Source organism: Marinobacterium sp. LSUCC0821 (assembly GCF_012848475.1).
Taxonomy (GTDB): Bacteria; Pseudomonadota; Gammaproteobacteria; order Pseudomonadales; family Balneatricaceae; genus Marinobacterium_E.
Map to the genome: position 1 here is coordinate 1,412,785 of NZ_CP051666.1, position 57,671 is coordinate 1,470,455.

A 57,671-nucleotide genomic window follows, 5' to 3' on the forward strand; every position below is an offset into this window, starting at 1 on the left:
GCATGGCTCGCGCTAAACAACTCGCCATGCTTGGCGAACCGCTTAAAGCTGAGCAGGCCCTAGAGTGGGGGCTCATCTACAAGGTAGTAGATGATGAGAACCTTCAGTATGAAGCAACCAACTTTGCTAAACACTTGGCAACCCAACCAACTCATGGTCTGGCTTTAACCAAACAGGCATTGCAAGCGAGCCAAACCAACACCCTTGAAGAGCAGTTGTTACTTGAACAGCAACTTCAACAAGTCGCAGGCAACTCTTATGACTACAAAGAGGGTGTTATGGCCTTTATCGAAAAACGACCTGCCGCATACAAAGGCGAGTAATTTAAGAATTCGAGAGTAATGATCATGATCAAGCGAAATGAGTTTCGACCAGACCGCCTAGACCCTATGGAGACAGCCTCCATAGATGCGCTTCGTGCTGAACAACTTGAACGTCTTAAATGGAGCGTGCGCCACGCCTATGACAATGTCGCAATGTACAAGCGCCGCTTTGATGAGCAGGGTATTCACCCAGACGATATTAAGAACCTAGATGATCTAGCAAAACTGCCGTTCACCACTAAGAGCGACCTGCGTGACCACTATCCCTATGGGATGTTTGCAACACCGATGGAGCAGATTGTTCGCCTCCACGCATCGAGTGGCACGACTGGGCAGCCAACGGTTGTGGGTTACACACAGAATGACATCGACACTTGGGCTGAATTAGTTGCGCGCTCTATTCGTGCTGCAGGCGGCAGACCTGGAGACAAGGTTCACGTCTCATATGGCTACGGTCTATTCACGGGGGGCCTAGGCGCACACTACGGTGCAGAGCGCTTAGGCTGTACAGTCATTCCAATGTCGGGTGGGCAGACTGAGAAGCAGGTTCGTCTGATCAAGGATTTTGATCCAGACATTATCATGGTGACCCCATCGTACATGCTCAATATCGCAGATGAGATGGAGCGCCAGGGTGTTGATCCGCATACACTAAAACTTCGCCTCGGTATTTTTGGCGCAGAGCCATGGACCAACGATCTTCGTCTTGCGATGCAGAAGCGTCTCGATATGAAAGCGACAGATATCTATGGTCTTTCAGAAATCATGGGCCCTGGTGTTGCCCAAGAGTGTGGCGAGACTCAGGACGGGCCAACAGTTTGGGAAGATCACTTCTACCCAGAGATTATCGACCCGGAAACTGGCAAGGTTCTGCCAGATGGTGAGCTAGGTGAACTTGTATTCACCACCTTAAGCAAAGAGGCGCTGCCAATGATCCGTTACCGCACGCGAGATCTGACACGTCTGCTACCAGGAACTGCGCGCCCAATGCGTCGTATCGATAAGATTACAGGCCGCTCAGATGACATGATGATTATTCGTGGCGTCAACGTCTTCCCTACTCAGATTGAGGAGGAGGTCGTGAAGGTTCCTGAGTTCTCTGAGAACTTTGAGATTCACCTGTACCGCTCTGGCAACTTAGACAGCATGACAGTTCATATCGAACTACGTCCAAGTTTTGCCCATTTGGGACAGGTAGAGATAGATAAACTAGTTGCTGATCTCAAGCACCACGTTAAATCGTCAGTCGGCATTAGCATTCAGGTGCTAGTCCGTGATCAGGGCTCTATAGCTCGCTCAGAGGGCAAAGCTAAGCGCGTCTACGACGAACGAAACAGTTAATTCAGAGACACTCCAGACCTATGTGAGGAGTGTAACTGCGCTTTATTATGATACAAAAATTATAAATTAATTTTATTTAAGGTATCATAACTACGAATTAGGCAGCACGGCTGCAGGAAATAAAATAGGGGAACACCAATGTACGCACAGATGGTTGAGACCGGAGTTAAAAGCGTTAAAAACATCAATGAGATGTCTGAAAACGAGCGCCTCTTTCAAGAGAAGGTAGATGCGGAGATCAAAATCGAGGCCAAAAACTGGATGCCAGAGGCCTACCGCAAAACCTTGATTCGCCAGATCTCTCAGCATGCGCACTCTGAAATTGTTGGCATGCTTCCAGAGGGCAACTGGGTTACCCGTGCACCTACGCTAAAGCGCAAACTGCAGTTGATGGCCAAGATTCAAGATGAGGGTGGCCACGGTCTTTACCTCTACAGCGCAATGGAGACCTTGGGGGCAGATCGTGATGAAGAGGTCGCAAAACTGCATGACGGCCGCGCTAAATACTCAAGCATCTTCAACTACCCAACATTGAGCTGGGCTGACATGGGTACCATTGGCTGGCTAGTTGATGGGGCTGCGATTGTTAACCAGGTTGTCTTGCAGCGCACCTCATACGGCCCCTACTCCCGCGCCATGATTCGAATCTGTAAAGAGGAGAGTTTCCATCAACGTCAGGGCTATGAAATCCTACTTCACATGATGCGAGAGGGCACAGATGAGCAGCGTGAGATGGTACAAGACTCTATTAATCGTTTCTGGTGGCCTGTTTTGATGATGTTTGGCCCTAGTGATGCCGACTCACCAAACAGTGCTCAATCGATGGCGTGGAAGATCAAACGTCACTCGAATGACGATTTGCGTCAACGCTTCATTGACCAGACTATCCCACAGCTGCAGATCTTAGGCTGCACCGTACCCGACCCTGATCTCAAGTTTAATGAAGAGACTGGCCACTGGGAGTTTGGTGAAATCGACTGGTCTGAATTCTACGAGGTACTAAAAGGCAACGGCCCTTGTAATGAGGAGCGTATTGCCACACGTCGCACCGCTATTGATGAAGGTGCATGGGTGCGTGAAGCCGCTGTTGCTTACGCGAATAAGAAAAAAGCGCGCGCTGCCGCATAACTCGAGGTTAATCAAATGTCACAGTGGACTCTATTTGAAGTATTTGTGCGCAGTAAGCACGGTTTGAACCATAAGCATGTTGGTAGCGTTCACGCTGCCGATGCAGAGATGGCGATCGAGAGCGCTCGCGATTTATACACTCGCCGCAGCGAAGGGGTAAGCATCTGGGTTGTACCCTCTGCTTCAATCACAGCAACCGCAAGCGATGAGAAGGATGCACTATTCGATCCTGCAGATGACAAAGTTTACCGTCACGCAAGCTTCTACGAGCTGCCAGACGAAGTTGGACATATGTGAGGCAATAGCATGACTCGATATGACAACCTTACAGAACTGCTTCTTACCCTAGGCGATAGCGCCATGGTGCAAGCACAACGCCTATGTGAACTTGTCGGCAAAGCTCCAGCGCTTGAAGAGGAAGTGGCACTAATGAATGTCGGCCTCGACCTCGTCGGGCAAGCACGTAACTGGCTTGAATATGCTGCAGAACGTATCGACGATGGGCGCAATGCGGACGATCTAGTATTTCGACGTGATGAGCGTGCCTACCGCAATTTATTAATTGTCGAACAACCGAACGGCGATTTTGCCATGGTCATGGCCAAACAGTTTCTTTTTGATGCCTGGCACTATCAGGTACTTGCACACCTAGCCAACCATGCAGAAGCGCAGATCGCTGCAATCGCTAAGAAGTCGATCAAAGAGGTGGAGTATCACCTTCGCCGCTCTTCAGAGTGGGTGCGTCGTCTAGGGGACGGTACCGATGAGAGCCATCAGCGCATGCAGACAGCGATTGATAAAATTTGGCGTTTCAGTTTTGAACTGGCTGATAGCGCCGAAGTGCTGACAAATGAGATACCTGAGGGCGATTCAATTTGCAGCAGTTGGCATACAACGGTGGCGAATGTATTAAACGAAAGCACTCTCAGTGAGCCAGCACCAGCATCGGCCATCTACCTCAGCGGCCACACAGGCATGCATAGTGAGCACCTAGGATTGTTGCTTGCAGAGATGCAATTCCTGCCAAGGGCTTACCCAGATGCCAACTGGTAATCTCATCACATCCGATCTAAATGCACGAGAAGGGGGTGCGAGCGACCTAGCACGCGCCCGCGATGTATTGGATCAAGTGATGGACCCAGAGGTCCCAGTTGTCAGTGTGACAGACCTTGGGATTGTGCGTGAAATAGATTGGCGAGAAGGTCACCTGTTTGTAGCGATCACACCCACCTACTCTGGATGTCCGGCAACAGAGTTTATTGAGAGCTCTGTCCGCGATGCACTTATCGAAGCAGGATTTGCCGCACCAAATATTGAGCAACGCCTAGACCCAGCCTGGACAACAGACTGGATTACCGAACAGGGACGCCAGCGTCTGAAAGCATACGGAATTGCACCCCCTGTTGGCAGCGCCAGCAAGCCGAGACTTCCTGGTGAAGCACTCACTGTTGAGTGTCCGAACTGCGGTAGCACAGCAACCGAAGAGATTACCGAATTTGGTTCTACAGCCTGCAAAGCACTCTACCGCTGCACAGACTGTTTAGAACCCTTTGACTACTTTAAGTGCATTTAGCACAGCCTAACGGAGAGATGTGATGAGCCATTTTCACACCCTAACTGTTTCAGAACTTCGCCAAGAGACACGCGACTCTGTCTCAATTGTATTGGACATTCCTAAAGATCTGACTGAGAAGTTTCAGTTTCATCCTGGCCAATATCTCACAGTAAAGTGTGATATCGATGGCGAGGAGGTGCGACGCTCCTATTCTATCTGCAGTGGTTTAGGCGATGATGAGGTTCGTATAGGCGTAAAACGCGTGGTAGGTGGACTCTTCTCAAACTACGCAAATGACGTGCTAGCGGTGGGCGACTCATTAGAGGTTATGGAACCTGCCGGTCACTTTTATATTGAGCTAGACCCAACCCGCCAGAGCAACTACCTAATGGTTGCAGCCGGGAGTGGGGTAACACCTATACTCTCACAAATCAAAAGCATCCTGCGTGCAGAACCGTTAAGTCAAATCACGCTTATCTATGGCAATCGCGCCACCTCTTCAACGATGTTCCGCGACCAACTAGAAGATCTCAAGAACAGCTACATGGGTCGACTAAACTTGATCTTTGTATTTAGCCGCGAACAGCAGGATATAGACCTTTACAACGGCCATATCGATGCAGACAAATGTCGCTCTCTATTTAAGCGCTGGATTGATGCCAAAAACCTCACTGCGGCATTTATTTGCGGACCGCAAAGCATGACGGAGACCGTCTCTGAGGAGCTAATAGCAGCCGGAACAGATAAAGAGCGTGTTCACTTTGAACTCTTTGGCACGACAGCAGATGCAGGCAAAGCCGCCGCGCGTGCTGAAGCAGCAGCAAGAGCTACCCACGTCTCTGAGATCCAGATTATTCGTGATGGCCACAGTCGCACATTCGAGCTGGCTCAAAATAGCCAAAACCTACTTGATGCTGGTAATGAGCAAGGGGCAGAGCTTCCTTACTCATGTAAAGCAGGCGTCTGCTCAACATGTAAATGTAAGGTAATCGAGGGTGAGGTTGAGATGGATGTGAGCCTCGGACTTGAAGATTACGAAGTAAAAGCAGGTTACATACTCTCGTGTCAGTCCTACCCTATTTCCGATCGTGTCGTTCTCGATTTCGACGAAATTTAAGCGTTTAAAATTAGAATAAGGTATCAGCAATGTCAGCAAAGCCAACACTACAGAGTTTTATTGCCGGCGAATGGATCGGACAAACTGCAGACAAAACTTTGACCAGTGCTATCAATGGTAAAGCGGTTTTCCACACCCATGCAGAGCAGTTGGATTTTGGACGCTCTCTCGATTTCGCACACTCAAAGGGTCGCAAGTCGTTACTGGCCTTGGATTTCCAAAGTCGTGCTTCGACATTGAGAGCACTAGGTAAATACCTTATTGATAACAAAGAGAGTCTCTACGCAATCTCTCATCACACGGGTGCGACCCGGACTGATAGCTGGATTGATATAGAGGGAGGTGTAGCTACACTCTTTGCCTACGCTAGTATGGGCCGCAACAATCTGCCTTCGGGTAATGTGCTCCATGAAGGAGCAGCAACACAGCTGGGCAAACAGGGGCAGTTCTTTGGCAGCCATATTCTTGTGCCTCGCCAAGGCGTTGCAGTACATATCAACGCTTTCAACTTCCCAATTTGGGGGATGTTAGAGAAGTTCGCACCTAACTTTTTAGCTGGGATGCCATGCATTGTTAAACCTGCCTCACAAACAAGTTACCTGACTGAAGCGTGCGTGCGTTTGATGGCGCAGTCAGGATTGCTGCCTGAAGGTGCTCTGCAATTAGTGATCGGCTCTACCGGTGACCTATTAAATCGCCTTGATAGCCAAGACGTAGTTACCTTCACAGGGTCTGCATCAACGGCCAACATGCTGCGTGCAACTCCTAACCTTCTTAATAATGCGATCCCATTCAATGCAGAAGCTGACTCGCTGAACTGTGCCATGCTTGCAGAGGATGTGACGCCCGACGATGTCGAGTTCGACCTCTTTATTAAAGAGGTTGCCCGCGAGATGACCGTCAAAGCGGGTCAAAAATGTACGGCTATTCGTCGAATCCTGGTTCCAGAAAACCTAGTCGATGCAGTGAGCGAAAAACTCTCAGCTCGTCTAGCGAAAGTCACAGTAGGCGACCCAACTATCGAAGGAGTTCGCATGGGCGCTCTCGCTTCGATGGATCAACAGCGCGATGTTGCTGAGAAATTAGAAGCATTGAAAGCGAGTTCCGAAGTTCTCTTTGGTCGTGGCACTGAGTACTCGGCCCAAGGAGATGGAACCGATAAAGGTGCTTTCTTTGAACCCACCTTGCTGTTGAATAGTTCACCCGACCAAGAGGGCGGTGCACACGACATTGAAGCCTTCGGACCTGTCAGCACAATCATGCCTTACCGTGACAGCGCACACGCGCTTGCTCTTGCAGCACGTGGTAAAGGCTCTCTAGTGACTACTTTGGTAACCAAATCACCTGAGATCGCTGCTGAAGTGGTACCTGCAATGGCAGTTTGGCATGGCCGCGTTCACATTCTTGATGAGGCTTCATCTAAGGAGTCTACCGGTCATGGTTCGCCACTACCTATGCTGAAACATGGTGGCCCTGGTCGTGCTGGTGGCGGTGAAGAGCTGGGCGGCATTCAGGGTGTAAAACACTATATGCAACGCAGCGCCATCCAAGGTTCACCCACCATGCTTACGGCAGTGACAGGCGAGTTCATCCGTGGCGCTAAGACAATTGACAACCCTATTCATCCGTTCCGTTTCCACTTTGATGAATTGCAGATTGGACAGTCACTGCTAACCCATCGTCGCACCGTCACTGAAGCTGACATCGTCAACTTTGGCTGCCTCTCAGGTGACCACTTCTACATGCACTTTGATGAGCAAGCTGCCTGCGACTCGATGTTTGAGAAGCGTATCGCGCATGGCTACTTTGTACTCTCTGCGGCAGCAGGACTTTTCGTGGATCCAGGTGTTGGCCCTGTGCTGGCAAACTACGGCTTGGATACACTACGTTTTGTAAATCCAGTCGCTATCGGTGACACCATCCAAGCTCGCCTCACCTGTAAGACCAAAATTGATCAGGGTAAACAGAGCCCTAAAGGGGATCCGCACGGGGTTGTATCTTGGGATGTGGAGGTGACGAACCAACATGGCGAGTTAGTTGCGAGCTACGACATTCTTACTCTGGTTCAGAAATCCAGCTAATACCAAGGTCGTAGAAAACCAGATAATAGTTGTGCTATACAACAATATTATAGTACAACATTGCTTAAAACAGGTAGACTGTCGAAAACAATTAAAAGATACAGACCCAAGTGAAAGCACCCGAATTAAAACCCTTCGCAACGCTGAAGGTTGAGATTGCGCCGGCACAAGAGATCGGCGCCACACAGTTTGGCCAGCGACGTGTCATCCCAATTACGGGTGGTACCGTCACAGGTGATGGCTGGAGTGGCAAAGTGCTGCCTGGCGGTGCTGACTTTCAACTGATTCTTTCTCCTCGCCTATTCGAACTTGATGCGCGCTATGTCATCGAGACCGATGAGGGCGAAACCATCTTTATTCAAAACCGTGCAGTGCGAGCAGCGAGTGAAGAGGCCACAGCTAAAATCATCAATGGCCAGCCTGTTGATCCATCCGAAGTCTACTTCCGCTGTACACCCATTTTAGAGACCTCTTCAGAGCGCTTTAGCTGGGTTACAGAACGACTATTTATCGGTACCGGCATTCGCCGTCCAAACTGCGTTGAGTTGCAGTTCTTTGAAGTTTGTTAATTACGGAGATTTATCGTGACACGTGCAGAGTGGTTCGATTCCCACTATCCAGAAAAGGGTCCAATTCGCTGGGTAGCATTTAGTTTAGAAGTAATTGCAGCTTCCGGGCTCTTTTTTCTTATGGTACTTACCTGTGTCGATGTGGGTGGTCGATACCTATTCAGCAATGCAGTAGATGGTGCTGTTGAAATTACTCAAATCGGCCTCGCAATTATTATCTTTGCAGAGATGCCCGTTGTGACCTGGCGCGGCGGACATGTTCTCGTCGATCTACTCGACTCAATCCTTGGCGCTGCGATGGTAAAAGTATTATCCCTTTTTGCCGCGCTGATGATCTCAACATCCCTATATGTTGTTGCTATTCGTATTTGGGAGCTGGCAGAACGCAAGCTTCGTCGTGGGGAGGTAACTGAGTTCCTAGAGTTACCGGTTGCATACATCATCCAGTACATTGCAATCATGAGCTGGTTCACCGCACTGGGTATGATTACCTATGGCATCTACCGCATTATTAAAGATAAGAAGTAAGGAGTAAGAGAGTGACTGCCGTTATTATTGGTTTTGCCGTTGTTCTACTTCTCATTCTAGTAGTACGTATGCCAATCGCCTTTGCCATGGCGATAGTTGGATTCTTTGGCTTTGCAGCTCTGCAAGGCCTCTCATTTGATAACTTTGCTGATTTCCGTTGGACAGCATCTTTGACACTAGCTTCAAACCGAGTGATCGAAACTGCGCAAGAGTACAGCCTTTCGGTTGTTCCACTGTTCATATTGATGGGTAACTTCGTCACCCGATCGGGTCTTTCGCAAGAGCTCTACAATGCGGCATACACCTTCCTAGGACACCGTCGTGGCGGTCTAGCAATGTCGACTGTCGTAGCTTGTGGTGGTTTCTCAGCGATCTGTGGTTCAAGTCTTGCTACCTCTGCAACCATGGCGAAGGTGGCACTACCACCAATGCGTAAATTTGGTTATGCAGACTCGCTAGCCACTGCATCGATTGCAGCAGGTGGTACCTTAGGTATCCTGATTCCACCATCGGTTATCTTGGTAATCTACGGCCTTCTAACCGAGAGCAGTATTCGCGAACTATTTGCAGCAGGCTTCTTACCTGGCCTTCTGGGAATCGTGCTCTACATGATTGCAGTGCGCTGGGTTGTTATGCGAAACCCTGCATCAGGTCCTGCCGGCGAGAAATCCACTTGGCAAGAGCGTATTAATGCAATCAAAGGCATCTGGGGCGTACTGCTACTTTTCACAATTGTAATGGGCGGTATCTACGCGGGCGTATTTACACCGACAGAAGCTGCAGGCATCGGTGCATCGGGTGCATTCTTGATTGCCCTATTCCGCCGTCGCTTGACGCTAGCGCGCACCTTTGAGGTTCTTGCCGACACTGCACGCACTTCAGCGATGCTATTCGCCGTCATTATTGGCGCACTTATCTTTTCTGACTTTATTAACCGTGCAGGCCTACCAACTTGGTTGCTTGAATTTGTCCAGTCACTGGACGTATCACCTATGGTGGTTATTCTTGTGATTCTTGGCATCTACATCCTTCTCGGGATGGTGTTTGAAAGTCTTTCAATGTTGCTACTAACCGTGCCTGTTTTCTATCCACTAGTGCAGAGCCTTGGCTTTGACCTAGTGTGGTTCGGGATCGTTGTAGTGGTAGTCACTGAAATATCATTAATTACGCCACCGGTTGGCATGAACGTATTTGTTCTCAGTGCGGTACTTAAAGATGTCCGCACAGGAACAATATTTAAAGGGGTTACCCCATTCTGGTGTGCCGATATCGTCCGTCTAGCACTGATTGTATTCGTTGCACAGATAACCCTATTCCTTCCGCAGTTGCTCTACAGTTAAGCTACTGCGACTAAGGTATGGTAGAAGTTGACGTCCAGTTTGCTTCTACTAGTGACACGATAAAAATAATCTCAAAACTGAGGACCTAGAGTAATGACAAATCTAAAAATTAAACTACTTGGTGCAGCTGTTGGCGCAGCGATTTCAATGGGCGCTATGGCTGAAACAACAATGCGTGTTGCTACATGGCTTCCACCAACTCACCCACAGAACGCCGTGGGCATGGTTAACTTCCAGAAGATGGTTGAAGAGGCTACTGAAGGCCGCGTTAAAGTAGTGATCGAAAACTTCCAGGGTCACCCAAAAACAATTTACTCATCAGTTGAAGATGGCATCATCGATGCATCTTGGGGTGTTAACGCTTACACACCAGGTCGTTTCTCTCTAACTGGTATGGCTGAGATTCCAGGTGAGATGGCAAATGCTGAAAAAGCATCTGTAGCACTTTGGAAAGTACAGCAAGAGTACTTCGCAAAAGCGAATGAGTACGACGGTCTTGAACTACTAGGTATGTGGGTACACGCACCAGGCGTAATGCACACTAAATTCCCTGTAAACAGCCTAGATGATCTTAAAGATAAGAAGATCCGTCTTGGTGGCGGTATGGTTAACGACCTAGCTGCTCGTTTAGGTGTAACTCCAGTTGCTGGCTCAGCTCCAAGCTCTTACGAAAAACTACAGCAGGGTGTTGTAGATGGTACGTTCCTACCAGCAGGTGAGCACAAATTCTTCAAACTTTCTGAAGTTACTAGCCACCTAACTGCATTCCCAACAGCGCTGTACACTACTGTATTCAGCTTTGTTGCTAACCCAGACTTCATGGACAGCCTAGATCCTAAAGATGCTGACGCTATCCGCAATGCACTAGGTGAGAACCTAACTCGCATGGAAGGTAAGCTATGGCAGGATATGGATGCAGTGGGCTTTGCACATGCTAAAGAAGCTGGCACATCAGTTCACATGGTTGACGCTTACGAGAAGCTAGCGGCAGACATGAAAGGCATGATGAAAGGCCTAGATCAGAAATGGATGGAATCTGTATCTGATCGTGGCGTAGATGCGAAAGCTGCACTTGCTGCATTCCGTAACTACCAGAAATAAGATCTTTTAGATCCAACAGGCCCCCTGTCGATTCGACTCGGGGCCTTTTTTATACCAAGGCTACTGTAATGAATATCAATCACGAGCAAGTACTTGTCGCGAAATGTGTTAACGGAAAACTGACTAGCGTAAGGGTAGATGTCTCGCCCATCACGCAAGAGTTAGGAATGGTGATTGAGAGTGCTGAAGCAGGGAACCTTCTTCTTAGCTTCGAGCTAGGTGAACAATATAGCCAGGGCAACCATGTAATACAGGGTGGAGCAGTCACTATGGCACTGGATGCAGGACTCGCCTTTAGCGCCCTATCAATGATTAAGGATGGCCAATCGGTCGCTACGCTGAATATGCAGACCCAGTTTTTCAAACCGGTGCATCCTGGGAAGGTTTGGGTAAGAGCGAAGGTCGACAAGCCGGGACGAAACATCATGTTCTGCTCTGCACAGCTCGTCGATAAAGACGATCGTGTACTAGCGACAGCACAATCCCCCCTGCAGGTGATTAATCTCTAACTCAAGGTTGGGATCACCTAGCGTTTTCAGCTATGCTTCGTCTCGATAATTGAAACGGACACGCGCAACATGGCGACCTATGCAATTGGTGATATACAGGGCTGTTACCGCTCATTAATCACCCTTCTTGAAAAGATCAATTTCGCATCAGACGACACTCTCTGGTTAGCCGGCGATCTTGTGAACCGTGGCCCTGATTCACTTGAGACACTTCGCTTTGTTAAATCTCTAGGTGAGCAAGCAAAAGTGGTTTTAGGCAACCACGACCTGCATCTTCTTGCACTGCGTACAGGCGTAGAGCGCAAACTCGGTAAAACACTCATTCAGGTGATGGAGGCTGACGACTGCAACGAGCTGCTCGACTGGCTACAGTTACAACCACTTCTAGTTGATAGTGAAGAGATGGGGTTCGTCATGACACATGCCGGCATCCCTCACATCTGGGATCTGAGCCAAGCAAAGCAACTCGCAAATGAGATAGAGCAGTGCTTAACCTCTGAACATGCCGTTGATTTTTTTCATGCTATGTATGGCAATCTACCCTCAAACTGGGACAGTAATCTGGCAGGCAATACGCGTTTGAGGGTCATCACTAACTATCTTACCCGCATGCGTTTTATTGCAGAGGATGGCACACTCGACTTTGAGGCCAACGGCGGATTAGAGACCCAACCTCAGGGTTTTAAGCCCTGGTTTGAGTTTCTAACACAAGTTAACACCCGCACACAAATCACAGGCCACTGGGCAGCTTTGGGGCTGCGTGAGGGAAAAGATCATATCGCACTAGATACAGGCTGTGTCTGGGGCGGTAAACTAACAGCATTATGTTTAGATAATCGACAGATAACCTCTGTTGATAGCCAAGAAATTTAAGGAGAGCTATGAGCCAGTTCAAACACATCATTGCAAAAGAGGCACTTGAACTTATTGAAGCGGGTGCAACTGTTTGTGATATCCGTGACCCACAGAGCTTTGCGAACAACCATATCAAAGGCGCATTCAACCTTAATAATGGCAACCTACAAGAGTTTATCGACAGCAATGAGTTTGATACCAATGTATTGGTCTGCTGCTATCACGGCATGAGCAGCCAGTCTGCCGCTGCCTTCCTATGTGATCGTGGCTTTGAAAATGTCTACTCTATCGACGGCGGTTTCGAGCGCTGGGCGCTGGCATTTCCAGACCACTGCGAAAAGGGCTAACAGTGCAGATCTATCTCGTCGGTGGTGCCGTTCGCGATCAACTCCTAGGTCTACCTGTAAAGGATAGGGACTGGGTGGTCGTTGGTGCAACCCCCGAGGAGATGACGAATCAGGGGTTTCGTCCCGTTGGAAGTGACTTTCCTGTTTTTCTACACCCAGAGACTCATGAAGAGTACGCCCTTGCTCGCACTGAACGCAAGAGCGGCCGAGGCTATAAGGGCTTTACCTTCCACACGTCACCAGACGTCACTCTAGAAGAAGATCTCATCCGCCGGGACCTAACTATTAACGCAATGGCGATGGATGATCAGGGCAATATCACCGACCCTTTCAATGGCCAACAAGACATTCAAAACCGGATCCTGCGCCACGTCTCAGATGCCTTTTTAGAGGACCCATTAAGAGTACTTAGAGTTGCTCGTTTTCTTGCACGCTTCGCTCACCTAGGCTTTACCATAGGGCCAGAGACGCTAGAGTTAATGGGCAAAATCGCATCCGATGGAGAGTTGGATCACCTTACGCCTGAACGCGTTTGGCAAGAGTTTGAGCGTGCACTTGCTGCTATTACAAGCAGCGCCTTTTGGGAGGCTTTAGATGCCTCCAAAGCACTCTACCTGCTTCAGGGATTAGGTCGCATACCTAGTGAGCAACTCATCACACTCAACTCTGAAGAGCTGCAGGCCTCGGAAGAGAAGTTTGCCCTCGCCTGCCACTTAGCCGAATTAAACAGTGATGAGTTGGATAACCTTTGTGAGTCACTACGTATTCCAAATCGCTATCGCGATTTAGCCAAAGCGCAGCTTCGTCATGGAGCGACAGTGCAAACCTTTAGACAAGCCAATGCGGAAGCGAAACTTGATCTAATTAGCGAGTTTAAACTGATCAAACAACCAGAAGCTATTGAACCCTTAATTCACATTGCACGGGCCCTACGCCCCAACGAAGTGATCACATCCGACTCGATTGAACAAGCAGCCCAAGAAGTTGCAAAAATCCAAGCCAAGGATCTGATTCCCGAGGGGTTCAGTGGCGTTGAGCTGGGTAGAGAGATACGAAAACGCCAGTTACTGCTGTTGGAATAATAAATTTACTTCGGGGGCAGTGCCGACGTATTAGTCAGCGCCATCCCTAGCAGAGATTTAAAGCGCTCATCGTCAAACAGTGCATCATCAGAAACATCAACAAAACCACCCATAGGACGCCCCGTGAAAGCGAGTGGTTTTACTCCCTTCAAACGACAGGCATCTTCCTGACTCGCCTTACCGACTCGGAACATAGCTCCTCGTGAATGCACTCCGCATAACATGTTGCCAGAGAGCATAAAAACCAACCCACCAAACATTTTTCGTTCGGTAATATCAGGTCTGAATTGAAGTAGCTCTCGGAACCGAGCTGCTCGATTTTCGTCATAGGCCATATAAGATTACTCTCTTTTAGTTATCCCAAAGTTTATAGCAAAAATGGGTGAATAATTGCCAATTAGACCTTCACTTTCTTGCTGGTGCGTGTAGGATTAGGGGATGCATTTTTTTGCAGAAACAACTAGCTTGTTTGAAAAATCTGCATTATATTGCACATGCAACCTGTTTTATTCGTAAAACAGAACTATGAAACATAATAAAAATCCGTTGGGAATCATTCACCCCATCGACAAGGATATACAAGATGAAAAAACTCACCGCTCTTGCCCTAGCGACAAGCATGGCATCTGCTTCAGCATTCGCTGATACTGTAAAAATTGGCTACGTAACAACGCTAACCACTCCTGCTGCAATCATCGGTAAAGATATGGAAAACGGCGTAAACCTTGCGCTTGAACACCTTGGCGGCAAAGCTGGTTCACACGACCTTGAAGTTATCTTCGCTGACGACGGTTTCGCACCTGAAACAGGTAAGCAGGTTACTGACCGTCTTGTTAAACAGGACAATGTAGACTTTGTTGCTGGTTACATTTGGTCGCACGTACTCATGGCTTCTCGTAAGTCGGTACTAGATGCAGACAAGTTCCTAATTATTTCGAATGCCGGCGCTTCTCCTGCTGCAGGCAAACTATGTCACGAGAACCAGTTCTCAGTTGGCGTTCAGAACGACCTTGGCCCTATGGCGATGGGTGACCAGATGAACGCTGCAGGCATCAAGAAGCTTTACATGATGGCGCCAAACTACGCTGCTGGTAAAGACATGGTCTCTGGCGTAGAGCGTACTTTCAAAGGTGAGATTGTTGGTAAAGATCTGACTAAATGGGGTAAGGATGCACAGCTAGACTTCTCTGCAGAACTAGCAAAAGCTAAAGCTTCAGGCGCAGATGCGATTTGGGTCTTCTACCCAGGTGCAGCTGCAGGCGCATTCATCAAGCAGTACCAGCAGGCAGGTCTTGCTGAATCTATGCCGCTTTACACCTCATTCACTATCGATGCGATCTCTCTACCAAAACTGCAGAGCGCCGGCTTCACTGCAGCACTTGGTTCACAGACGACTCAGATCTGGGATCCAACCATCGATACTGCGGCTAACAAAAAGTTTGTAGCTGACTTTAAAGCGAAATACGGACACTACCCATCGTACTACGGTGCTCAGGCATACGACACGATCAAAGCGATCGCTGCTGCTGTAGAAGCAGCTGATGGCGCTGGTGATAAAGATAAGATCCGTGCTGCGCTTAAATCAGTTAACTACGACTCAGTTCGTGGCAAATACACTTACGGTAATAACAACTTCCCAATCCAGAAGCTCTACCTACGTGAATTCGTAGCTGATGCAGACGGTGTTTGGTCTTCTAAGATCGTTGGTACGGTCTACGAAAACGGTCAGGATCCATACGCTTCAGAGTGTAAGCTTAAATAAGCTTTAGCGGGTCATACGAGGGGGCTTTACAGCCCCCTCATCTCAATCAAGTTACCAAATTTCATGGAGTGGCATCGTGGATACCACACTACTGGTCATTCAATCACTGAATGGGCTACAACTCGGTCTTCTACTGTTTCTGGTAGCCTCAGGCCTTACCCTCGTTTTCGGGATTCTAGATTTCGTTAACCTCGCACATGGCTCGCTCTACATGCTTGGAGCCTTCATCTGTGCGTCGCTGACCTTTTACTTTGACAGTTTTCCAATTGCGCTATTGGTTTCCCTGCCGCTGATTGGTATTTTCGGTTATCTATTTGAAATAATCGTGGCTCGCAAGCTCTACCAACGTGATCACCTTGACCACGTTTTGGGTACCTTTGGAGCGATTCTAGTCATCGACACCTGTGCCCACCTTATCTGGGGCGCCTCTGGTATATCTGTTCCGCTACCTGACTATCTTGAAGGACAGGTATCACTGACAGCTGATATTCAAATTCCAGTTTTCCGTCTTCTGATAATCGCTGCAGGCCTTGCCTCTGCTGCGGGCCTATTCTGGATGGTGAACTACACACGCCTTGGTATGCTGATCCGAGCAGGTGCTTCAAACCGCACCATGGTCTCTGCTCTGGGTGTAGATATTAAAACGCTCTTCTCTCTCGTATTTGCGATGGGTGCAGTACTGGCCGGTCTAGCAGGCATGCTTGTTGCACCTATTACTGAAGCGTCACTCGGCATGGGTAACAATATTATCATCACTGCATTTGTGGTCATCATTGTCGGCGGTATCGGCTCAATGAAGGGGGCATTTATCGCTGCGATTCTTATTGGTGTTATAGATACCCTAGGGCGTGCTTTCCTTGATGATATTTTCGCGCTGTTCATGTCTCCAATTGCTGCAGAGAACTCTGCGCCAGCGATCTCTTCAATGCTGATCTACATCATCATGGCGCTAGTACTCTACTTCAAACCGGCGGGTCTATTCCCACCTAAAGTGCGTTAAGTAAGGAGTTTGTAATGCGCAACCTATTAGGAAAAGGGATGACGACTTGGGGAATGATGGCACTCCTCTTTGTAGTGCCATTGGTATTCTTCTACACCGGCAACCCATTTTATTTGGATCTAGCAACTCGACTGATCATCCTTGCGATTGCAGCAGTCGGCCTTAATTTTGTACTCGGTTACGGTGGCCTAATCTCATTTGGCCATGCTGCTTTTATTGGCCTTGGCGCCTATGCTGTTGGCATACCTGTTTACCACGAGATTTACGGCGGCTGGGATGCGGTAGCCACCACAAACGGCTTTGCACACTTTGGACTCGCAATCTTAATTGGCGCACTTTTTGCGCTCATTACTGGTGCCATCAGCCTAAAAGTGCGTGGGGTCCACTTCATCATGATCACCATGGCTTTCGCGCAGATGATCTACTACCTGGTGATGTCTATCTCTGAATATGGTGGTGATGATGGTCTAGTCATAGACATGCGCTCAGAGTTTCCGCTGATCTCCCTAGATGATCCTATCCAGTTCTTCTTGATCGCATTTGCTTCGCTCGCACTGGTTATGTGGCTTGTTCACCTAATGGTTAACTCACGTTTCGGCATGGTTCTGCGCGGCTCTAAAGGCAACGAAACTCGAATGATTTCACTAGGCTATCCAACCTACCGCTACCGCCTAGTTGCCTATGTTATTTCAGGGGCTATATGTGGTTACGCTGGAGCACTACTAGGTAACTTTACCGCCTTCATCTCCCCCGAGATGATGGACTGGTCTCGCTCTGGCAATCTGATGTTTATGGTCATCCTCGGTGGTGTAGCTACCATCTTTGGGCCAGTCCTTGGTGCAACAGTGTTCATCGTATTGGAAGAGATTCTCTCTACCTACACTGTTTACTGGCACCTACCTTTCGGCCTTATGTTGGTACTTGTCGTTATGTACAGTCGCGGTGGTTTAACTGCCCTACTTCAAGGCAAAGGGGGTAAGTGATGTCTGCGATTCTTGAAGTTAAAAACCTGGTTAAACAGTACGGCGGTCTAACGGCAACTGACGACCTAAACCTAACGCTTAAGCAGGGTGAAATTCATGCGATTATCGGACCAAATGGTGCCGGTAAAACAACACTGGTATCGCAGTTATCTGGATTTGTAGAGCCAACAAGCGGAACCATCCTCTTTAAAGGCAAGGACATTACACGCTTAGAGCCGCATAAACGTGCTCATATTGGTATTGCCCGCACCTACCAGATCACATCATTGATCATGGAGATGACTGTTCTCGAGAACATCGCTCTTGCGATTCAGGCTCTTGATGGACACTCATTCAAGTTCTTCAAACCGGCAAGTTCAGTCAAACACATTCAAGAGGGCGCCATGGCGCTTCTAGAGCGTGTTGGCTTAGCTGAAAAAGCACAGATGCTAACATCTGCACTGTCGCACGGTGAGCACCGCAACATGGAGCTTGCGGTGGCTCTGGCTGCTGATGCAGAACTGTTGTTGTTAGACGAGCCTATGGCTGGCCTTGGTCCTGATGAAACAGGCCAGATGGTTGAGCTACTCAACTCACTCAAAGGTGAACGAACCATTCTACTCATTGAACATGACATGGATGCCGTATTTGCACTAGCCGATCGTATCTCTGTATTGGTGTACGGACACGTTATCGCAACCGGCACACCAGATGAAATTCGCAACGATGAGAAAGTTCAACACGCCTACCTAGGTGAGGAGTAAACAATGCTTAGAGTAGAAGGATTAGAGACAAGTTACGGCAGCAGCCAGGCGCTCTTTGGTGTTGATCTAGAGATTGGAGCTGGTCATGTTGCTACCCTCATGGGTCGTAACGGCATGGGTAAAACCACCACCATAAACTCGATTATGGGTGTGGTAAAGCCAGGCAAGGGAAAGATCAGTTTTGAAGGTCAGGATATCTTTGGTATCCCTAGTTTTAAGATTGCCCGTTTAGGGCTGGGTCTCGTACCTGAAGGCCGTCAGATATTCCCTAACCTCACCACCATGGAGAACTTGATCGCGACGGCGAGTAACCACTTGCAGCGTGACAATCCATGGACTGTTGAGCGCGTTTTAGGGCTTTTCCCAGAACTTGGTACACGTGAATCATCAATGGGCAACCTACTCTCTGGTGGCGAGCAGCAGATGCTGGCAATCGGCCGCGCCCTGATGACTAACCCTAAACTGCTTATTCTGGATGAGGCTACCGAGGGACTGGCCCCACTGATCCGTCAAAAAATCTGGGATGCCTTGGGTGAGATTCGCAATGAGGGGATGTCTATCCTTGTTGTCGACAAGAACCTTCACGACCTTGTGAAGCTTGCTGATGTTCACTTCATTATGCAGCGTGGACAGGTTGTATGGAGTGGCACTTCAGAGCAGCTAGATGCTGATGAAGAGGCTAGACACAACTATCTCGGCCTCTAAAAGCCAAACCCACCGGTTAAAACCGTCTCAATGAGAATTGAGGCGGTTTTTTTATGCGTAAAAAGCCAGAATATCTCGAACAAAACTCCCTTCTGAAAGGTAGTATTGGTCGAGAATGGAGAAGTGATCTGCGCCAGAAACTGCGCTGCACTCAACTTCAAATCCATGTTGGGTTAGATACTCTTTATATGTTTGAGACTGTCTAGCAAACTCACCTGGCTCTGCACCGCCATATCGAAGTAGTACTTTGCATTTAGATTTGGGTTCACAGAAGAGTGGACTCAAATCAACAACCTCTCGCTCGGTTAGATTCAACACGGGTTGTAACCAAGAGTGAGGAAAAGGCCCTAGATCAAACAAACCACTGACAGAGAGCGCACCTTTTAAGAGATTGTCAGACAAACCAAACTCTGCAGCCCAATCTGTTGCCAACAACATCCCGACTAAATGACCTCCAGCTGAGTGGCCAGAGACTGTTATTCTATTTGAATCGATATTCAAAGCTTCTGCATTCTTAGCTACCCAAGCAACTGAAGACTTCACTTGATTAGTAAGCGCACTCATTGTCACCTGTGGACAGAGGTCGTAGTTGACCGCAACAACAGTGACACCAGCTGGAACGAGCTGCTCTGCAATGAATACAAAATCGCGGCTGCTCAACGCACGCCAGTAGCCCCCATGTATAAAGATATGCACAGGTGCATTCTCTCTATTAGCTGGGTAGATATCTAAATAGGCCTCTGGAGAGTCACTAAAGTTATAGCTACTCCAATTAGGGTGTTGAGCCAAAGTAAGTGCACTTTGGCTCTGGTACTGCTCAAGCACTGCAGCGCGATCTCTCCCTATGAAGGGGTCATACTGCTGATTGATCTCATCTTCAGTTTCAAAATTGCGATACAGTGCCATAAAGCCATCCTATTAAGCGATCGTCAACTCGATAGTGCCAACGTTTGCGATCGAACCTTCGATCTTCTCTCCTGCTACTACAGGACCTACACCTTCAGGGGTACCAGTGTATATGAGGTCGCCTGGCTCTAGATGATAGAACTTAGATAGATGGGCAATAATTTCACGAACATTCCAAATCAAAAGATTTAGATCTGATGATTGTTTAGTCGCACCATCCACGCGTAATTCAATGGCACCCTCATTAATAGTCCCCACTGATTCACGAGTCACTATTGGCGAGATCACTGCTGACTTTTCAAAGTTCTTACCTAGATCCCATGGACGGCCAGCTTCACGTGCCTTCAACTGAAGGTCACGGCGAGTCATATCCAGACCACAAGCGTATCCGTAGATAAGTTCATCTGCATCCGCTTCAGCCACTTCAAAACCGGCTTTACCAATCGCTACAACAAACTCCATCTCATAGTGGTAGTTTGACGACATTGGAGGATAAGCAACGGTGCTACCAGAAGCGATCACGTTACTAGGATCTTTCATAAAGTAGAAAGGCTCCTGTGTCGCTTTATCAACAGTAACGCCCATTTCAGAGGCGTGAGCCAGGTAGTTACGACCGACACAAAAGACACGATTAACAGGGTAACGTGCTTCGCTGTTGGCGATAGCCACTGTCATTGGTGGCCTAGCTTCAAAAATTAGTTTTCCGCTCATATTGATCCTTTAGCGCCCGACGGCGTCCTTTCCTAAATTAAAAAATGCCTAAATATTCGTGCAGAGGAGATTCATCTGCAGTCATTAAAAAGAGTGGTTCACTACTAGATAGATTAGTCAGTGTGATATGGGTGTAACCCGGTGCACTCAATGTATCCTTCTCAACAAATCCCTGAGGAGTTCCATCCGTAGAAGGATGCCCCTCAACCGCCATACTTCCCTCGCCTTCAAGCACATGAAAGATGACAGGCGTGGTGCGCTTCGGAAGCGTTTGGGTCTCACCTGGACGCAACATGATCGCACCAAATCCGATACTCGGAAAAATGCTTCTACCCGTTTCAGGATTTACGTATGAGATGCTCAAAAGCCCGTCGCTATGGTCAGCAGCCATCTCGACAAGACAGGCGCGCGTCTTGCTCCAAGGGTATCGAAGTTGCGGTGTATTATCACTGCCGCGAGTTAAATTGATATTAGGCACAACACCAGCAGCACTGTAGTCTGAATAGGATTTATCCCGCACCTTATCACTGTTTTGTAACTCACCCTCAATCGCCCAAGAACCGTTTAAGCGATAGATAAGGGGCAAATCCAACACATCCAACCAGACGATTGGCCCATCTCCCTCATGGGTATGCTCATGCCACTTGCCCGCGGGGGTGAGTATCAGATCACCGCGCTCCATTTTACAGGGCTCACCATCGACGGTTGTGAATGCCCCCTCCCCCTCAACAATCACACGAACTGCACTTGGGGTGTGACGGTGGTTTGGCGCTGTCTCACCTGGCAAGATCAACTGCATACCTAGGTAGATACTCGGAGTCGCTTGGATATTCTCTAGCCCATGCCCGGGGTTCGCGAGAATCAACACGCGACGCTCCGCTTTTTCAATTGGCGTGAGTTCACCCGCCTGCATCAACAGCGGACGTAGGCTTTGGTAATCCCACTTGGTTACTGAGGTATCACGGGTTGGGACTTTGTAAGGGAGCACCGAACGCATTGCTGGCCATAAAGGCACGAGGTTGCGTTCAGTAAGGGCGTCACGGTAGCTCTGCGGTAGCTCTTCTAATGTTCCGAGTTGTGTCATATCGACTCCCTTTTAAAGATTAGCGAAATCAGGTTGATTAGTTGGTGCCGCAGCCACGAAAGCAGGGAGCTCAATACAGCGCTCGTAAATCTCCATCGATCTTGGATAGTCACTCATATCACAACCAAAACGCAGAGCATTACCCACCTGAGGAATTAGACAAACATCAGCAAGAGTCACCTCATTACCAAAACAGAATTGGCCCGTCGCATTAGTTACGAGCTGCGCTTCAACAGCACGCATACCCTCTTTAATCCAGTGTTTGTACCAATCGCTTTTCTGCTCTTCACTGACACCTAACTGGTTGGTGAGATAACCTAAAATACGCAGGTTGTTTACAGGGTGTATGTCTGACGCAATATTGTTACAAAACGACAAAATACGAGTCTTCAGCATCAGCTCTTTTGGCAACAGCGCCGGCTCTGGATAAGCCTCTTCAAGGTAGTTGAGAATCGCCATAGATTGGCTGATATGCTCACCTGAATCAGTCACTAACAGCGGAACCCCTTTTGCAGGATTAAGCTCAGTGTAACTTTCACTTTTCTGATCACCTTTGCGCAAATTGATACTGCGATATTGGTAATCTAGACCTTTAAGCGCCAACGCTATCCGCACCCTGTACGACGTTGAGCTAAAACAAAAACTGTATAACTCCACTTTTACCTCCTAGGGCATTTAAATTCGTTCAGATTAACCTAACTGAACTTCGATCTGATCACCCACTATGCGAAGAGGGTAGGTCTCGATATCTGTTGTGAGTGGTGCACAGAGCGCCTTGCCCGTTTTGATACAGAATTTACCTTGATGGATGGGACACTCAATCGCACCATCTTCGATAAAACCATCACTTAAACGAACGCGACCATGACTACAGAGGTTAGCCGTCGCATAAAACTCACCCTCGAGATTGTAGATGGCCAGATCCTGCCCCTCTACTATCACGCCAACCACTTCATCTTCATCTACTGCATCAACTGCAACAGCAGCAATCCACTTATCGCTCATAACAACCTTCTAAATCGGATAGATCATTGAGTTGAGAATCATATCGTTATCAAAGAGACAGATTCTTGATTTTAACTTGAGTCCAGAAGCGCTCACTTCGACTTGATCGATATATCGCCCCACATTGTAGACCTGTGCAATGCCATCCATCTTAGTTCGGAATACCGCATAGTTGGCCTCCGAATGGACAAGCTTATCAGTGGCACTCTTAATACGTGGCGCAGAAACTACATGATTCTGCATATACGGGTCATGAAAGATTGTCTCGGTTATGCCGTATATTCGATCTTTTAGCATCCCCTGCCCCTCAAGGGATAAAGCAGCCATAGGGAGATTTCGCTCAAAGTTTTCGCGTGACTGGATACGGTAGATACAGTCATCACTGAACATCGCCATCCAATCATCCCATCGCTCTTCATCAACTGCCGCAGCATACTCTTGATAGAACTGAGACAACTTTAAATAGAGTTCACTGTTCATACTCATACCTCCATCTGCTTACGCCAGTATTCGTACATACCGCGAATCAATGTCTCAGATACCATATGATCTGTCGTTTGATTAACCTCTGTACCATCCAACTCGGCCAGCGCTCGATGAAAGGGTTTAGACTCGAACCCCTCTTGAGAAAATTCGATGACTTCACCGTCATCTGCCGACACAAAACCGGCAGGCCCAAAGAGGTTTGCCTGACGAAGGCGGCGCTCGGTCATCTCTGGGGTATCATCTTCGTAACCGAAGTGGGTCCACACGAAATCAAATGAACCCTGTCCATCGGGTTGAATATGACGCGTACTCACACTGTTGACCTGCTGCTGCAGGATGACACTCGGGAACAGCGTCATCATCACTGCAGTTGGCCCATTCCACCAGGGCTCCAATTCAACATCTAAAAATCGAGGATCGTTCAGCTGCATATTCTCTTTAAAACTGCTGACATCCGTGGTTTGACTATCCTTACCACCTGAACCGCGCGTTGAGATCATCGCGGCGTGACGGAAGTGCTTATCCATTTTCAATTCGGAGCGATTATCGGCACGCCATAGCCCAAAGGTGACAAACCAGGTGTGCAAAAGACCTGGATGGTACGGGTCTTTGATATTCTCCATCATCAGCTTCCAGTTTCCCGGAATACGCTGTTTGTTATAGCCCAGCAGGGTTAACTTACGACCATTAAACATACGGTCAAAATAGTGCAGCATTTCTGGGCCAACGAACTCTTCGAAAGACTCCATCTCTTGATCAAAGGTGGCAAATACAACCCCACCGCGCTGAGCAACACGCAACTTAGTCAGCGAGTGATCCGCTGGTTTGAAATCTTTCGGCATTCCTCCTTGGACCTTACCATCCTGTTTGACACCGCGACGGAAAGGCACCCCCTGAAGGTCACCCTTAAGACTGTAACTCCACTGGTGATAGGGGCAGACGAGCTCTTTAGTGTTGCCATGCTTTTTGCGACAAAAGCGCATACCCCTGTGAGCACAGACATTCTCGACCACATTAATTTCGCCATCGTCGTCACGCACCATAATCACTGAACGCTCACCGATCACTGTACGCTTGAAATCACCTGGTTCTGGGATTTCAGCTTCGAGCCCCACATAACACCAGTGGTTTTTGTAGAAGAGACGTTCTAGCTCTAGCTGATGTATAGATTCATCTGTGTAGACGCTAAAAGGGATACGACTGGTCCCCTCTTGATCCCAAATAGGCTTCAGGGGAATACGATCATTTGCAGACATAATTAACCCACATATTATTTATTTTTATATGATCAATCAGGCCACTATAGCGGCATTCTAATAATTCAGATATAAAATAAGACTTATAAATACTATTCACAGAATTAATAATTAATGATTAAACTTCAAGATCTCGATCTCAATTTGTTACTTGTTTTCCACCTTATGTATCGTGAACGCAAGACGGGTGCAGTGGCGGAGTTAATGGGATTGTCACAACCTGCTGTCAGCAATGCTTTAAAGCGATTGCGAGTAACACTTGGAGACGAGCTATTTGAACGAACCGCACGTGGCATGTCACCGACGCCCTATGCTGAACAAATAGCAGAGAGCATCTCGATTACTCTCGATAACCTGCAGAGCTCTTTGAATGTAAAAACCGAGTTCAACCCGACTAAAAGTCAACGCACCTTTCGTGTCGCGATGACCGACCTAGGGGAGATGTATATGTTCCCAAGGCTCATGTTACATCTTGCTGAACATGCACCGGGAATCTCAATCACCACTGTACGCAACTCGGAGCTCTCACTAAAAGAGGATATGGAGAGCGGAAACGTAGACCTCGCTATTGGTCTACTACCCCAGTTAGAAGCAGGCTTTTATCAACGCAGACTGTTTGAACAAAACTACGTCTGCCTGATGCGTAAAGAGCACCCACTCGCAGGAGAAGCTCTCTCATTAGAGCGTTTTTCCCAAGCTGAACATATTGTTATAGAAGCAAAGGATACTGGCCACGGTCATGTAGAGAGGCAGTTAAAACGCAGTGGTGTAGCTCGTATAGTGCCGCTACGACTGCCACACTTTATGTCAGCACCTTACATCGTAGCTGAAACAGACTTGGTTGCTACCGTAACAGAGAAACTAGCACTGCAAACTGCAGAGGTACTTGGATTGACCATCCACCCCCACCCCGTCGATATCTCACCGGCTCAGATCAACCAGTTCTGGCACCGCAGAATGCACAGAGATGAAGGAAACATCTGGTTACGGAACACCATTTTTGAGCTATTTGCGGAGTGATTAGAACCCCTTTCAAATTGAGTTAGAAAGGGATTCTAGCAATGGGGGGGCCTAAATTCTAATAACAGCTTCACAGTTTTGATCAAAGAGTGACGCAACCTGATCCGCACGGGTCAGAAGAGAGGTGCGCTGATTTAGATACCCCTTATCAGTGATTTCACCCGCTGCCATATTCGGTGGTGTATCTAAAAGACGTAACACTCGGATATGCTGAGAAGAGCCTGGATACTCCTCTTTAAAGCTGCGCATCCGCTTCTCTAATTCATCTCGAACCGAGGCTATCTCTATCCAACGATGTGGCGGCAAAGAATCTGCACCATCTCCCGCCAACTCTTTCAGAGCAGGTGTTGGGAACATAAGCGCACCCACCTCATCTTGATTGTGACCACAGATAACAAAGTCCTGCGCGTAAGGGGTGAAACTACTTACTAGGTTAGTACGCAGTGTGCCGACTGAGACCCAAGTACCCGTTGTAAGTTTAAAATCCTCTGACACTCGCCCATTGAAGGCGATACCTTTTTCAGGATGCGACTCATCGATCAACTTACCGGCATCTTCAATCTTGTAGTAACCCTCTTCATCAAAGGCGTCAGCTGTCTTCTCAGGATTGTTACGATAGCCAGGGAAGATCGAAGGACCTTTTACACGGAGCTCCAACTTATCGCCAGAAGGGACAAATTTAATACTCAAACCAGGTAGAGGCGAGCCTAAATTGGCCGTCTTATCCATCTCAAAGTGAATGTTTGTGATGGCAGGCGCTGTCTCTGTAGAACCCCAAGATGAGGTAAAGAAGGGTAGATCACCTCGAACATCAAACGCCATTTCGCGCATTCGATTCCAGGTCGCCATCGGCAACGCAGCACCAGCGTAGAAGACAAGAATCAGACCCTTAAAAAAGGCCTCTCGTAGCTCCTCATCTCGCTCCATGTAACTGACTAGAACTTCGAAACCGCGTGGCACATTGAAAATAAGATTCGGACGAAGCTCTTTTATATTCGCAATGGTTTTCTCAATCGCACCCGGCATAGGTCGGCCATCATCGATGTACATAGTGCCGCCATTGCGCAGAATGAGATTGAAATTATGGTTAGCACCGAAGGTGTGGGACCAAGGGAGCCAGTCAACAACTACCAGCTCAGTTTTCTCAACAAATGGCCATACCTGCGCAATCTGCTGCTGATTCGCACAGAGCATTCTGTGGGTATTAATCACAACCTTAGGAGTACCTGTCGAACCCGAGGTGAGAAGATAACGGGCATGGGTATCAGGTGTAACTATAGCGAAAGCATTTGCTACTTCAGCTGACTCATCCGTTTCAATGGAACTAAGCAAGCTTACATTCGCAACCTGTGGATCTGTCGAAACTAAGCAGGGGCCATCGAATTGAATCTTATTTAGCGCATTACCATAGCGCATACCGTTTTCGGCAAAGACTAAACCTGGCTCTAGTGTTTCAATAATGCCATTAAGGCGTTCGCAGGATTCGTCCAATGTGGAGTATGCAGAAGAGACCGTCGCGACCGGAATTCCAACATGCATTGCTGCTAGAGAGATAAGCGCATGGTCTATAGAGTTTTCTGAAAGAATAACAACTGGTTTTTTAGAATTTAGACCAAGATCTAGAAGCCCCTGAGCAATGCGACCAACCCTAAAACGCGCTTCACTGTAGGTTAGCTTACACCACTCATCCCCATGTTTTTGACCAAGAAAAACATGGTCAGGCTTATGTTGTGCCCAATGCTCTAACCACTCACTTACGCACCGTTGGTAAGGCTTTAAAATTTGCTTGGATTCAAGGGTAAAAGCACCCTCACCCAGCTGAGTAAGGTGAACATCTGGAGTGGCCAGATCGGGTAGTCGAGTCTGCATCATGGTTCACTAATCCTAAGTTGTTATCTTTATATAGGTATTGAGTAGATCTAGATTAATGGCAAAAAATTGAACAAAATACCCCCATATGGGTATGTAATTATCGATTTAGAGAGCAGTTATGGCAGATTTTTTCCAGTTAGACTCACAGACAATTGAAACTGAAGAGGATCTAATAAATCAGGTTTACCCAATCATTAAAGAAATTGGTTTCTCTGCAGGACTCTTCTCCTATACACCGGTAGGTTGGTTACCAAGTAGAAACCCAGGTGTCGTTCGAAGGGCCATTTCGATAGGATTAAAAGAGGAGATATTTGATAGCTGGCTTCAACACCACAATCTCAAACCCACTCTATCACCCTCCCCCATGAGCCACTCATTTGACGTCTTTCGTAAACAGATGGTCAACCGAATCAGTCCTAAGATGTTCTCCCTCAATCAGATGTTAAGCAAAGGGTATGAATATCGTTCTCCCGCTGGGGATCGTTGGCTTAGAAAGATCAAACATAGCGGTGTAGAGCAGCTTTTTTCAGTACCCCACTTCTCTGTTCGAAGTGAGTTCTGGTCACTCGGACTTTTTCGTTACGCTGAGGATAGCGATGACACACCTCCTACCGCAGAGCAAAGTGCGACGCTGGTAAAGTTGGTAACGGACCTCGCTGAAGTCAGTATCGAGAAACTGCACTGGCGCGAAATAGCCAAAGATAAAATCAAAAAACCACTGACCAAAAGGGAACTCGATTGTCTCTACTGGGCATCCAAAGGCCATACCGCTGAAGAGACCGCTGATGAATTAAATTTACAGGTGGAGACCATACGCAAGTACATTAAGAACGCCTGCTATAAACTCAACGCCCGTAACAAAGTATCTGCCGTATCAAACGCCCACCAATTAGGACTATTGGGATACACACTGGACGTCTCAGTTAAATCAGAGTGAGGCAGATGCTATGCATCCAAAGATTCAAATTACGCAGTGAAGGTGGTGGGCCCTCCGGGACTTGAACCCAGGACCTGCCCATGATTCATTAAGAGCGAGTCGGCCAGCCGACTCATAATCGGCAGTACTAATTTCGAAGTGAAAATTTTGAATCTTGTGCTGAAGGATGGTGGGCCCTGCCAGACTTGAACTGGCGACCTGCCAAACTATAAAGAGTGAGGCGGATGCATTGCATCCAAAGATTCGAATTTCACTGTGAAGGTGGTGGGCCCTCCGGGACTTGAACCCAGGACCTGCCCCTTACAATAAAGAGCGAGTCGGCCAGCCGACTCATAATCGGCAGCACTATTTTCGGATTGAAAATTTTAACTTTTGTAGTGAAGGTGGTGGGCCCTCCGGGACTTGAACCCAGGACCTGCCGATTATGAGTCGGATGCTCTAACCAACTGAGCTAAGGGCCCACACAAGAAGCGCGCCCATAATACTGATCTAGCATTAGGGGCGCAATAACTTATAAATCAGAGATTTACTCGTCGATGAAGCCGCGTAGATGGTCTGAACGGCTTGGGTGGCGAAGCTTACGAAGTGCTTTCGCTTCGATCTGACGGATACGCTCACGGGTAACGTCGAACTGTTTGCCCACTTCCTCTAGGGTGTGGTCAGTGTTCATGTCGATACCGAAACGCATACGCAGCACTTTCGCTTCACGAGCGGTTAGACCTGCAAGCACAGAACGGGTTGCTTCACGCAGACCTTCGCCAGTTGCAGAGTCGATCGGAGATTCCATAGTGGTATCTTCGATAAAATCACCAAGGCTCGAATCTTCGTCGTCACCGATTGGTGTCTCCATTGAGATTGGCTCTTTAGCGATCTTAAGTACTTTACGGATCTTATCTTCAGGCATCTCCATACGCTCTGCCAACTCTTCTGGAGTCGGTTCACGACCCATCTCCTGAAGCATCTGACGTGAGATACGGTTAAGCTTGTTGATAGTTTCGATCATGTGAACAGGGATACGGATCGTACGCGCCTGGTCAGCAATTGAACGAGTGATCGCCTGACGAATCCACCAAGTAGCATAAGTTGAGAACTTGTAACCACGACGGTACTCGAACTTATCAACCGCTTTCATCAGACCGATGTTGCCTTCCTGAATAAGATCTAGGAACTGCAAACCACGGTTGGTGTATTTCTTAGCGATAGAGATAACAAGACGAAGGTTCGCCTCAACCATCTCTTTCTTAGCACGACGTGAACGCGCTTCACCAATCGATAGCTGACGGTTAACCTCTTTGATTTCAACGAGGGAGATACCGACATCTTGCTCGATCTGAAGAAGACGACGTTGAGCACGTTTCAGGTCACCAAGCTGAGCTTGCATTGACTCTGAGTATGGCTTACCTGAAGCGACAATCTCGTCAAACCACTCAGTGTTGGTTTCGTTACCTGGGAATAGCTTAATAAACTCTTGGCGAGGCATGCGACCTTTCTGAGTCGAGATGCGCATGATGTTTCGCTCTTGGGTACGAATGCGATCGATGAAATCACGTACTCGGCTTACCAACATTTCGTAGAAACGTGGTGAAAGTTTCACTGGAGAGAACACCAATGCCAGCTCTTCAAGCGCCGCAGCAAACTGAGATGAGTTACGACCTTTCTTCTCTGCCTTTTGAAGTGCAACTAGTGCCGCTTCGATAGCACCGAAACGCTCTTTAGCCTCTTCTGGATCTGGACCACGATCTTTCTCATCATCAGAGTCTGAAGAGTCACCATCTTCATCGTCATCATCGTCAGAGTCAGAAGCATCATCTTCCGGCTCTTCATCAAGCTCATCGCTGTCATTATTTTGAGCGATTTCAGAATCAGGATCGATGTAACCGCTGAATAGATCGCTTAGACGCCCCTCTTCTTCAACAGTTGCATGGTATGCCGCTAGAATAGCGTCAACACTTCCTGGGAACTGCGCAAGTGCAGTCATGACACCACGGATACCCTCTTCGATTCGCTTAGCGATCTCAATTTCGCCTTCACGAGTCAGAAGTTCAACCGTACCCATCTCACGCATGTACATACGCACTGGATCAGTTGTACGACCGGCATCAGACTCAACCGCCGCAAGAGCTGCTACAGCTTCTTCGTCAGCTTCTTCACTTGAGTCACCATCGGTCATCAACAGAGTTTCTGCGTCTGGAGCTTCCTCCGACACAGAGATACCCATATCGTTGATCATGCGAATGATGTCTTCGACCTGATCTGGATCTGCGATATCTTCTGGAAGATGGTCATTTACTTCAGCGTACGTAAGGTAGCCTTGCTCCTTACCCTTCGCGATCAACTCTTTGAGGCGAGATTGCTGTTGTGCTGTGTTGTCAGACATTTAAAATCCTGTGTCTATCCACGTTGGACGCGCAAAAATTGCAAGCGCCGAAGTATAGCTAAAAAGTTCAAGATCTGCCAGTAAGATGCGTTCAAAACACCTATAACCTGTAGTGATAAATTTACACTTAGATCTATTGTGAGTTGTTACGCTGCGCCAGCAGGGTTGCCAGCAGCACTTTCTCTTCAGATGTGAGTGGACGTTCCCTTGATAGCTGAGTTAAATCACGCAACTGCTTCTCAGTTTTACGAGCAACTAAACGCTGCAGAGCATCATTCAATAGCACCTGTGCATCGACGTTACTAAGCACTGGATCTAGCTGCGAAATTTCATTCAATACCAATAGGTTAGGCATTAATTCAGGATCATGCTGCCAATCTAAAGCTAGGGTTCCCAAACTCGCATCCGGGGTGTTTTGAAAGTAGTGCAAAAGAGCTTTCAACAGCCCGATATTCTCAAGTAGCACACCGTCTAACTCTTCAGGCTTAACTGCCTGCGCAGCCAAATCTGGGCGATGCATCAAGATTGAAATAGCGCTATTTACAAGATTAATACGTGTCCCGCTTCGTACCTGCTCGACAGGCTCAAAGCGCTGCTCTTGGCGACGCGGCTTAGATTCAAAATAACCACGCTGCGGTGCAGGCGCGACAGATTCAGCTTCAAACTGCACAGGCGGTTCAACTTTTGCGTGCAGATTGGCGATCGTGTCCAACTGATCAATAGACAGGCCTGTCATCTCAGCAACGCGATCCATCATCATCTGCTGTAGAACAGATACCTGCATCGTTCTTATCAACGGCAGCGCCTCTGTTGAGAAGCGTGCTCGCCCATCCATAGAGGTGAGATCGATATCTTCACTCAATGCTTTGAAGAAATATTCTGAGAAGGGTAGCGACTCATTTACTCGCTGACTGAATGCTTCTACCCCTTCACTTCGAACCAGGGTATCGGGATCTTCGCCATCAGGCAGAAACAGAAAACGGGCCATTAGGCCATCGCGCAACACAGGCACACAGGTATGCAGCGCTCGTTTTGCTGCCTGTCGACCTGCTGCATCACCATCGAAGCAGAACACCACCTCATTTACCAACTTAAAGATGCGTTCGAGGTGTGCGTCCGTTGTGGCAGTACCAAGAGTTGCTACAGACCAGGTCAAACCATGCTGCGCAAGGCTCACCACATCCATGTAACCCTCGACAATAAGGAGCTTCTCTAGAGTACCCGTATTTTGGCGAGCTTCGTAAAGACCATAGAGTTCACGACCTTTGTGGAAGGTATCGGTCTCGGGAGAGTTGAGATACTTCGGCTTCTCATTTGTAAGAACACGAGCACCAAAACCAATGGTTCGTCCACGCATATCGCGGATTGGGAACATAATGCGATCGCGGAAGCGGTCATAACGGCGACCACGCTCCTCGTTTTCAACCATCATGCCCGAAGCGAGCAACAGTGCATCTGCATCTGCTTGCTCTTTGGCGATGTGTTGCTGAAGATTATCCCAGCCCGGAGGTGCGTAACCCAGTTGAAAACGCGCGGCTATTTGCCCGGAGACTCCACGCTTTTTCAAATAGGCTACAGCCTTTTCACGCTCAGAATGAGAACGCAGCTGCTTCTGGTAGAACTGATTCGCCTCTTCCAACAGATCAAACTGCTTTTTGACCTGCTTCTCTTTTGCGACATCTCGCTCACGATCATGCTCATGAGGCACTTCAAGTCCAACTGTCTTGGCGAGTTCTTCGACAGCCTCTGGAAAGCTAAGACGTTCAAACTCCATAACGAAACCGAGCGCATTACCACCAGCACCACAGCCAAAACAGTAGTAGAACTGCTTGTCAGCACTTACAGAGAAAGAGGGAGATTTTTCTTTGTGGAAAGGACAGAGAGCGGAGTAGTTTTTACCTGCTCGCTTGAGTTTTATACGCGAATCAACAACATCGACGATGTTTACACGCGCCAAGAGGTCATCAATAAAGTGCTGCGGAATACGACCTGACATCTTCAACTTCGCTGTACTCTCCAGCGAAGAACTCTATCAGAGTTTCGCTTTGACCTTTTGTGAAACAGCGCTCATATCTGCGCGGCCTTGAAGCTGCGGTTTTATTTGCGCCATGACTGCGCCCATCGCTGCCATGCCTGTAGCATCGGTTGCTGCGAGAGCTGCGTCAATAATTTGTTCGATCTCAACATCACTGAGAGGTTGCGGCAAGAAAGTTTTAATCACCTCCATCTCTTGCTGCTCCTTTTCAACCAGATCAAAACGCTCAGCCGTTTGATACTGGGTAATCGAGTCCTTGCGCTGCTTGACCATCTTGTCTAGCACCGCTAGCACACGTGCATCATCAAGTTCGATTCGCTCATCAACTTCGACTTGCTTTAATGCAGCAAGCATCAATCGGATTGTTCCAAGGCGCTCCTTATCTTTGGCGCGCATTGCAACTTTCATCTGCTCAGAGATCTGATCTTTTAAGGCAGACATTAGCTTCTCACTCTAGCACTGTGGCGTTAGGACTCAACCACAAGGATTCTTTCTGGGCTTCTACTTAGTAGAGGCGAACGCGACGAGCGTTTTCACGCTGTAGCTTTTTAGCGTGACGCTTAACAGCAGCTGCTGCAGCACGCTTACGAGCAGTTGTTGGCTTCTCGTATGCTTCACGTTTACGAACTTCAGCAAGGATACCTGCTTTTTCGCATGAGCGTTTGAAACGACGAAGTGCAACGTCAAATGGCTCGTTGTCTTTTACTTTTACGGCTGGCATAAGTTGGTATTACCCTTTCCAGTTAATTAATAAAAACCTCGGGATAAATTTTCCGAGGGCGCCAAATAATACAGATCCACCCCATCTATGTAAAGAGCGAGATTGAGTTTCCTAATGGCTCTATTTTCTGAATAATAGGCACCTATAAATAGACACCCATATGATTAGGAATGGCATGTTAGTACTTGGTATCGAAACCTCTTGTGACGAAACCGGCGTTGCGCTCTATGACAACGAGCAGGGCTTACTTGGTGATGCGCTTTATAGCCAGGTTAAAATGCATGCCGAGTATGGCGGCGTTGTCCCAGAACTTGCCTCAAGAGATCATGTTCGCAAACTAGTACCGCTCATTCGTGAGGTGTGTAACCAAGCAGGTAAAACACTGAGTGATGTTGAAGCCATCGCTTATACCGCAGGCCCAGGCCTTATCGGTGCACTGATGGTTGGCGCCTCAACGGGCCGCGCTTTGGCACTGGCACTTAATATCCCAGCTGTCGGTGTACACCACATGGAGGGCCACCTCCTCGCCCCTATGCTTGAGGAGAATCCGCCAAGCTTCCCATTTGTAGCACTACTGGTATCAGGCGGGCATACCCAATTAGTTCGCGTAGACGGCATAGGCGAATACCAATTACTGGGTGAATCTCTTGATGATGCTGCCGGTGAGGCCTTTGATAAGGCGGCCAAAATGATGGGACTCGACTACCCAGGCGGCCCACTCATTGCCAAGCTAGCCGAAAAGGGTTACAGCTCCGCTTACACCTTCCCCCGTCCAATGACCGATCGTCCTGGACTGGACTTCAGCTTCTCAGGTCTTAAAACATTCACGCTCAATACAGTGGAAGCTGCTCGCAAAGCCAATAATGGTGAACTTGCTGAGCAGGATGCAGCCAACATAGCCGCAGCATTTGAAGATGCGGTGGTTGAGACCCTAGCTATTAAATGCAGACGCGCCCTCCAGCACACAGGCATGAAACATCTAGTCATAGCTGGTGGTGTCAGTGCCAATAAAAAACTTCGAATTCGACTGGATGAGATCGCAAAAAAAGAGCGCTCCACACTCTTCTATGCAAGACCCGCTTTCTGTACCGATAATGGCGCGATGATTGCCTACGCTGGCTGCCAGCGCTTAATGGCAGGCGAAAGAGCATCACTCACAATCACCGCACAGCCCCGCTGGCCAATGGAACAATTGAACGCACTTGGAGAGAAGAGCTAATGGATACGATTTTCATTCAGGGCCTTCGTTTCGATGCGATTATCGGCATCTATCCGCAAGAGCGCATCAAGAAACAACCTATGGTTGTAGATATTGAGATGGCTACGGACATTAAGCCAGCAGCACTCAATAACGACTTGGACTCATCGATAAATTACGCAGCAGTCAGCGAAGCGGTGATTCAATTCTGTGTTGCTGCAGAGGCTGAACTTTTGGAGACGCTTGCAGAGAATCTGGCTGAATACCTTATTCGTGAGTTCAACATTTCAGGCTTGCGCCTCTCTATTGGCAAACCGATTGCTGTACCGGAAGCACAGCTTGTAGGCGTCAAGATTGCACGTGGAATTTGCTTCTAATGCCCTACGTTATCCTCGGAATCGGCAGTAACGAAGAGCCCCTTAAGAATATCCCCAGGGCTCTCGAGCTACTAAACAGGCATTGCGACAAGATAGATCTATCACCAACCTATCTCAGCACAGCACTTGATCCAAGCGAGCCAGACTACATCAACCTAGTGATCAAAGCTAAAACCGACCTAGGCGTGGAAGCGCTACTCGATGTGCTTAAAGAGATAGAGACACTATGCGGGCGGCGCATCGGCAAATTCTGCATGCTGGACCTTGACCTACTCTGCTATGAAAGGAAGGTAGGTAATTTTGCCGGTGTTGAACTACCTAGAGTCGACCTCACCGATTATGCGCATGTATTACTTCCACTTTCTGAACTTCTGCCAGATCAAAAACATCCCGTTCTGAACATTTCATATGCTGAACTGTGGCGCACTAATTCAACAAAACTCCTTGAAAAACAGAGCTTACGACCACATAGTCTATAAGCGAGTGACCAAGGAAGGTCTCCATGACCAACAATTGATATGGGGGCTTAGGTGCCACAACTATTTTGGATTCCACTGCTGACACTTATCGGGGCGCTTGTACCTTTATTATTGCGTAATCACTCCCGCACAGCGCTCGCAGCAGCCACAGCACTACTTCCAGCTATCGCACTCGGAATCGTCATCAGCTACGCCACTGCCGTTCTCCAAGGCGAGAGTTTTATCGAAAGCTTTGCTTGGGCGCCAACAATCGGCCTGGATCTTGCTTTTCGTATTGATGGTTTAGCACTCCTTTTTACACTGCTCATTCTCTGTATTGGCCTACTGGTTATCCTCTATGCCCGTTACTACCTCTCTAAAGAGGACTGCGCGGGACGTTTCTATGCGAAGTTGATTCTCTTTATGACAGCAATGCTAGGCATTGTTCTATCTGAAAACCTCATCCAGCTCTGGCTCTTTTGGGAGCTAACCAGTATTAGCTCGTTCCTATTGATCAGCTACTGGAACCATCGATCAGATGCACGGCGTGGAGCGCGTATGGCGCTGACAATTACCGGCTTTGGTGGGCTTGCTCTGTTTGCCGGAATTCTCCTTATTGGCCAGGTGGTTGGAAGCTACAATCTGAGTGATGTATTGGCGCAAGGCGATCTTATTCGCGCCTCTGAAAGTTACCCATACATCTTGGTACTAGTACTGCTTGGCGCCTTTACCAAATCAGCGCAATTCCCGTTCCACTTCTGGTTACCGCACGCGATGGCAGCCCCTACGCCAGTCAGCGCATATCTGCACTCAGCCACGATGGTTAAGGCGGGCATATTCCTTATGGCGCGTCTATATCCGGCGCTATCTGGAACCGAAATGTGGTTCTTAATTGTGACGCTTACAGGGTTAACCACGCTGTTAGTCGGAGCATACACCGCCCTCTTCAAACACGATCTGAAGGGCCTGCTGGCCTACTCAACGATCAGCCACTTAGGTCTGATCACACTTTTATTGGGCTTAAACTCAAAACTGGCTGCAGTTGCTGCAACCTTCCACATCATCAATCACGCCACTTTTAAGGCATCACTGTTTATGGCGGCAGGGATTATTGACCATGAGACTGGTTCGCGTGATATGCGCAAACTCAACGGCCTATGGAAGTACATGCCGCACACTGCAGCACTTGCGATGGTCGCTGCCCTTGCGATGGCTGGGGTTCCACTTTTGAACGGCTTCTTATCCAAAGAGATGTTCTTCTCTGAGACCCTGCACCTTGGTTCACTCGGTGCACTCTCTTGGATGGTACCTGTCCTTGCCACAGTAGCGGGTGTCTTCTCGGTAGCCTATTCACTGCGATTTATTCACGACGTTTTCTTCAATGGTGAGCCGATCAACCTGCCAAAAACACCACACGAACCGCCTCGTTATATGAAGCTTCCGGTCGAAATATTGGTGGCTCTCTGTTTTCTAGTAGGCATAGCGCCAGCTTGGATTGTCGCTGACCTACTCGACAGCGCAGCTTCGTCACTTTTACAAACGGCGACCCCTGAATACAGCTTGGCTTTGTGGCACGGTTTCAACTTCCCACTTCTAATGAGTTTTGTAGCACTTATTGGGGGCATAATCGTCTACGCATCTCGTAAGGAGCTATTCGCTTTCCAAGCTCAGTTTCCTGAGAAAGATGCAAAAGAGATTTTCGAGAATATTGTTCAATCTAGCGTCACTTTCGCCAATAACATCTACGGAAAACTAGAGAACGGCTCGCTGCAGCGTTACACCTGGCTATTCCTCATGAGTGTCGCACTGATCATCACAATCCCTATGTCTAACTTGGTCAATATTGAGGGTAAGCGTGCACTTATTCCGGTTGATGGTGTGAGTATTGTTGCAACAGTTATTCTTGTAATTGGCGCCCTGGTTACCTTAATTTGGCATCGCAAACGTATGGTGGCTCTAGTAGCTGTTTCAATTGTTGGCCTTATCGTCTCACTGATATTCGCTCGATTCTCAGCGCCAGACCTGGCTCTAACCCAGCTGAGTGTAGAGGTTGTGACTATCATCTTGCTGATGTTGGCACTCTTCTTCCTACCGCAGAAGACACCTAAAGCAGCCAGCCCATCCTCTGTTGCCAGGGATTTGGGCCTTGCGACACTTATCGGTGGGGTTATCGCCTCGATTAGCTATGCGATGATGACCCATCCACACGACTCGATCGCCTCCTATTTCGTCGCCAACTCGAAGATTGGCGGGGGCGGCAACAACATCGTCAACGTCATCCTTGTAGACTTCCGAGGCTTCGATACCTTTGGTGAAATCACCGTTCTCGGCATTGCCGGCTTAGGTATCTACAAATTGATTGCTCGTATGCGCCTATTCATGTCGACCACCAACGATCAGGGCATCCCTTGGGCTGAAGACCGCCACCCGATGATGCTAGCAACAGTTTCACAGGCTCTCTTGCCTTTGGCACTCATGGTCTCGGTCTATATATTCCTAAGGGGGCATAACCTCCCGGGTGGTGGATTTATAGCCGGCCTTATCACTGCGGTAGCGATTATCCTGCAATACATTGCTAATGGCGTCGACTTCATGAAGAGCCGACTTAAACTAGATTACCAATGGCTAATCTCGATTGGTCTTATAATTGCAGGTTTAACTGGCGCTGGTAGCTGGCTCTTTGATCGCCCATTCCTAACCTCTTGGTTTGACCATTTCCACCTCCCGTTGATTGGCGATTTTGAGCTAGCTAGCGCAATGCTCTTTGATCTTGGGGTATATCTCACTGTTGTCGGTTCAAGCATGTTGATTTTGGCGAACTTAGGACAGCTCACCACCAGTGAGCGTCCATCTGGGGAGGTCTCATAATGGAGATGTTACTCAGCCTAATTATTGGTTTATTAACGGCTATTGGTGTTTTTCTCGTTCTGCGTGGCAGAACCTTCCCTGTCGTACTTGGACTGACGGTTCTCTCCTATGCAGTAAACCTATTCATATTCTCTGCGGGCCGACTTGTAATGGATGGCGCAGCCGTTCTTGAATCAGGACTCGCAACTCCCGATCCTGTTCCGCAGGCACTCGTGTTAACTGCAATCGTAATAGGTTTTGCGATGACTGCATTTGCCGTCATTCTTGCTATGCGTGCACGAGCTGATTTAGGCAACGACCACGTCGATGGCAAATTGCCTAATCTCGACTCAGAGGAGGGTAAGCGATGAACCACCTCATCATCCTCCCGATCGTATTGCCGTTGTTTGTCGCAGCTATTTCACTGCTACCCCTATTTGATCGTGACATCGCTCGACAGCGCTCACTTACTCTAGCTGCAACTGCAGCCCTTGTACTCATATCGGCGATTCTTCTAGGGCAAGCAGCAACAGGGGCAGTAACCGTCTATGCACTGGGGGATTGGCAGGCTCCATTCGGTATTCAACTTCTCGGCGACCGCCTTTCAACCTTAATGTTGTTAACCACCTCTATTCTTCTGCTTGCAGCTCTACTTTATGGCTCTGCTGGTGAGGATAAACAGGGGCGTTTCTACTATCCGTTGATGATGTTCCAGATCATGGGGATAAACGGTGCGTTTCTAACCGCAGACATTTTTAACCTGTTTGTCTTCTTCGAGATTCTGCTGATCGCCTCCTACTCTCTTTTGATCCATGGTGGTGGCAAACATAAAACAGGCGCTGCGGTTCACTACGTCCTACTCAACTTGGTTGGCTCTGCAATCTTCTTGTTTGCCCTAGGTATTATCTACGGCACCCTAGGTACGCTAAACATTCCAGATCTTGCTATTGCAGTTCGAAACTTAAACAGTGATGGAGCGCTGCTTGCAGAGGTTGGCGGTTTAATGCTGTTTGCGGTATTTGGGTTAAAAGCAGCAATTCTTCCCCTGCAATTTTGGCTTCCAAGAACTTACAGCTCCGCTCCCGCTTCGGTCGTTGCACTCTTTGCGATCATGACCAAGGTTGGTATTTACTCAATAATGCGTGTTCATGATCTTGTCTTCGGCGCTAACGCTGGGGTGTTGGCTAATCTGGGTATCGACTGGATGTGGGGACTTTCCCTGCTGACACTTGCCATAGCTACGCTAGGCATCATCTCTAGTCCTAGCGTCAAACGCCTCGCGTCACACCTAGTGATTCTCTCAGTAGGTACACTGATGGTGGCGATTAGCGTTAACACCCAAGCATCGACGGCTGCAGCCCTTTATTATGCGGTGCACTCAACCTTCGCAGCCGCTGCTCTCTTCTTAATTGGTGACCTCATCTCGTTAGAGCGAGAACGTTCCCTCGATCGAATCGTACCTGGGCGCCGTTTAGCGAATGCTGTACCGATTGGAATTCTATTTACACTCAGTGCCATTACGCTGATTGGTATGCCACCACTCTCAGGGTTCATAGGTAAGCTGATGGTCATGCAATCCATCACTAACGCTTCAGAGATAGCACTTGCATGGCCACTTCTTCTAATAGGTAGTCTAGCTGCACTCATCGCATTTTCGCGCTCAGGTTCGACTCTATTCTGGAAAGCGACCGGGGATCCAGTTGATCAATCACCTATTGTTGCTCGACAATTCACGGCAGTCTGGATGTTAGTATTGGCTGCACTATTTATGTCTGTTTTTGCGGGCCCAATCACCGAGTACACAACAGCTACAGCGGCCCAACTTGCCGACTTTGAGGCCGACCCATCACAACTGATGAGAGCTGGAGAGTAGCCATGAAAAAAGTGATACCAATGCCGATCCATACGCTGGTGCTATTCATAAGTTGGTTACTACTGAATGACACGCTGGCACCTGGACACATACTACTAGCTGCAGTGCTGGCACTTGGCATTCCAAAGCTGATTGAACCGATGATGTCTAAGCAGCGCAAAATCGTAAAACCGATGGCGCTTGTGAAATACATTTTGGTGCTTCTTTGGGACATCGTAGTAGCCAATCTTAAAGTGGCCAAATTAGTGATCGGCCGCAACAGCGCTCTTCGCCCTGGCCTGCTGGCCTATCCGCTAGAGATTGAAGGAAACCTGCCTGTCACACTACTTGCTGCTACCATCTCACTGACACCAGGTACCCTGAGTGCCGAGCTCAGCAAGGATGGTAAGTGGCTCTATATTCACACCTTAGATATGGACACACCTGACTCGGTCGTGGCAGAGATCAAAGCGCGTTATGAAACACCGCTCAAGGATATTTTTGGATGTTAGAGACAGCACTTACGGTAGCGATGGTGATGGTCAGCATCTCATTGATACTTAACCTCTTCCGAATTGTCCGCGGCCCTTCGCTACCTGATCGAATCCTTGCGCTCGATACGCTATACATCAATAGCATCGCACTGTTGCTTGTGTACGGTATCTATCAAATGAGCACGATCAACTTTGAAGCTGCCCTCCTGATAGCAATGCTTGGTTTTGTGAGCACTGCAGCGCTAACTAAATACCTACTGCGTGGAGATATCATCGAATGATCAGTTTAAGCACGCCAATGGAAGCGACTCTTGCATTACTCATCATCGGTGGCGCCACACTGGTACTTGTGGGCTCAATCGGCTTAGTTAAACTTCCAGATTTCTACACCCGCCTGCATGCACCGACTAAGGCGACAACACTTGGCATGGGTCTGCTTTTGATAGCCTCGATGCTATTCACTGCGTTTGGCCTCGGAAAACTGAGCGTTCATGAACTTCTAATCACTATCTTCCTCTTTATCAGCGCACCAATAACAGCGCACATGCTGGCAAAAAGTGCCCTACATGAGCGTATAAAGATGAAAGCACCCAGTGTTGGAGATGAACTAATCGAAACAGCTAGAGATAGAAATTCGCCTACGCTTTAACGCTATTTATCTCTCACCCTTTTGCACCTTAGCGCTCATTTTCAGCAGCGTTGTCAGCAGTTAGATCAAACTGCGCGACGCTGGCAGTGGTGAGCAGCTCACCCTTTTCAATTCGCTGTTTTGCATCAGCCAAATTCATCTCTTTAGGGTAGATAGCACTCCCCTCTGTAATTATTTCCAAAGCTTTTTGCGGTTCATCAACCTGCTGATAGGCGATTGCTAGATCGCGATAGAGCTGTATATCGGGAACCTGTTTCAGATAAGGAACGGCCCAATCAATGAATTCCACTGCACGCTGTCGATTATCCGCCTCTATGCCAGAGTAGAGCGCACCTCGCATCACAAAATACTCAGCAAGCTCTTTAAAATAGAGATTGTTTAGAGCGTAGCTTAGGTGATGAAGTTGCGTACCTCGACTCTTCACATAGTTCATGACTCCGGTCTGTGAGAGTAGCGAATGGACTAAAAAGCCAACCAATAGCGGAACCACTGCCAGAGGAGTCCAGCACAATAACGAACGCGCACCCCAGGATAGGTTCAAAGACTTCAGTTGCAGACCTTGCTGAAAAATTGGCACCAGCAGAATCAACAAGATGAGCCAGTGGTAGGTAGAGATATAGAACGGCAGCTCAACCTGAGTATGCAGCGTTATGGGTAATAAAAGAGCAGCTCCAGCTAAACCCTCGCGCCAACCCAGCCGAACTAATTGACTAATCACAGCTACCACCGCCAGTCCAATAGCAAGAACAGAAAGGATGCCCCCTTCATCTAGCCAAAACAGCAGCTCGTTATGCGGGTGCGAAAAACGAGGCGCGCCATCAATCGCTGAGGCATCACGCCCTTCATAATAGGTGACACGCTCATTTTGAAACTCGCGCTGGAATGAACCTATCCCATGCCCAACCCAAGGTGCACGTTGGAATAGATCCCAAGCGATACGGTAGATGTGCGGGCGAGCATCCTTGCCCTCTTCCGCCATGCGTTCGATTTTGTTGTAAGCCTGCAAGGCTCCATCATTCACTTGATAGCCAGTGACCACTCCCGAGACCAAAACTAATGCAAGGGTGATGGCTCGCATAGGTGAGACTGCAAGCATTTTAACGCGACCGATGAGTATCAACAGGGTTGCTAACAAAGCACCCAGCAGGCCTACACGCGACCCCGAAGCGGCAACCTCTAACCCACCCAAGAATAGAGAGAGAAAGACCACCGCCAGCATTGGCCAGCGCTGTGTAGCGAACGACTTAGAGAGCCCTAGCCAGAGCGATAGAGCAATAGCTGTTGCCATTAAGGAGGCCTGGAGGTTTGGCTGTTGAAACATACCCAATAGCCGCTGATCCGCTGATACAGGAATCCAACCCCGCATCAGTGGATTACCGGTTAACTGAAAGAGCCCAACCAAAGCGTGTAGAAGAAGCGAGGCTAATAGCAGATAGAGCAGTTGTTGTAGCTCTTCGGCCCGCAAACGAAACTGCATAACAGCAATCCAGAAGAGCACACCACCCCAGACGACTCCTAAGCGAATAAGCCACTCACCAGGTCGATCCATACCAGAGATAAATCCAGACAGCCAAAGACCCAAAGGAAAGAGAAAAATCAGCCAAACAAAATTGGGCTTAAACCAGGTTCTCTCCTGGGTAACCTTAAAGATTGCTATAGCAATAATGGCAAGAACCGGCAGCCAAACAACAGTATTAAATGGTAGACTTAACCCCTCTCCACCAAGGTTATCTTGATAGTAAAAAGGGGCAACAATAAACAGCAGTGTGAGCAGTATTACTAGGACGCGATTGCTTCGAGATTCCGGTTCTGCTGAATGTAAAATCTGCATAATTTCTCCTAATGCTCGATTAAGAGTAGCAGATGTAAAAAAATTTACTTGGTTTCGTGCTATTTGTGACCTTTGTGCTATACCTAACATATATGCAATTTAATTAAGGGCTATTTTAAATGCTTTCTAAAGTCATCATTCCAGTTGCGGGTTTGGGTACACGTGTACTCCCAGCGAGTAAGGCGATTCCTAAAGAGATGCTTCCGGTGGTTGATAAACCAGTTATTCAACATGTTGTTGAAGAGGCTGCACGTGCTGGGTTTCGTCAAATCGTTCTAGTAACGCGCTCTGGTAAAGAGTCGATTGAAAACCACTTCGATGCCAACTATGAGCTTGAGCAGATGCTCGCTCTGAAAAACAAAACAGCACTCCTTAATGCGGTTGAAAACTCGCTTCCTAAAGGGATTGAAGTCATCTCCGTTCGCCAACCAAGCGCTAAAGGTCTTGGTCACGCTGTTCTCTGTGCTGCACACGTTATTGGCTCTGAAGACTTTGCCGTAATGCTGCCTGACATGGTTATCGATGATGAAGGTTTAGCAAGCGACTTCTCTGAGATGGTGAAGCGTTATGAGAAGAACGGTGCCGGTCAGATCATGGTTGAGGGTGTGCCACAGGAGCACGTTGACCGTTACGGTATTGTCGATTGCGGTGGCAAACAGCTGACTCCAGGTGCGGGCGCGCCAATTCATGGCATGGTAGAGAAACCATCACTTGCAGAAGCGCCATCTAACCAAGCGATTGTAGGTCGTTACATTCTTCCAAACCGCGTAATGGAGCTACTTAAAACAACTCAGCCTGGTGCCGGTGGTGAAATACAGCTGACTGATGCGATGTTGGCTCTTCTCTCTGAAGCGAGCATGGAAGCGTTCAGTATGCGCGGCACCGTCTACGACTGTGGTAATAAAGCGGGTCTTCTTCAGGCGAACCTAGCCTTCGGTCTAAAACACCCTGAAACAGCTGACGCGATGCGCGAGTTTCTTGCGACGCACAAGGTATAAATAGATGAATAGCGCCTGGTCTGCACTTGAGAATTCGGCAGCACGTTTAAGCTCGACTCACCTCAAGGATCTGATTACAACATCAGATCGCTACAGTGCGTTTAGCTTTCGTCATGAGGGACTTCTGCTTGACCTAAGTCGCCAACGACTCGATCCTCAAGTACTCGAAGAGCTCATAGCTCTTGCCAATTCACAAGGCATGACAGACGCAATCAGCAAGCTACTGAGCGGCGAACGAGTTAACACTACAGAGAACCGTGCTGCACTCCACTCTGCACTGCGTTTACCTGAGAGTGCTGAGCTGATCGTTGATGGCCAGGATGTCGTTAGTGATGTTCACCAAACCTTAGCTCGTATGGAGGAGTTTGTTAAAAAGATCCATGCGGGGCAGTGGCGTGGCTTTACCGGCAAACCAATTAGCCAGGTGGTTAATATCGGTGTAGGCGGTTCCGATCTTGGTCCGCTTATGGTCTGTGAAGCACTTAACCAATTCCGTCCAGATGATGCGCGCGATATTGATCTCCACTTCGTATCTTCGATGGATGGCAGTCAGCTTGCCAACCTGTTGTTGGAACTTGATGCCGAATCAACACTCTTTGTCCTCTCTTCGAAATCCTTTGGCACCATCGATACACTAGCTAATGCAGCTACAGCTATTGAGTGGCTCCAAGAACGCAGTGGCCTATCGAGAGAACTTGTACTTAAACAGCACTTCATTGGTGTTACAGCCGCTCCTGAAAAGGCGATTAGCTGGGGGCTTGCCGAGAGCAACCTACTGAAGTTTTGGGATTGGACTGGCGGTCGCTATTCGCTCTGGTCAGCGATCGGTTTACCAATTGCGCTAAGTGTTGGCATGCACGGATTTAAAGAGCTGCTCGCCGGTGCACACAGCATGGATAAGCACTTTTCTGAAGCACCTCTTACAGAGAACCTACCGGTACTGCTCGCTATGACCGGCATCTGGAACACTAACTTTCAGGATATCCACGCCCACGCAATTCTTCCCTATGATGGACGCCTCGCACATCTACCTGCTTATCTTGAGCAGTTAGAGATGGAGAGTAACGGAAAAAGTGTCTCTGGCCAGGGGGAAGCGGTAAGTCATCGCACCTGTCCTATTCTTTGGGGCGAGATCGGTCCTAATGCACAACACGCTTTCTACCAGCTACTGCACCAAGGCACTGAGCGCGTGATGTGTGATTTCATCGTACCGGCACGTCGTTATGTAGATCGTGAATCAACCCTACAAGACCAGCATCAGTTAGCACTCGCCAACTGTTTAGCGCAGGCTCGCGTGCTAGCACTTGGCGATGCCGCCCTGACCGACGGCATTGAGCGACCTAGTTGGCAGCGCTACTTTGGCAACCAGCCAAGCACCGTTATTCTGCTTGATGAATTGACCCCCTATAACCTAGGCAGCTTAGTCGCACTTTATGAGCACAAGGTGTACGCACAAGCCGTTATCTGGGGTATTAACCCCTTTGATCAGTGGGGCGTTGAACTGGGTAAACGCGTAGCCAATGACCTCATCACTGCACTCAATAAAAGCAGCAAAGCCACATACGATCCAGCAACCGAAGGTCTGCTCGATGCGATACAGAATCTAAGGGAGTCTCGATAATGCAGATCACTGTATGGGGTAATGAACTGAGTGCATGGGTGGCACGCGCTCAGCTAGCAGCCTACGGAAATGATGTCATTCACAACCTTCAAGATGATGAGCCTGTTGAGAGTCACCTAAGATCAGAACCGGGCCTACTCATCAGCTTGCAAACCGCAAAGTTCAGCGGTCGATTGATAGCGGATTCGCAACAGGCTATGACCTCAGAAGTGCATTGGCTTGCAATGGATTCTGACGAGCTTCCTGCCGCCCAAGCACTTATTAAAGAGCTCTCGCTCAAATGCGAAGGGCCATTGTTGATAGTCAACCAGAGTAACTTTGGTGTGGGTGTCAGCGATCAACTACAGAAGACACTTGATGAGCGAAAAGGCCAGCACGTGGTCTACCTACCAGATCTTCTGCAGGCGGGCCAGGCGATGCAGCAGTTCGCCAATCCACAAGCCTTGCTAATGGGTAGTGACACAACTGAAGCGACTGAAGGTCTGCTTGGTATTTTACGACCTTTCCATCTTGGCCAGCGCCCTACCCAAACCATGACGCGTCGCGAAGCCGAGTTCGTTAAATATGCGATTACAGGTCTTTTGGCGATGCGCCTTGGTTACATCAATGAGATGGCTTCACTCTGTGATCAACTGGGTCTGGATATCGATGCTATTCGTCGCGGTATGACAACCGATGTACGTATCGGCACACACTACCTGCAACCGGGTTGTGGTTTTGGTGGGCAACAATTTACACGCTACCTTGAGGGGCTAGCAGAGTTGCTTAACGAGCAACGTGGCTCTATCTTCATCGATACACTATTGGGTCAAAACGAGATCAACAAAGAGTGGCCGTTCAGAACGCTATGGCAGCACTACCAGTGTGATCTTAGCAACAAAACCTTTGCACTTTGGGGTGTAGCGTTTAAACCAGGTGTAGCTGATGTTGAGACCTCACCTGCTATCGCAGTGATTGATGCTCTGCTTGCACAGGGCGCCAAACTTAAAATTCATGACCCGGAAGCACTACAGGCACTCGCTTCGCGATACCCTAAGAATCCTAATTTGATCCTTACAACCAATAACTATGAAGCCTGTGAAGATGCAGACGGCCTACTTCTGCTCACCGCTTGGCCTGAATATGCCTCTCCAGACTTCAAACGTATTGCTAAGCTGCTACGCGAACCGCTTATCATTGATGGACGCAATCTGTATGATCCTTCACGCGTTCAGCAGATGGGCATTCAGTACTACTGCATGGGGCGCAGCTGTTTAACCAAGTAGTGAGCCGCAGTGAGCAGATTCCGTTTAGACAATGCCGAGCTAAACTGGCGAGATGAACAACCTGAGTCGACCCAGTTTGGGGATATATACTTCAGTGTCGAAGATGGCATTGCTGAGACTCAACACGTCTTCATAAACTCTAATCAGCTACCAACTCGTCTAGCAGACCTGAATCCAAACTCGCGTTTTACTATTGGTGAAACTGGGTTTGGCACAGGCCTTAACTTTCTTTGCGCTCGCGATTTATGGCTTAGAGGTGCTCCAAAAGGCGCTCGCTTACAATTTATAAGCTGTGAACGCTTTCCACTGACACTTGATGACCTTAAGCGCGCCCTACAACGCTTTAAAAACAGTAGTGAGTTTGCCTCTGGCACTGCACAGTTGATCGAACAATGGCCTGCCGCCTTCAAAGGCTTCCATAAACTTCATTTTGATCAGGGTCGCATCGAACTCTGGCTGCTTTTTGGCGACGCTGCCGAGCAGTTGAATCAGTTGGATCGGCCCGTGGATGCTTGGTTCTTGGACGGTTTTGCCCCGTCAAAAAATCCAGAGATGTGGAGCCCAGAGCTCTTTCAACAACTCGGTAGACTGAGCCATACAGAAACCACCTTTGCGACCTTTACCTCTGCAGGCATAGTTAAGCGAGGACTCGCTGAGCAGGGTTTCTCTATTCAAAAAATTGCAGGCTACGGCCGTAAACGCGAAATGATATGCGGCAAAATGGATGAGCCTCGTACACTAAATGCGTTCGAACAGCCTTGGCATAAACGACCACCTCATCGAACGCCTGGGCGTATCGCCATCATTGGAGCAGGTTTGGCCGGGGCAACCACCGCCTACCGCCTAGCCAGCGAGGGTATCGCTGTTGATCTCTTTGAGCGTGAATCAAAACCAGCGCAAGGTGGCTCGGGTAATCCTCAGGGCGCGTTATATGCCAAGCTACCGGCAAAACCGACCCCAGCAGGCCGTTTTCATACACTTGGCCTGCAGTTCACGATTAATTGGCTTAAGGCACTGGGTTTAAATAACGGCAAAGATGCGGACCTATGCGGCCTATTACAGCTAGCCGTTGATGATGGCGAACGCGTGCGCCAGCAGGAGTTTATTGATCAAAACCAATACCCTGCCGATCTTGTGCATTCGATTGACGCGGATGAAGCGAGTAGACAATTGGGCACCCCTACTCCACACCCTGCACTTCATTTTCCGAATGCGGGTTGGGCATCTCCACCTAAACTTGTGGAGACACTACTCCAGCATCCTCTTATCCATTCACACTTTGGCAAAGAGATAGGCTCTATTAGAAAAGTAGAGGGCGGCTGGGTATTAGACAGCGGTGAAACAACATACTCGCATGTGATTTTCACGACCGCATACGAAATGGAGCTTATCGAGGAGCTCTGCAAAGTTTCACTGAAACCGATTCGTGGCCAAACCACTTGGACAGATGCGCCGAAGGAGAGTCCGCTCAACAAGGTTGTCTGCGGCGCGGGGTACATATCCCCTGCACTCAATGGCCAGTACTGTTTTGGCGCTTCTTTCACGCCGGGTGATAGAAGTCGCGACATTCGTGAGGAGGAGCATCAGCATAACCTAGCTCTACTCAAATCGGTTCTTCCAAAACTTTATGAAGAGCTTGAGTCCTTGCCGCGCACAGGGCGTGTTGCACAGCGAGCGGGCTCACGAGACTACCTGCCTCTCATAGGCACTCTCTGTGATTCAAACAAGATGTCTGAGCTATATGCAGGCTTAAAAACCAATGCCAAGGCACAATTTAGTGCTGAAGCACCTTGGCTAAATGGACTGATGATCAATACGGGACACGGTTCAAAAGGCTTGGTGAGTTGCCCCATTGCCGCTGAAATTTTAACGGCAGAGGTTCTAAATCAACCCTACCCAATAGAGTACGAACTGATTCGCATTCTCTCTCCGCAGCGATTCGTGATTCGCGATCTTAAGCGCAGTAAAAGCGAGTAGCTTTAACTCTGATTCGACGCCTGAAGCTTCTGTAGATCTTCTGCAGGAATGATCGATGTACTCTCTGTTGCACTATCAAAAACGATAAGCGCTTTACCCGTTAGAATCTGTTCACGCACCTGGGCTACGCGCTCCTCTAAAGAGACCTCGACATCACCGTAGTCGGTACCATCACGGGTAACGAACTCTTCAATCATTCCCAAAAGAGCATCATCAGATAGCATATTCGCAGGGACAATCATCGCTTACTCCTGTTCATTCAAAAATTGCAGGAACTGCGCTTCATCTAAAACGCGTATACCTAACTGTTCAGCTTTGGCCAACTTAGAGCCAGCACCAGGCCCAGCCACAACAACATCTGTATTTGCCGAGACACTACCAGCCACCTTAGCTCCCAGAGCTTGAAGTCGGTTTTTAGCATCACTACGCCCCATACTCTCTAGGGTACCGGTCAAGACCCAGGTTTGACCCTCTAACGGATCTTCCGCCCCGTTAGAGTGCTTCTCTGAGGTCCAATGCATACCGAAATCGATAAGTTGCGCCTCAAACGCCTTCTGCTCTGCAACCCACTCTGCGTCTTGTAATACCTGCAGCACCGCTTCAATAGCTCTACTAGAGAGTTTTGGGACCATGGAGAGTTGTGCACCGTCAGCGGATAAGAATTCATCCAGGGTAACGAAATGGCTAGCGAGATTTTTAGCACCTGTCGCAGCAACTGCAGAAATATTGGCGCCTTCCAAAAGGTCAGCCAAGCTAACACTTGCCTGCAGTTTTGCCGAGATGCTGTCAGACTCTTCGAGCTCAATACCAAGTTCAAGCAGTTGATCTAAAACGTTCTGATTATGTACATCCGACATGAAATGGGTAATTTCATGCGCTACTTCGAGTCCAATATCTGGCAACCTGAGTAAGGTTCGAACCTGAGCACGGCGAATTCGATCAAGCGTTCCGAGTGAGTTAGCTAGGGTACGCGCAGTCTCCTCTCCCACCTCTGGAATACCCATGGCGTAGACAAATCGTGCCAGGGAGATACTCTTAGCGCCCGCAATTGCGTCAATCAGGTTTTGTGCGGATAACTCAGCGTAGCCCTCAAGTGATAATACTTGTTCAACAGTTAGCTTAAATAGATCGGCAGGCGATTTAATAAGTTCGCGATCGACCAACTGCTCGACCGCTTTATCACCAAGCCCGTCAATATCCATCGCCTTACGCGACACAAAGTGTATAAGCGCCTGCTTTAGCTGTGCAGAACAGCCAAGGCGACCCACACAACGGTAGATAGAGCCCTGCTGACGTTGCTCCACACCCTTGCCGCGTTTAACTAGTTCCACGCGTTCGACATCTGCCCCACAGACCGGACATTGCTCAGGTGCGTGAACAGGCAGTTCGGAACCATCACGACGATCTGTTACAACTTTTACAACCTGCGGTATGACATCACCTGCTCGACGAATAACTACCCAGTCACCAATACGGGCATCCAGACGCGCAATCTCATCCATGTTATGAAGGGTTGCGTTACTTACGGTTACACCACCAACAAAGACTGGTTCTAAACGAGCAACAGGAGTGACTGCACCGGTACGACCCACTTGGAAATCGACATCTCTAAGTTGGGTAATCTCCTCTTGAGCAGGGTACTTGTAGGCCGTTGCCCAACGCGGGTCGCGGGCGCGAAAACCTAACTGCTCTTGAGCTTCACGCGAATCAAGTTTTAACACCACCCCGTCAATATCAAAGGGGAGTGAATCCCTTTTAGCACCTAATCTCGCTATATAGTCATTACAGGCTTCAACACCCGTCACCTGAGCGATCTCTGAGGAGATTTTCAAACCCCAGCTATTGATCAGGTTTAGTGTTTCGAAATAGCTATCTGGCAGATCATCACTTACCACCCCTGTCCCATAGCAACAGAAGGTTAACGGGCGACTCGCCGTTATTTGGGGATCTAATTGGCGCAGACTTCCAGCAGCAGCATTGCGCGGATTGACGAAAACTTTTTGTCCGGTAGCACGAGCATGCTCGTTCAGGGCTTCAAATCCAGCCCTAGGCATGTAAACCTCACCTCGTACCTCAAGCCTTTCGGGCCAGCCACTTCCTAATAGCTTCAGCGGCACACTCTGGATTGTTCGAACATTGGCAGTAATATCTTCACCCGTTGCCCCATCTCCACGAGTCGCCGCGCGAACGAGTACGCCCTTCTCATAAAGAATACTCACTGCGAGTCCATCGAGTTTTGGCTCTGCAGTAACCGTCAACTCATCCCGAGTCTCTAGCCCGTCTTGGGCTCTGCGATAGAATGCCGCGACATCTTCAGGTGAGAACTGATTGCTCAAACTGAGCATCGGCACTTCATGCACTACCTCTGCAAAACCACCACTAGGTTTAGCGCCAACACGCTGCGTTGGAGAATCTTCAGAAATAAGCTCAGGATGTTGCTGCTCTAAAGCTTCTAAATCACGATAGAGGCGATCGTATTCAGCATCCGTGACTGTGGGGTCATCAAGAACGTAATAGCGGTAGGCATGCTGCTGAAGCTGCTCACGCAGTGCAGAGATCTGTTGTTCAGGGGTCATGTATCGAGACTATTTAGTTTTACGTGTGCGACGACTTTTTGCGCGCTCTTTAAGCTTAAATGCTTTAACTAGTTCGCGGTAATGCTCCTGCGTTTGTGGACGCATCACGCTGCGATCGTTATCTAACATCTCACAGCCTAAGGCTTTCGAGAGTGTCGCGGCGGTCGCCAACATACACTCCACAGCGTAGGAGGGATCACGTGGCTCGCTCATAGACATAAAGAAGGTTACAGCGCGCATCTCTTGAGCATCGATAGTTTCAAGATCAAAGGCGCCACTGCCAGAGACACTACTCATAGAGAACTGTATAGGCGAGCTGTCGGAATTATCTTCAAAGCGATGGAAGAGTCCCATTTGACCAAATTCCATTCCACACTTCTCAACCACAGTCTTAAGGTGCTGACCGCTCATCGCCTGGCCTTCAGGAGCTACCACAAAGAGTACAAGAGTCGATTCAGGATCGGTCATATCGAGTTTGCGCGGCTTACGAACTGAGCCGCTCTCTGTAGATTCAGCATCAACAACAGTATCAGCAGCGTCAGCATCAGCTGTCGACTCTAGACTCTCTTCAAGTTCTACAGTCGCCGTTTCAGCGACCAAAGAGTCGATATCATCTAGTGGTTCATCTACTGACTCAGGGCGCGGCTCGAGTAACTCATCAAAGGCCGCTGAAGACTCCTCTTCAACCTGCTTTGCTCGACTCGATTTAGTGGTTCGTTTTTTCTTAGTCGACTTAGAGGATGCGTCCATTAATTCATGAATTGGACGATCGAGATCCAGACCAAATAGATCTTCTACATGACCAGGTGCTGGTTCAGGTTTTTCTTCAGACTGCGACTCTGACTCTGATGTTTCAGGTTCTGGCTCTTGTACTGGCTCCTGTTCTAGCTCTTGTTCTAAATCTCGTTCTAGAACAGGTTCAGGCTGTACTGTCTTTTCTAGCTCTGGCTCGAGCTCTGAAGCAGCCTCAGATAGTGATTCGTCAGCGGTTGTAGCTTGAGCTGAAACATCTGTCTCTACAGAGTCTTCAATTTCTAAAGAGTCTTCAACCTCTAAAGAGCCTTCAACTTCAGCTTCGATAGAAACTTCCTCTTCAGGCTGATCTTCAGATGGATTCTCTAGAGGCTCTTCTTTTAGAACTGACTCTGAACCTTCATCTGCTTTCGAAGTCTCAGCTGGTTTAGCCGATGACTTGCGAGGTTTTGAAACGACACCTTCATCACTCAGGGTATCTATAATGTCAGATTCAGACTCACCAAAACGCTCGAACGGGTCAGGTAGAAGTTCATCAATTGGGGCAAAACTTGGCTCGATACGTTCGCTTTGTACTGGGGAATTTTTAGCTTCTTCAGCAATTAGCTGGTCGATATCAGGACGATCAACCTCTCGCTTAAGGCGGGCACCACCGTTTGGCAGTTCAGGGTTGTTCTTATCTTCCTTCTCTTCGACCTCAGCACTCCCCTCAAAAGAGCGATCGATTTTCATCTTGATACGGTTTGAACGACCGCCGACACGTCTCCAGCCATCAACTAGGATCAATACAACGAGAACGACACCCGCTACTATTAACCATTCCCGAAGATCCATCGACACTCGTTTCCTAAACCGCTAAAAAAGTAAGCTATAACGCTCTACTGTACTACCTCTGATACCACCATTTCCAGTGGTTTTGGCAATCCTTTTGTCGGTATGTTTTCCATTTCGACCAACAGGTCACCAGGTTGAGCAACAACATTGCCACTTAAGCTAACTCGTGCACTCACTGTCACACGCTCAACGCTGGACAACTTGTTTTGTGGAGACATAGAGTTTGCATCGTTCAACTCCAATGATACTGGCAGATCCGCGACTGTCAGACGAACGGCTGCAAGTGGCATACCACCCTCTGGGCGACGTGCTACCAACATCACAGGAGTCTCTTTCGGAAGGCCCTCAAGTCGATTAGCTGCAATAGAGAGATTGAGCGGAATTGATGACATCTCAGGTAACTGAATATCTGAAACGTCTTCACCAAGTTTAACCAGCTCAGCACGTGCACGCTCGACACCATTACGAAGAGAATCGGCACCGCTACCATCTGCATTTTGCAGTGCGGTTAACCAAAATTTAGCTGCCGCACGGAAATCTTTCTTCTCATATGCATCGATACCCAACAGGCCTAGAGCTGTAATCTCCAGTGGCTCAGCTTTAAGGGTCGCTTCCACCTGTGCACGCACCTCAGCATTGAAAGTACCTGCAGCAAAAAACATCGCTTGTGCAAGCTGCCCCATAACCGTTGCATACTGCACATCTTCAGGCTTCAGATAACTCACGCATTGCTGATAGGCATCGACAGCCTCTTGATGACGACCTAAATCCATCATAGTGCTAGCGAGGATGTACCAACCTTCTGGGTTCTCAGGGTTAGCTTTCAACTCTAACTGAAGCTGAGCAATCGCCTCATCCATAGAAGGCTGACGACCATTGAAGGGATCCTTAGGCATATTCATGGAAAGCTCTAGATCAGGCGCACGACCCACTTCATTGTAGAGGGCTACAGAACTCGCGATAACTGCAAAGGCGAGCACAAATCCTACCGCTAGCTGTTTTGAACCAACACTCGATGAGCTTAAAGAGATTTTTTTAGCACTTGCATCAATCAGAAGATTCTTCTCCAGCTCTGCCTTAAGCGCTTCAAAATCTGGAGCAGAGATAGAGCCTGAAGCGAGCTCTTGCTCCAATTCGCCTAAACGATCTTTAAAGATAACAACGTTATCCTGCTGCGGATCTGAGGTCACTAGTGTAGTGACGCGAGACTGACGCAGCTTCAATATTGGGAAAATAATTACAATTGCTGCCAGCAGAGATAGTGCGGCGATACCGAGCCAAAGATTCAACATTACTCTTTATCCTGTTTAAGTAGCTCGTCCAATTTTGTTCGCTCTTCAGCGGTTACCTCTGACACTTTGCTAGAGGTGGCTGCAGTGCGGTTGCGACGCTGCAGAAGAATGATAATGATTGCTAAAACACCAAGCCCGAGCCCAAGATAAGGACCATACCAAAGCAGCCAAGTCTGGCTATTCATCTTCGGACGATAGAGAACAAAATCACCATAACGCGTAACCATGAAGTCGATCACCTCAATATCGGCAACACCCTCATCAACCATTCGATAAACTTCAGCGCGAAGGTCTTTAGCGATGGGAGAATCTGAGTCAGCAATATTCTGGTTTTGACACTTGGGACAACGAAGCTCTGCTGTTAACTCGTGAAAACGTTTTTCATCCGCAGTGCTCTTGAATTGGTAGGCATCGATTGCAGCTTGAGCAGGCAGTGCCAGGAACATTAACAGCAGTAAACGAATCATGCTTTACCACCCTTAACCTGCTCCATGATTGCCTTTAGCTTCTGCCAAACCTGCTGATCGACAGCGCCAACGTGACGAAATTTGATTACGCCGTTTGCATCAATAATGTAGGTTTCAGGGGCACCATAGACACCTAAATCAAGACCCAAACGACCATCCGGATCAAAGATCACTGCTTTGTATGGATTCAAATATTTCTTCAACCAATCCTGCGCCTTGGGGCGTTCATCTTTGTAGTTAATGCCGAAGATGGTAACGCCCTCTTGCGCGATTTGGTTAAGAACTTGATGCTCCTCTTTACAGGTAGGACACCAGGTCGCCCAGACATTTACCAGTGCCACATCACCCTTGAGATCAGCAACTGTTAACTGCTTATCACCATTAAGTGACTGCAATTCAAACGCCGGCATTGGCTTATCTAACAAAGCCGATGGCAGTGCACGCGGATCGAGATAAAGCCCTTTCCAAAGAAAAAAGCCTAAGCCTAAAAATATAGCTAAAGGGGCAAATAGAAATAACTTTCTCATCATCAATCCTTAAGCGTTAGCCGCATCACGCTTCGCCATCTTGCGGTAGCGTTTATCACTTGCAGCCAAGAAACCACCCGCCATCATCATAAGGCCAGCTAACCACAACCAACGCACGTAGGGCTTAAATTGAAGACGAATAGCCCAAGCACCACCTTCAAGTGGCTCACCAAGGGCTACATAGAGGTCGCGGAAGAAGCCAGGATCAATCGCCGCCTCAGTCATGACGTTACCACGTGCTGTGTAGAGGCGTTTCTCCGGCATTAGAACCTTATATGGCTCGCCGTTTTTGAACACCTTAATGATGCCCTGATCTGACTGATAGTTAGGACCCTCAACATGGCGAGTACCCTCGAACTGGAAGGTGTAGACACCCACCTCCTGACGATCACCTGGTGCCATGCGCAGATCACGATGCTCAGTAAACATCGAGACCATAGCCACACCAACGGCCAAAACAGCCATACCCAAGTGGGCTAAATGCATACCGTAGTAAGCGCGAGGTAGTTTTCGTAGCGACTCAATCAACGATGTCTGGCGATTTCCTACACGGTCTTTAAGATCCAATAGACCACATAGAAGAATCCAATAGGCTAAAACCACACCAACATTGGTCCATAGATCTGCCTCGTACCCCGCAACCTCAAGCGTAGCAACACCCAATACAATGGATGCAACTACCGGCCAAGTGAGGCGTTTTAGAAGCTTCGAACCGTCTGTGCGACGCCAGCGAACCAGAGCGCCTATACCTAAGAAGAGCATCAAGAGCGCACCGAGAGGTACCGTTAGGGCGTTGAAGTATGGAGGTCCAACGGACATCTTGCCCATACCTAGGGCATCTACAAATAGCGGATACACGGTACCCAAGAGCACCGTAAATGCTATGACGGTGAGTATCACGTTATTAACGAGTAGCAGCGTTTCGCGTGAGATCAAAGTAAAGCTCGACTCACTCTTCAATTCAGCAGCACGGATAGCATAGAGCAACAGTGAACCGCCTATCGTCAACGCTAGCAGCCCAAGGATATAGAAACCACGTTCAGGGTCAGATGCAAAAGCGTGAACCGAAGTGAGCACCCCTGAACGCACCAGGAATGTACCTAACAGGCTCAACGAAAACGCAAAGATCGCAAGTAGCAAGGTCCAGCTTTTAAACACACCACGCTTTTCTGTCACAGCAAGGCTGTGGATCAACGCAGTCCCCACAAGCCAAGGCATAAGCGATGCGTTCTCTACTGGATCCCAGAACCACCAGCCGCCCCAGCCAAGCTCGTAGTATGCCCACCAACTACCTAGAGCAATACCGAGCGTTAGAAATGCCCAAGCGATGTTTGTCCAGGGGCGAGACCAACGTGCCCAAGCCGCATCCATACGACCGCTTAAGAGCGCGGCAATAGCAAAAGCAAACGCCACTGAAAAACCAACATAGCCCATATAGAGCATTGGTGGGTGAACGATCAAACCGAAGTCTTGGAGTAGCGGGTTGAGGTCCGCTCCCTCTAATGGCGCACGCGGCAGATTTCGATCAAAGGGGCTAGAGGTAAAGATTACGAAGGATAGAAAACCGGTTAGGATAATCCCCAGCACGCCAAGTACTCGACCGATGATATCCAAGGGCAATGCTTTACTTTTAAGCGCTACAGCAAGCACCCATAACGCCAGAATCAAAACCCAAAGTAACAGTGAACCTTCATGCCCACCCCATACAGCGCTGACACGATAAAACCATGGGAGCGCAGTATTTGAGTTGTTAGCTACGTAGACAACACTGAAATCGTTTGTGACAAAAGCGTACACAAGAGCTGCAAAACTGATACCGATAAATAGTGTCACACCCACTGAGAGCGGGCGTGCATAGTTAACAAGAATTAGGCTTGAGCGAGATGCACCTACCAGCGGGATTATCGCCAGTAGCGCACTTAAAAACATCGCAAGGATGAGGGAGTAGGTTCCTAGTTCAGCAATCACTTGTTGAACTCCTTAGCTTCTGGCTTCGGCATTTTTCCACTCTTTTCAAGAGCTTCAGCTACCTCTGGTGGCATATAATTTTCATCGTGTTTAGCAAGCACTTCATTAGCTTGAAGGGTACCCGAACTATCAAGCTCGCCCTGGGCAACGATACCCTGCCCTTCACGGAATAGATCTGGAAGGATACCGCTGTAGTTCACTTTGACCT

The 57,671-nt window shown here is 48.5% G+C and carries 58 protein-coding genes and 1 tRNA gene (2 of these 59 only partly in view); 36 read left to right on the plus strand and 23 right to left on the minus strand.

Features of this window, described 5'->3' with window-relative positions:
- The 16 genes from paaG to HH196_RS06820 all read left to right on the plus strand — a co-directional run.
- A protein-coding gene (gene paaG, locus HH196_RS06745; RefSeq protein WP_169451387.1) for a 2-(1,2-epoxy-1,2-dihydrophenyl)acetyl-CoA isomerase PaaG crosses the window boundary here: on the plus strand, window positions 1-323 show its 3' portion. The gene continues 469 nt to the left of window position 1, outside the view; 323 of the gene's 792 nt are visible here — the last part of the coding sequence; the start codon falls outside the window, past its left edge; its stop codon occupies window positions 321-323.
- A 24-nt stretch (window positions 324-347) separates the two neighbouring features.
- Window positions 348-1,664 (plus strand): phenylacetate--CoA ligase PaaK, encoded by a 1,317-nt coding sequence (gene paaK / locus HH196_RS06750; RefSeq protein ID WP_169451388.1) that lies wholly within the window; start codon window positions 348-350, stop codon window positions 1,662-1,664.
- 138 nt (window positions 1,665-1,802) lie between these two features.
- Window positions 1,803-2,792 carry a 1,2-phenylacetyl-CoA epoxidase subunit PaaA gene (paaA, locus tag HH196_RS06755; RefSeq protein WP_169451389.1) on the plus strand — a complete coding sequence of 330 codons (990 nt, stop codon included), beginning with the start codon at window positions 1,803-1,805 and terminating at the stop codon, window positions 2,790-2,792.
- 15 nt (window positions 2,793-2,807) lie between these two features.
- Window positions 2,808-3,089: a 1,2-phenylacetyl-CoA epoxidase subunit PaaB gene (paaB, locus tag HH196_RS06760; RefSeq protein WP_169451390.1), complete on the plus strand. Its 282-nt coding sequence runs from the start codon at window positions 2,808-2,810 to the stop codon at window positions 3,087-3,089.
- 9 nt (window positions 3,090-3,098) lie between these two features.
- A complete protein-coding gene (gene paaC, locus HH196_RS06765; RefSeq protein WP_169451391.1) occupies window positions 3,099-3,845 on the plus strand; it encodes a 1,2-phenylacetyl-CoA epoxidase subunit PaaC in 747 nt (248 codons plus the stop codon).
- On the plus strand, window positions 3,832-4,365 hold the full coding sequence (paaD, locus tag HH196_RS06770) for a 1,2-phenylacetyl-CoA epoxidase subunit PaaD (RefSeq protein WP_169451392.1): 534 nt from the start codon (window positions 3,832-3,834) through the stop codon (window positions 4,363-4,365). Before paaC ends, paaD begins: the two co-directional genes overlap by 14 nt.
- A 22-nt stretch (window positions 4,366-4,387) precedes the next feature.
- A complete protein-coding gene (gene paaE, locus HH196_RS06775; RefSeq protein ID WP_169451393.1) occupies window positions 4,388-5,464 on the plus strand; it encodes a 1,2-phenylacetyl-CoA epoxidase subunit PaaE in 1,077 nt (358 codons plus the stop codon).
- A 29-nt stretch (window positions 5,465-5,493) separates the two neighbouring features.
- Entirely contained in the window at window positions 5,494-7,545 is a 2,052-nt protein-coding gene (gene paaZ / locus HH196_RS06780; protein ID WP_169451394.1) for a phenylacetic acid degradation bifunctional protein PaaZ, read from the plus strand.
- A 110-nt stretch (window positions 7,546-7,655) separates the two neighbouring features.
- Window positions 7,656-8,114, plus strand: a complete 459-nt coding sequence (locus HH196_RS06785) for a DUF3237 domain-containing protein (RefSeq protein ID WP_211160762.1) — start codon at window positions 7,656-7,658, stop codon at window positions 8,112-8,114.
- Window positions 8,115-8,129: 15 nt separating this feature from the next.
- On the plus strand, window positions 8,130-8,642 hold the full coding sequence (locus HH196_RS06790) for a TRAP transporter small permease (protein WP_169451395.1): 513 nt from the start codon (window positions 8,130-8,132) through the stop codon (window positions 8,640-8,642).
- An 11-nt stretch (window positions 8,643-8,653) separates the two neighbouring features.
- Window positions 8,654-9,982, plus strand: coding sequence for a TRAP transporter large permease (locus tag HH196_RS06795; protein ID WP_169451396.1), 1,329 nt, complete (start codon window positions 8,654-8,656; stop codon window positions 9,980-9,982).
- Window positions 9,983-10,075: 93 nt separating this feature from the next.
- Entirely contained in the window at window positions 10,076-11,083 is a 1,008-nt protein-coding gene (locus HH196_RS06800) for a TRAP transporter substrate-binding protein (protein WP_169451397.1), read from the plus strand.
- A gap of 68 nt (window positions 11,084-11,151) precedes the next feature.
- Complete coding sequence (locus HH196_RS06805; protein WP_169451398.1) at window positions 11,152-11,592, plus strand: PaaI family thioesterase; 441 nt, start codon at window positions 11,152-11,154, stop codon at window positions 11,590-11,592.
- 69 nt (window positions 11,593-11,661) lie between these two features.
- A complete protein-coding gene (locus HH196_RS06810; RefSeq protein WP_169451399.1) occupies window positions 11,662-12,465 on the plus strand; it encodes a symmetrical bis(5'-nucleosyl)-tetraphosphatase in 804 nt (267 codons plus the stop codon).
- 8 nt (window positions 12,466-12,473) lie between these two features.
- Window positions 12,474-12,794 carry a thiosulfate sulfurtransferase GlpE gene (gene glpE, locus HH196_RS06815; protein ID WP_169451400.1) on the plus strand — a complete coding sequence of 107 codons (321 nt, stop codon included), beginning with the start codon at window positions 12,474-12,476 and terminating at the stop codon, window positions 12,792-12,794.
- Between the two features lie 2 nt (window positions 12,795-12,796).
- Window positions 12,797-13,876 carry a hypothetical protein gene (locus tag HH196_RS06820; RefSeq protein WP_169451401.1) on the plus strand — a complete coding sequence of 360 codons (1,080 nt, stop codon included), beginning with the start codon at window positions 12,797-12,799 and terminating at the stop codon, window positions 13,874-13,876.
- A 5-nt stretch (window positions 13,877-13,881) separates the two neighbouring features.
- Here HH196_RS06820 and HH196_RS06825 read toward each other — a convergent pair whose 3' ends face one another.
- A complete protein-coding gene (locus tag HH196_RS06825) occupies window positions 13,882-14,211 on the minus strand; it encodes a TfoX/Sxy family protein (protein ID WP_169451402.1) in 330 nt (109 codons plus the stop codon).
- 248 nt (window positions 14,212-14,459) lie between these two features.
- Between HH196_RS06825 and HH196_RS06830 the strand changes: the two genes are divergently transcribed.
- The 5 genes from HH196_RS06830 to HH196_RS06850 all read left to right on the plus strand — a co-directional run bounded on the left by HH196_RS06830 (window position 14,460) and on the right by HH196_RS06850 (window position 19,069).
- Window positions 14,460-15,638, plus strand: a complete 1,179-nt coding sequence (locus tag HH196_RS06830) for an ABC transporter substrate-binding protein (protein WP_211160763.1) — start codon at window positions 14,460-14,462, stop codon at window positions 15,636-15,638.
- A gap of 76 nt (window positions 15,639-15,714) precedes the next feature.
- Window positions 15,715-16,638 (plus strand): branched-chain amino acid ABC transporter permease, encoded by a 924-nt coding sequence (locus HH196_RS06835; RefSeq protein ID WP_169451403.1) that lies wholly within the window; start codon window positions 15,715-15,717, stop codon window positions 16,636-16,638.
- A 14-nt stretch (window positions 16,639-16,652) separates the two neighbouring features.
- On the plus strand, window positions 16,653-17,621 hold the full coding sequence (locus HH196_RS06840; RefSeq protein ID WP_169451404.1) for a branched-chain amino acid ABC transporter permease: 969 nt from the start codon (window positions 16,653-16,655) through the stop codon (window positions 17,619-17,621).
- Window positions 17,621-18,364 carry an ABC transporter ATP-binding protein gene (locus tag HH196_RS06845; protein WP_248276833.1) on the plus strand — a complete coding sequence of 248 codons (744 nt, stop codon included), beginning with the start codon at window positions 17,621-17,623 and terminating at the stop codon, window positions 18,362-18,364. The genes HH196_RS06840 and HH196_RS06845 overlap by 1 nt, the downstream gene beginning before the upstream one ends.
- Before the next feature lie 3 nt (window positions 18,365-18,367).
- Complete coding sequence (locus HH196_RS06850; protein WP_169451406.1) at window positions 18,368-19,069, plus strand: ABC transporter ATP-binding protein; 702 nt, start codon at window positions 18,368-18,370, stop codon at window positions 19,067-19,069.
- Between the two features lie 51 nt (window positions 19,070-19,120).
- Here HH196_RS06850 and HH196_RS06855 read toward each other — a convergent pair whose 3' ends face one another.
- Genes HH196_RS06855 through HH196_RS06885 form a run of 7 tightly spaced genes read right to left on the minus strand, consistent with a single transcriptional unit; the run spans window position 19,121 to window position 24,517 of the window.
- Window positions 19,121-19,975, minus strand: coding sequence for an alpha/beta hydrolase (locus tag HH196_RS06855; RefSeq protein WP_169451407.1), 855 nt, complete (start codon window positions 19,973-19,975; stop codon window positions 19,121-19,123).
- 12 nt (window positions 19,976-19,987) lie between these two features.
- Window positions 19,988-20,686, minus strand: coding sequence for a fumarylacetoacetate hydrolase family protein (locus HH196_RS06860; protein WP_169451408.1), 699 nt, complete (start codon window positions 20,684-20,686; stop codon window positions 19,988-19,990).
- 37 nt (window positions 20,687-20,723) lie between these two features.
- The gene (locus HH196_RS06865) at window positions 20,724-21,770 is read right to left on the minus strand and encodes a cupin domain-containing protein (RefSeq protein ID WP_169451409.1); all 1,047 of its coding nucleotides are present in this window, start codon (window positions 21,768-21,770) and stop codon (window positions 20,724-20,726) included.
- Between the two features lie 12 nt (window positions 21,771-21,782).
- Window positions 21,783-22,427 carry a maleylacetoacetate isomerase gene (gene maiA / locus HH196_RS06870; RefSeq protein ID WP_169451410.1) on the minus strand — a complete coding sequence of 215 codons (645 nt, stop codon included), beginning with the start codon at window positions 22,425-22,427 and terminating at the stop codon, window positions 21,783-21,785.
- 33 nt (window positions 22,428-22,460) lie between these two features.
- A complete protein-coding gene (locus tag HH196_RS06875) occupies window positions 22,461-22,775 on the minus strand; it encodes a non-heme iron oxygenase ferredoxin subunit (protein WP_169451411.1) in 315 nt (104 codons plus the stop codon).
- A 9-nt stretch (window positions 22,776-22,784) separates the two neighbouring features.
- Complete coding sequence (locus HH196_RS06880; protein WP_169451412.1) at window positions 22,785-23,255, minus strand: aromatic-ring-hydroxylating dioxygenase subunit beta; 471 nt, start codon at window positions 23,253-23,255, stop codon at window positions 22,785-22,787.
- Window positions 23,256-23,257: 2 nt separating this feature from the next.
- Complete coding sequence (locus tag HH196_RS06885) at window positions 23,258-24,517, minus strand: aromatic ring-hydroxylating dioxygenase subunit alpha (protein WP_169451413.1); 1,260 nt, start codon at window positions 24,515-24,517, stop codon at window positions 23,258-23,260.
- A 114-nt stretch (window positions 24,518-24,631) separates the two neighbouring features.
- Between HH196_RS06885 and HH196_RS06890 the strand changes: the two genes are divergently transcribed.
- Window positions 24,632-25,537 (plus strand): LysR family transcriptional regulator, encoded by a 906-nt coding sequence (locus HH196_RS06890; protein ID WP_169451414.1) that lies wholly within the window; start codon window positions 24,632-24,634, stop codon window positions 25,535-25,537.
- Between the two features lie 51 nt (window positions 25,538-25,588).
- Here the strand turns inward: HH196_RS06890 and HH196_RS06895 are convergent, their stop codons facing one another.
- A complete protein-coding gene (locus tag HH196_RS06895; RefSeq protein WP_169451415.1) occupies window positions 25,589-27,409 on the minus strand; it encodes a feruloyl-CoA synthase in 1,821 nt (606 codons plus the stop codon).
- A gap of 118 nt (window positions 27,410-27,527) precedes the next feature.
- Here HH196_RS06895 and HH196_RS06900 point away from each other — a divergent pair, with 118 nt between their 5' ends.
- Window positions 27,528-28,346: a helix-turn-helix transcriptional regulator gene (locus HH196_RS06900; protein WP_169451416.1), complete on the plus strand. Its 819-nt coding sequence runs from the start codon at window positions 27,528-27,530 to the stop codon at window positions 28,344-28,346.
- 384 nt (window positions 28,347-28,730) lie between these two features.
- Here the strand turns inward: HH196_RS06900 and HH196_RS06905 are convergent.
- The 5 genes from HH196_RS06905 to rpsU form a co-directional block, all read right to left on the minus strand.
- A tRNA-Ile gene (locus HH196_RS06905) sits at window positions 28,731-28,807 on the minus strand.
- Window positions 28,808-28,872: 65 nt separating this feature from the next.
- Entirely contained in the window at window positions 28,873-30,723 is a 1,851-nt protein-coding gene (gene rpoD, locus HH196_RS06910) for an RNA polymerase sigma factor RpoD (RefSeq protein WP_169451417.1), read from the minus strand.
- Window positions 30,724-30,856: 133 nt separating this feature from the next.
- Entirely contained in the window at window positions 30,857-32,719 is a 1,863-nt protein-coding gene (gene dnaG, locus HH196_RS06915; protein ID WP_169451418.1) for a DNA primase, read from the minus strand.
- 36 nt (window positions 32,720-32,755) lie between these two features.
- On the minus strand, window positions 32,756-33,199 hold the full coding sequence (locus HH196_RS06920) for a GatB/YqeY domain-containing protein (protein ID WP_169451419.1): 444 nt from the start codon (window positions 33,197-33,199) through the stop codon (window positions 32,756-32,758).
- 64 nt (window positions 33,200-33,263) lie between these two features.
- Window positions 33,264-33,479, minus strand: a complete 216-nt coding sequence (rpsU, locus tag HH196_RS06925) for a 30S ribosomal protein S21 (protein WP_169451420.1) — start codon at window positions 33,477-33,479, stop codon at window positions 33,264-33,266.
- A gap of 175 nt (window positions 33,480-33,654) precedes the next feature.
- Here rpsU and tsaD point away from each other — a divergent pair, with 175 nt between their 5' ends.
- Genes tsaD through HH196_RS06970 form a run of 9 tightly spaced genes read left to right on the plus strand, consistent with a single transcriptional unit; the run spans window position 33,655 to window position 41,354 of the window.
- A complete protein-coding gene (gene tsaD / locus HH196_RS06930; RefSeq protein WP_169451421.1) occupies window positions 33,655-34,698 on the plus strand; it encodes a tRNA (adenosine(37)-N6)-threonylcarbamoyltransferase complex transferase subunit TsaD in 1,044 nt (347 codons plus the stop codon).
- Complete coding sequence (gene folB, locus HH196_RS06935; protein ID WP_169451422.1) at window positions 34,698-35,054, plus strand: dihydroneopterin aldolase; 357 nt, start codon at window positions 34,698-34,700, stop codon at window positions 35,052-35,054. Before tsaD ends, folB begins: the two co-directional genes overlap by 1 nt.
- Window positions 35,054-35,533 carry a 2-amino-4-hydroxy-6-hydroxymethyldihydropteridine diphosphokinase gene (gene folK / locus HH196_RS06940; RefSeq protein WP_169451423.1) on the plus strand — a complete coding sequence of 160 codons (480 nt, stop codon included), beginning with the start codon at window positions 35,054-35,056 and terminating at the stop codon, window positions 35,531-35,533. Before folB ends, folK begins: the two co-directional genes overlap by 1 nt.
- 51 nt (window positions 35,534-35,584) lie before the next feature.
- On the plus strand, window positions 35,585-38,380 hold the full coding sequence (locus tag HH196_RS06945) for a monovalent cation/H+ antiporter subunit A (protein WP_169451424.1): 2,796 nt from the start codon (window positions 35,585-35,587) through the stop codon (window positions 38,378-38,380).
- A complete protein-coding gene (locus tag HH196_RS06950; protein WP_169451425.1) occupies window positions 38,380-38,730 on the plus strand; it encodes a Na+/H+ antiporter subunit C in 351 nt (116 codons plus the stop codon). Before HH196_RS06945 ends, HH196_RS06950 begins: the two co-directional genes overlap by 1 nt.
- Window positions 38,727-40,232 carry a monovalent cation/H+ antiporter subunit D gene (locus tag HH196_RS06955; protein WP_169451426.1) on the plus strand — a complete coding sequence of 502 codons (1,506 nt, stop codon included), beginning with the start codon at window positions 38,727-38,729 and terminating at the stop codon, window positions 40,230-40,232. Before HH196_RS06950 ends, HH196_RS06955 begins: the two co-directional genes overlap by 4 nt.
- Before the next feature lie 2 nt (window positions 40,233-40,234).
- Window positions 40,235-40,723, plus strand: coding sequence for a Na+/H+ antiporter subunit E (locus HH196_RS06960; RefSeq protein WP_169451427.1), 489 nt, complete (start codon window positions 40,235-40,237; stop codon window positions 40,721-40,723).
- A complete protein-coding gene (locus HH196_RS06965) occupies window positions 40,717-40,986 on the plus strand; it encodes a K+/H+ antiporter subunit F (RefSeq protein ID WP_169451428.1) in 270 nt (89 codons plus the stop codon). The genes HH196_RS06960 and HH196_RS06965 overlap by 7 nt, the downstream gene beginning before the upstream one ends.
- Window positions 40,983-41,354: a Na+/H+ antiporter subunit G gene (locus HH196_RS06970; RefSeq protein WP_169451429.1), complete on the plus strand. Its 372-nt coding sequence runs from the start codon at window positions 40,983-40,985 to the stop codon at window positions 41,352-41,354. The genes HH196_RS06965 and HH196_RS06970 overlap by 4 nt, the downstream gene beginning before the upstream one ends.
- Window positions 41,355-41,382: 28 nt before the next feature.
- On the opposite strand, the gene HH196_RS06975 is transcribed toward HH196_RS06970, so the two are convergent.
- On the minus strand, window positions 41,383-43,185 hold the full coding sequence (locus HH196_RS06975) for a PglL family O-oligosaccharyltransferase (RefSeq protein ID WP_169451430.1): 1,803 nt from the start codon (window positions 43,183-43,185) through the stop codon (window positions 41,383-41,385).
- 119 nt (window positions 43,186-43,304) lie between these two features.
- Between HH196_RS06975 and galU the strand changes: the two genes are divergently transcribed.
- From galU to mnmC, 4 genes are read left to right on the plus strand one after another with little or no spacing between them, the layout of a single operon-like run.
- Window positions 43,305-44,183, plus strand: a complete 879-nt coding sequence (galU, locus tag HH196_RS06980) for a UTP--glucose-1-phosphate uridylyltransferase GalU (RefSeq protein WP_169451431.1) — start codon at window positions 43,305-43,307, stop codon at window positions 44,181-44,183.
- Window positions 44,184-44,187: 4 nt separating this feature from the next.
- Window positions 44,188-45,804 (plus strand): glucose-6-phosphate isomerase, encoded by a 1,617-nt coding sequence (pgi, locus tag HH196_RS06985; RefSeq protein WP_169451432.1) that lies wholly within the window; start codon window positions 44,188-44,190, stop codon window positions 45,802-45,804.
- Window positions 45,804-47,069, plus strand: coding sequence for a UDP-glucose/GDP-mannose dehydrogenase family protein (locus HH196_RS06990; RefSeq protein WP_169451433.1), 1,266 nt, complete (start codon window positions 45,804-45,806; stop codon window positions 47,067-47,069). The genes pgi and HH196_RS06990 overlap by 1 nt, the downstream gene beginning before the upstream one ends.
- A gap of 9 nt (window positions 47,070-47,078) precedes the next feature.
- The gene (mnmC, locus tag HH196_RS06995; RefSeq protein ID WP_169451434.1) at window positions 47,079-49,046 is read left to right on the plus strand and encodes a bifunctional tRNA (5-methylaminomethyl-2-thiouridine)(34)-methyltransferase MnmD/FAD-dependent 5-carboxymethylaminomethyl-2-thiouridine(34) oxidoreductase MnmC; all 1,968 of its coding nucleotides are present in this window, start codon (window positions 47,079-47,081) and stop codon (window positions 49,044-49,046) included.
- Between the two features lie 2 nt (window positions 49,047-49,048).
- Here mnmC and HH196_RS07000 read toward each other — a convergent pair whose 3' ends face one another.
- The 8 genes in view from HH196_RS07000 to ccmE are tightly spaced (at most 44 nt apart) and all read right to left on the minus strand, a layout consistent with a single transcriptional unit that may run on beyond the window.
- Window positions 49,049-49,288 carry a YheU family protein gene (locus HH196_RS07000; RefSeq protein ID WP_169451435.1) on the minus strand — a complete coding sequence of 80 codons (240 nt, stop codon included), beginning with the start codon at window positions 49,286-49,288 and terminating at the stop codon, window positions 49,049-49,051.
- A gap of 3 nt (window positions 49,289-49,291) precedes the next feature.
- Window positions 49,292-51,622 (minus strand): NAD-dependent DNA ligase LigA, encoded by a 2,331-nt coding sequence (gene ligA / locus HH196_RS07005; RefSeq protein WP_169451436.1) that lies wholly within the window; start codon window positions 51,620-51,622, stop codon window positions 49,292-49,294.
- Window positions 51,623-51,631: 9 nt separating this feature from the next.
- Window positions 51,632-53,209, minus strand: a complete 1,578-nt coding sequence (locus tag HH196_RS07010; protein WP_169451437.1) for a cell division protein ZipA C-terminal FtsZ-binding domain-containing protein — start codon at window positions 53,207-53,209, stop codon at window positions 51,632-51,634.
- Between the two features lie 44 nt (window positions 53,210-53,253).
- Window positions 53,254-54,501 (minus strand): c-type cytochrome biogenesis protein CcmI, encoded by a 1,248-nt coding sequence (ccmI, locus tag HH196_RS07015; RefSeq protein WP_169451438.1) that lies wholly within the window; start codon window positions 54,499-54,501, stop codon window positions 53,254-53,256.
- A complete protein-coding gene (locus tag HH196_RS07020; protein ID WP_169451439.1) occupies window positions 54,501-54,968 on the minus strand; it encodes a cytochrome c-type biogenesis protein in 468 nt (155 codons plus the stop codon). Before HH196_RS07020 ends, ccmI begins: the two co-directional genes overlap by 1 nt.
- Window positions 54,965-55,495, minus strand: coding sequence for a DsbE family thiol:disulfide interchange protein (locus tag HH196_RS07025; RefSeq protein ID WP_169452339.1), 531 nt, complete (start codon window positions 55,493-55,495; stop codon window positions 54,965-54,967). Before HH196_RS07025 ends, HH196_RS07020 begins: the two co-directional genes overlap by 4 nt.
- Window positions 55,496-55,504: 9 nt before the next feature.
- Window positions 55,505-57,463 carry a heme lyase CcmF/NrfE family subunit gene (locus tag HH196_RS07030; RefSeq protein WP_169451440.1) on the minus strand — a complete coding sequence of 653 codons (1,959 nt, stop codon included), beginning with the start codon at window positions 57,461-57,463 and terminating at the stop codon, window positions 55,505-55,507.
- On the minus strand, window positions 57,460-57,671 hold the 3' end of the coding sequence (gene ccmE / locus HH196_RS07035) for a cytochrome c maturation protein CcmE (protein ID WP_169451441.1). 250 nt of this gene lie beyond the right edge of the window; only the last 212 of its 462 coding nucleotides appear in the window; the start codon falls outside the window, past its right edge; the stop codon is at window positions 57,460-57,462. The genes HH196_RS07030 and ccmE overlap by 4 nt, the downstream gene beginning before the upstream one ends.

Bases quoted from the DNA above. Each gene is read 5' to 3' on its own strand.
- HH196_RS06920 (WP_169451419.1), bottom strand. From the start codon at position 33,199: ATGTCTGCCTTAAAAGATCAGATCTCTGAGCAGATGAAAGTTGCAATG.
- paaK (WP_169451388.1), top strand. From the start codon at position 348: ATGATCAAGCGAAATGAGTTTCGACCAGACCGCCTAGACCCTATGGAG.
- paaA (WP_169451389.1), top strand. From the start codon at position 1,803: ATGTACGCACAGATGGTTGAGACCGGAGTTAAAAGCGTTAAAAACATC.
- HH196_RS06900 (WP_169451416.1), top strand. From the start codon at position 27,528: ATGGCAGATTTTTTCCAGTTAGACTCACAGACAATTGAAACTGAAGAG.
- HH196_RS06805 (WP_169451398.1), top strand. From the start codon at position 11,152: ATGAATATCAATCACGAGCAAGTACTTGTCGCGAAATGTGTTAACGGA.
- HH196_RS07000 (WP_169451435.1), bottom strand. From the start codon at position 49,288: ATGATTGTCCCTGCGAATATGCTATCTGATGATGCTCTTTTGGGAATG.
- HH196_RS06855 (WP_169451407.1), bottom strand. From the start codon at position 19,975: ATGGCACTGTATCGCAATTTTGAAACTGAAGATGAGATCAATCAGCAG.
- HH196_RS06960 (WP_169451427.1), top strand. From the start codon at position 40,235: ATGAAAAAAGTGATACCAATGCCGATCCATACGCTGGTGCTATTCATA.
- HH196_RS07020 (WP_169451439.1), bottom strand. From the start codon at position 54,968: ATGATTCGTTTACTGCTGTTAATGTTCCTGGCACTGCCTGCTCAAGCT.
- HH196_RS06970 (WP_169451429.1), top strand. From the start codon at position 40,983: ATGATCAGTTTAAGCACGCCAATGGAAGCGACTCTTGCATTACTCATC.
- rpoD (WP_169451417.1), bottom strand. From the start codon at position 30,723: ATGTCTGACAACACAGCACAACAGCAATCTCGCCTCAAAGAGTTGATC.
- dnaG (WP_169451418.1), bottom strand. From the start codon at position 32,719: ATGTCAGGTCGTATTCCGCAGCACTTTATTGATGACCTCTTGGCGCGT.
- galU (WP_169451431.1), top strand. From the start codon at position 43,305: ATGCTTTCTAAAGTCATCATTCCAGTTGCGGGTTTGGGTACACGTGTA.
- HH196_RS06840 (WP_169451404.1), top strand. From the start codon at position 16,653: ATGCGCAACCTATTAGGAAAAGGGATGACGACTTGGGGAATGATGGCA.
- HH196_RS06880 (WP_169451412.1), bottom strand. From the start codon at position 23,255: ATGAACAGTGAACTCTATTTAAAGTTGTCTCAGTTCTATCAAGAGTAT.
- rpsU (WP_169451420.1), bottom strand. From the start codon at position 33,479: ATGCCAGCCGTAAAAGTAAAAGACAACGAGCCATTTGACGTTGCACTT.
- ccmI (WP_169451438.1), bottom strand. From the start codon at position 54,501: ATGTTGAATCTTTGGCTCGGTATCGCCGCACTATCTCTGCTGGCAGCA.
- HH196_RS06860 (WP_169451408.1), bottom strand. From the start codon at position 20,686: ATGAGCGGAAAACTAATTTTTGAAGCTAGGCCACCAATGACAGTGGCT.
- HH196_RS06830 (WP_211160763.1), top strand. From the start codon at position 14,460: ATGAAAAAACTCACCGCTCTTGCCCTAGCGACAAGCATGGCATCTGCT.
- ligA (WP_169451436.1), bottom strand. From the start codon at position 51,622: ATGACCCCTGAACAACAGATCTCTGCACTGCGTGAGCAGCTTCAGCAG.
- paaB (WP_169451390.1), top strand. From the start codon at position 2,808: ATGTCACAGTGGACTCTATTTGAAGTATTTGTGCGCAGTAAGCACGGT.
- HH196_RS06865 (WP_169451409.1), bottom strand. From the start codon at position 21,770: ATGACACAACTCGGAACATTAGAAGAGCTACCGCAGAGCTACCGTGAC.
- folB (WP_169451422.1), top strand. From the start codon at position 34,698: ATGGATACGATTTTCATTCAGGGCCTTCGTTTCGATGCGATTATCGGC.
- HH196_RS07025 (WP_169452339.1), bottom strand. From the start codon at position 55,495: ATGAGAAAGTTATTTCTATTTGCCCCTTTAGCTATATTTTTAGGCTTA.
- HH196_RS06885 (WP_169451413.1), bottom strand. From the start codon at position 24,517: ATGTCTGCAAATGATCGTATTCCCCTGAAGCCTATTTGGGATCAAGAG.
- HH196_RS07010 (WP_169451437.1), bottom strand. From the start codon at position 53,209: ATGGATCTTCGGGAATGGTTAATAGTAGCGGGTGTCGTTCTCGTTGTA.
- HH196_RS06800 (WP_169451397.1), top strand. From the start codon at position 10,076: ATGACAAATCTAAAAATTAAACTACTTGGTGCAGCTGTTGGCGCAGCG.
- HH196_RS06975 (WP_169451430.1), bottom strand. From the start codon at position 43,185: ATGCAGATTTTACATTCAGCAGAACCGGAATCTCGAAGCAATCGCGTC.
- HH196_RS06875 (WP_169451411.1), bottom strand. From the start codon at position 22,775: ATGAGCGATAAGTGGATTGCTGCTGTTGCAGTTGATGCAGTAGATGAA.
- paaC (WP_169451391.1), top strand. From the start codon at position 3,099: ATGACTCGATATGACAACCTTACAGAACTGCTTCTTACCCTAGGCGAT.
- HH196_RS06850 (WP_169451406.1), top strand. From the start codon at position 18,368: ATGCTTAGAGTAGAAGGATTAGAGACAAGTTACGGCAGCAGCCAGGCG.
- HH196_RS06965 (WP_169451428.1), top strand. From the start codon at position 40,717: ATGTTAGAGACAGCACTTACGGTAGCGATGGTGATGGTCAGCATCTCA.
- HH196_RS06990 (WP_169451433.1), top strand. From the start codon at position 45,804: ATGCAGATCACTGTATGGGGTAATGAACTGAGTGCATGGGTGGCACGC.
- HH196_RS06825 (WP_169451402.1), bottom strand. From the start codon at position 14,211: ATGGCCTATGACGAAAATCGAGCAGCTCGGTTCCGAGAGCTACTTCAA.
- HH196_RS06845 (WP_248276833.1), top strand. From the start codon at position 17,621: ATGTCTGCGATTCTTGAAGTTAAAAACCTGGTTAAACAGTACGGCGGT.
- HH196_RS06810 (WP_169451399.1), top strand. From the start codon at position 11,662: ATGGCGACCTATGCAATTGGTGATATACAGGGCTGTTACCGCTCATTA.
- paaD (WP_169451392.1), top strand. From the start codon at position 3,832: ATGCCAACTGGTAATCTCATCACATCCGATCTAAATGCACGAGAAGGG.
- glpE (WP_169451400.1), top strand. From the start codon at position 12,474: ATGAGCCAGTTCAAACACATCATTGCAAAAGAGGCACTTGAACTTATT.
- HH196_RS06890 (WP_169451414.1), top strand. From the start codon at position 24,632: ATGATTAAACTTCAAGATCTCGATCTCAATTTGTTACTTGTTTTCCAC.
- HH196_RS06950 (WP_169451425.1), top strand. From the start codon at position 38,380: ATGGAGATGTTACTCAGCCTAATTATTGGTTTATTAACGGCTATTGGT.
- paaZ (WP_169451394.1), top strand. From the start codon at position 5,494: ATGTCAGCAAAGCCAACACTACAGAGTTTTATTGCCGGCGAATGGATC.
- pgi (WP_169451432.1), top strand. From the start codon at position 44,188: ATGAATAGCGCCTGGTCTGCACTTGAGAATTCGGCAGCACGTTTAAGC.
- paaE (WP_169451393.1), top strand. From the start codon at position 4,388: ATGAGCCATTTTCACACCCTAACTGTTTCAGAACTTCGCCAAGAGACA.
- tsaD (WP_169451421.1), top strand. From the start codon at position 33,655: ATGTTAGTACTTGGTATCGAAACCTCTTGTGACGAAACCGGCGTTGCG.
- HH196_RS06955 (WP_169451426.1), top strand. From the start codon at position 38,727: ATGAACCACCTCATCATCCTCCCGATCGTATTGCCGTTGTTTGTCGCA.
- folK (WP_169451423.1), top strand. From the start codon at position 35,054: ATGCCCTACGTTATCCTCGGAATCGGCAGTAACGAAGAGCCCCTTAAG.
- HH196_RS06895 (WP_169451415.1), bottom strand. From the start codon at position 27,409: ATGATGCAGACTCGACTACCCGATCTGGCCACTCCAGATGTTCACCTT.